The organism is Streptomyces sp. H27-H5, from assembly GCF_026627505.1.
Taxonomy (GTDB): domain Bacteria; phylum Actinomycetota; class Actinomycetes; order Streptomycetales; family Streptomycetaceae; genus Streptomyces.
Genome location: NZ_JAPNLK010000068.1, coordinates 1 through 45,876, shown reverse-complemented (window position 1 = coordinate 45,876; position 45,876 = coordinate 1). Strand labels below are relative to the sequence as shown.

General features: G+C 71.0%; 47 protein-coding genes and 5 pseudogenes. 25 read left to right on the top strand and 27 right to left on the bottom strand.

The window, feature by feature from the left end:
• Positions 1-122: 122 nt before the first annotated feature.
• The 3 genes from OTB19_RS29160 to OTB19_RS29150 all read right to left on the bottom strand — a co-directional run bounded on the left by OTB19_RS29160 (position 123) and on the right by OTB19_RS29150 (position 2,151).
• The gene (locus tag OTB19_RS29160) at positions 123-566 is read right to left on the bottom strand and encodes a transglycosylase SLT domain-containing protein (protein WP_420716932.1); all 444 of its coding nucleotides are present in this window, start codon (positions 564-566) and stop codon (positions 123-125) included.
• A gap of 477 nt (positions 567-1,043) precedes the next feature.
• Entirely contained in the window at positions 1,044-1,454 is a 411-nt protein-coding gene (locus tag OTB19_RS29155) for a DUF4190 domain-containing protein (protein WP_267801514.1), read from the bottom strand.
• A gap of 424 nt (positions 1,455-1,878) precedes the next feature.
• Positions 1,879-2,151: a DUF3253 domain-containing protein gene (locus tag OTB19_RS29150; protein ID WP_267801513.1), complete on the bottom strand. Its 273-nt coding sequence runs from the start codon at positions 2,149-2,151 to the stop codon at positions 1,879-1,881.
• A 287-nt stretch (positions 2,152-2,438) separates the two neighbouring features.
• Between OTB19_RS29150 and OTB19_RS29145 the strand changes: the two genes are divergently transcribed.
• A complete protein-coding gene (locus tag OTB19_RS29145) occupies positions 2,439-3,653 on the top strand; it encodes a S8 family peptidase (protein WP_267801512.1) in 1,215 nt (404 codons plus the stop codon).
• On the opposite strand, the gene OTB19_RS29140 is transcribed toward OTB19_RS29145, so the two are convergent.
• Together OTB19_RS29140 and OTB19_RS29135 are read right to left on the bottom strand one after the other, a co-directional pair.
• Positions 3,637-4,017, bottom strand: a complete 381-nt coding sequence (locus OTB19_RS29140) for a protease inhibitor I9 family protein (RefSeq protein ID WP_267801511.1) — start codon at positions 4,015-4,017, stop codon at positions 3,637-3,639. The two genes, OTB19_RS29145 and OTB19_RS29140, sit on opposite strands and share 17 nt — an antisense overlap.
• A 109-nt stretch (positions 4,018-4,126) precedes the next feature.
• A complete protein-coding gene (locus OTB19_RS29135) occupies positions 4,127-4,723 on the bottom strand; it encodes a TetR/AcrR family transcriptional regulator (RefSeq protein ID WP_267801510.1) in 597 nt (198 codons plus the stop codon).
• Between the two features lie 231 nt (positions 4,724-4,954).
• On the opposite strand from OTB19_RS29135, the gene OTB19_RS29130 reads away from it, so the two are divergent.
• Together OTB19_RS29130 and OTB19_RS29125 are read left to right on the top strand one after the other, a co-directional pair.
• The gene (locus OTB19_RS29130) at positions 4,955-5,917 is read left to right on the top strand and encodes an alpha/beta hydrolase family protein (RefSeq protein ID WP_267801509.1); all 963 of its coding nucleotides are present in this window, start codon (positions 4,955-4,957) and stop codon (positions 5,915-5,917) included.
• Positions 5,918-5,976: 59 nt separating this feature from the next.
• Positions 5,977-6,444 (top strand): SRPBCC family protein, encoded by a 468-nt coding sequence (locus tag OTB19_RS29125; protein ID WP_267801508.1) that lies wholly within the window; start codon positions 5,977-5,979, stop codon positions 6,442-6,444.
• A 146-nt stretch (positions 6,445-6,590) separates the two neighbouring features.
• On the opposite strand, the gene OTB19_RS29120 is transcribed toward OTB19_RS29125, so the two are convergent.
• The 5 genes and pseudogenes from OTB19_RS29120 to OTB19_RS29100 form a co-directional block, all read right to left on the bottom strand.
• Positions 6,591-6,902: an SCO5918 family protein gene (locus OTB19_RS29120; protein WP_267801507.1), complete on the bottom strand. Its 312-nt coding sequence runs from the start codon at positions 6,900-6,902 to the stop codon at positions 6,591-6,593.
• 52 nt (positions 6,903-6,954) lie between these two features.
• A complete protein-coding gene (locus tag OTB19_RS29115) occupies positions 6,955-7,362 on the bottom strand; it encodes a CBS domain-containing protein (RefSeq protein WP_267801506.1) in 408 nt (135 codons plus the stop codon).
• Positions 7,363-7,407: 45 nt separating this feature from the next.
• On the bottom strand, positions 7,408-8,931 hold the full coding sequence (locus OTB19_RS29110) for a DEAD/DEAH box helicase (protein ID WP_267801505.1): 1,524 nt from the start codon (positions 8,929-8,931) through the stop codon (positions 7,408-7,410).
• Positions 8,932-9,329: 398 nt separating this feature from the next.
• Entirely contained in the window at positions 9,330-9,533 is a 204-nt protein-coding gene (locus OTB19_RS29105; RefSeq protein WP_267801504.1) for a cold-shock protein, read from the bottom strand.
• Between the two features lie 374 nt (positions 9,534-9,907).
• A pseudogene (locus OTB19_RS29100) lies at positions 9,908-10,039 on the bottom strand (MerR family transcriptional regulator); the annotation flags it as partial.
• Here OTB19_RS29100 and OTB19_RS29095 point away from each other — a divergent pair.
• From OTB19_RS29095 to OTB19_RS29085, 3 genes are all read left to right on the top strand, one after another.
• Positions 9,999-10,589 carry a cytochrome P450 gene (locus tag OTB19_RS29095; protein WP_267801503.1) on the top strand — a complete coding sequence of 197 codons (591 nt, stop codon included), beginning with the start codon at positions 9,999-10,001 and terminating at the stop codon, positions 10,587-10,589. The pseudogene OTB19_RS29100 and the gene OTB19_RS29095 overlap by 41 nt on opposite strands.
• A 143-nt stretch (positions 10,590-10,732) precedes the next feature.
• Positions 10,733-11,122: a TOBE domain-containing protein gene (locus tag OTB19_RS29090; RefSeq protein WP_267801502.1), complete on the top strand. Its 390-nt coding sequence runs from the start codon at positions 10,733-10,735 to the stop codon at positions 11,120-11,122.
• A gap of 179 nt (positions 11,123-11,301) precedes the next feature.
• Positions 11,302-11,853: a hypothetical protein gene (locus OTB19_RS29085; protein ID WP_267801501.1), complete on the top strand. Its 552-nt coding sequence runs from the start codon at positions 11,302-11,304 to the stop codon at positions 11,851-11,853.
• A 65-nt stretch (positions 11,854-11,918) separates the two neighbouring features.
• On the opposite strand, the gene OTB19_RS29080 is transcribed toward OTB19_RS29085, so the two are convergent.
• On the bottom strand, positions 11,919-12,746 hold the full coding sequence (locus OTB19_RS29080; RefSeq protein WP_267801500.1) for an alpha/beta fold hydrolase: 828 nt from the start codon (positions 12,744-12,746) through the stop codon (positions 11,919-11,921).
• Between the two features lie 61 nt (positions 12,747-12,807).
• On the opposite strand from OTB19_RS29080, the gene OTB19_RS29075 reads away from it, so the two are divergent.
• Entirely contained in the window at positions 12,808-13,227 is a 420-nt protein-coding gene (locus tag OTB19_RS29075) for a MarR family winged helix-turn-helix transcriptional regulator (RefSeq protein ID WP_267801499.1), read from the top strand.
• 50 nt (positions 13,228-13,277) lie between these two features.
• Here the strand turns inward: OTB19_RS29075 and OTB19_RS29070 are convergent, their stop codons facing one another.
• Positions 13,278-14,012, bottom strand: a complete 735-nt coding sequence (locus OTB19_RS29070) for an SDR family oxidoreductase (RefSeq protein WP_267801498.1) — start codon at positions 14,010-14,012, stop codon at positions 13,278-13,280.
• Positions 14,013-14,223: 211 nt separating this feature from the next.
• On the opposite strand from OTB19_RS29070, the gene OTB19_RS29065 reads away from it, so the two are divergent.
• Positions 14,224-15,066, top strand: coding sequence for a helix-turn-helix transcriptional regulator (locus OTB19_RS29065; RefSeq protein WP_267801497.1), 843 nt, complete (start codon positions 14,224-14,226; stop codon positions 15,064-15,066).
• A gap of 36 nt (positions 15,067-15,102) precedes the next feature.
• Here OTB19_RS29065 and OTB19_RS29060 read toward each other — a convergent pair whose 3' ends face one another.
• The 3 genes from OTB19_RS29060 to OTB19_RS29050 all read right to left on the bottom strand — a co-directional run bounded on the left by OTB19_RS29060 (position 15,103) and on the right by OTB19_RS29050 (position 18,398).
• The gene (locus OTB19_RS29060) at positions 15,103-15,567 is read right to left on the bottom strand and encodes a peptidase inhibitor family I36 protein (RefSeq protein ID WP_267801496.1); all 465 of its coding nucleotides are present in this window, start codon (positions 15,565-15,567) and stop codon (positions 15,103-15,105) included.
• 147 nt (positions 15,568-15,714) lie between these two features.
• Entirely contained in the window at positions 15,715-17,985 is a 2,271-nt protein-coding gene (locus OTB19_RS29055; protein WP_267801495.1) for a SpoIIE family protein phosphatase, read from the bottom strand.
• A complete protein-coding gene (locus OTB19_RS29050; RefSeq protein ID WP_267801494.1) occupies positions 17,982-18,398 on the bottom strand; it encodes an STAS domain-containing protein in 417 nt (138 codons plus the stop codon). Before OTB19_RS29050 ends, OTB19_RS29055 begins: the two co-directional genes overlap by 4 nt.
• Positions 18,399-18,794: 396 nt before the next feature.
• On the opposite strand from OTB19_RS29050, the gene OTB19_RS29045 reads away from it, so the two are divergent.
• The 5 genes from OTB19_RS29045 to OTB19_RS29025 all read left to right on the top strand — a co-directional run bounded on the left by OTB19_RS29045 (position 18,795) and on the right by OTB19_RS29025 (position 23,107).
• Positions 18,795-20,456 (top strand): PP2C family protein-serine/threonine phosphatase, encoded by a 1,662-nt coding sequence (locus tag OTB19_RS29045; protein ID WP_420716931.1) that lies wholly within the window; start codon positions 18,795-18,797, stop codon positions 20,454-20,456.
• Positions 20,453-21,535: a cobalamin B12-binding domain-containing protein gene (locus OTB19_RS29040; protein WP_267801493.1), complete on the top strand. Its 1,083-nt coding sequence runs from the start codon at positions 20,453-20,455 to the stop codon at positions 21,533-21,535. The genes OTB19_RS29045 and OTB19_RS29040 overlap by 4 nt, the downstream gene beginning before the upstream one ends.
• Positions 21,532-21,957 (top strand): STAS domain-containing protein, encoded by a 426-nt coding sequence (locus OTB19_RS29035; protein ID WP_267801492.1) that lies wholly within the window; start codon positions 21,532-21,534, stop codon positions 21,955-21,957. Before OTB19_RS29040 ends, OTB19_RS29035 begins: the two co-directional genes overlap by 4 nt.
• Before the next feature lie 52 nt (positions 21,958-22,009).
• The gene (locus OTB19_RS29030; RefSeq protein WP_267801491.1) at positions 22,010-22,513 is read left to right on the top strand and encodes a MarR family winged helix-turn-helix transcriptional regulator; all 504 of its coding nucleotides are present in this window, start codon (positions 22,010-22,012) and stop codon (positions 22,511-22,513) included.
• 237 nt (positions 22,514-22,750) lie between these two features.
• Entirely contained in the window at positions 22,751-23,107 is a 357-nt protein-coding gene (locus tag OTB19_RS29025) for a hypothetical protein (RefSeq protein ID WP_267801490.1), read from the top strand.
• 52 nt (positions 23,108-23,159) lie between these two features.
• Here OTB19_RS29025 and OTB19_RS29020 read toward each other — a convergent pair whose 3' ends face one another.
• The 6 genes and pseudogenes from OTB19_RS29020 to OTB19_RS28995 all read right to left on the bottom strand — a co-directional run bounded on the left by OTB19_RS29020 (position 23,160) and on the right by OTB19_RS28995 (position 29,517).
• A complete protein-coding gene (locus OTB19_RS29020) occupies positions 23,160-24,278 on the bottom strand; it encodes an LLM class flavin-dependent oxidoreductase (RefSeq protein ID WP_267801489.1) in 1,119 nt (372 codons plus the stop codon).
• A gap of 11 nt (positions 24,279-24,289) precedes the next feature.
• A pseudogene (locus OTB19_RS29015) lies at positions 24,290-25,283 on the bottom strand (LLM class flavin-dependent oxidoreductase).
• Positions 25,280-26,653, bottom strand: a complete 1,374-nt coding sequence (locus tag OTB19_RS29010; RefSeq protein ID WP_267801488.1) for an NtaA/DmoA family FMN-dependent monooxygenase — start codon at positions 26,651-26,653, stop codon at positions 25,280-25,282. Before OTB19_RS29010 ends, OTB19_RS29015 begins: the two are co-directional and overlap by 4 nt.
• Before the next feature lie 30 nt (positions 26,654-26,683).
• Positions 26,684-27,922, bottom strand: a complete 1,239-nt coding sequence (locus OTB19_RS29005) for an LLM class flavin-dependent oxidoreductase (protein ID WP_267801487.1) — start codon at positions 27,920-27,922, stop codon at positions 26,684-26,686.
• Between the two features lie 124 nt (positions 27,923-28,046).
• A pseudogene (locus OTB19_RS29000) lies at positions 28,047-28,533 on the bottom strand (GNAT family N-acetyltransferase).
• 54 nt (positions 28,534-28,587) lie between these two features.
• Entirely contained in the window at positions 28,588-29,517 is a 930-nt protein-coding gene (locus OTB19_RS28995) for a transporter substrate-binding domain-containing protein (protein ID WP_420716930.1), read from the bottom strand.
• Positions 29,518-29,546: 29 nt separating this feature from the next.
• On the opposite strand from OTB19_RS28995, the pseudogene OTB19_RS28990 reads away from it, so the two are divergent.
• From OTB19_RS28990 to OTB19_RS28970, 5 genes and pseudogenes are all read left to right on the top strand, one after another.
• A pseudogene (locus OTB19_RS28990) lies at positions 29,547-30,436 on the top strand (LLM class flavin-dependent oxidoreductase); the annotation flags it as partial.
• A gap of 117 nt (positions 30,437-30,553) precedes the next feature.
• Positions 30,554-31,483, top strand: coding sequence for an ABC transporter substrate-binding protein (locus tag OTB19_RS28985; RefSeq protein ID WP_267801518.1), 930 nt, complete (start codon positions 30,554-30,556; stop codon positions 31,481-31,483).
• A 59-nt stretch (positions 31,484-31,542) separates the two neighbouring features.
• A pseudogene (locus OTB19_RS28980) lies at positions 31,543-31,689 on the top strand (ATP-binding cassette domain-containing protein); the annotation flags it as partial.
• A 114-nt stretch (positions 31,690-31,803) separates the two neighbouring features.
• The gene (locus OTB19_RS28975; RefSeq protein ID WP_267801485.1) at positions 31,804-32,301 is read left to right on the top strand and encodes a DUF2975 domain-containing protein; all 498 of its coding nucleotides are present in this window, start codon (positions 31,804-31,806) and stop codon (positions 32,299-32,301) included.
• Positions 32,301-32,528: a helix-turn-helix domain-containing protein gene (locus OTB19_RS28970; protein WP_267801484.1), complete on the top strand. Its 228-nt coding sequence runs from the start codon at positions 32,301-32,303 to the stop codon at positions 32,526-32,528. Before OTB19_RS28975 ends, OTB19_RS28970 begins: the two co-directional genes overlap by 1 nt.
• A 95-nt stretch (positions 32,529-32,623) precedes the next feature.
• Here OTB19_RS28970 and OTB19_RS28965 read toward each other — a convergent pair whose 3' ends face one another.
• Positions 32,624-33,052 carry a MarR family winged helix-turn-helix transcriptional regulator gene (locus OTB19_RS28965; protein ID WP_267801483.1) on the bottom strand — a complete coding sequence of 143 codons (429 nt, stop codon included), beginning with the start codon at positions 33,050-33,052 and terminating at the stop codon, positions 32,624-32,626.
• A 127-nt stretch (positions 33,053-33,179) separates the two neighbouring features.
• Between OTB19_RS28965 and OTB19_RS28960 the strand changes: the two genes are divergently transcribed.
• The gene (locus OTB19_RS28960) at positions 33,180-34,064 is read left to right on the top strand and encodes an MBL fold metallo-hydrolase (RefSeq protein WP_267801482.1); all 885 of its coding nucleotides are present in this window, start codon (positions 33,180-33,182) and stop codon (positions 34,062-34,064) included.
• 28 nt (positions 34,065-34,092) lie between these two features.
• On the opposite strand, the gene OTB19_RS28955 is transcribed toward OTB19_RS28960, so the two are convergent.
• Entirely contained in the window at positions 34,093-36,246 is a 2,154-nt protein-coding gene (locus tag OTB19_RS28955) for a NucA/NucB deoxyribonuclease domain-containing protein (RefSeq protein WP_267801481.1), read from the bottom strand.
• A gap of 360 nt (positions 36,247-36,606) precedes the next feature.
• On the opposite strand from OTB19_RS28955, the gene OTB19_RS28950 reads away from it, so the two are divergent.
• Positions 36,607-37,197 (top strand): TetR/AcrR family transcriptional regulator, encoded by a 591-nt coding sequence (locus tag OTB19_RS28950; RefSeq protein WP_267801480.1) that lies wholly within the window; start codon positions 36,607-36,609, stop codon positions 37,195-37,197.
• 37 nt (positions 37,198-37,234) lie between these two features.
• On the opposite strand, the gene OTB19_RS28945 is transcribed toward OTB19_RS28950, so the two are convergent.
• Both OTB19_RS28945 and OTB19_RS28940 read right to left on the bottom strand, forming a co-directional pair.
• Complete coding sequence (locus OTB19_RS28945) at positions 37,235-37,819, bottom strand: hypothetical protein (RefSeq protein ID WP_267801478.1); 585 nt, start codon at positions 37,817-37,819, stop codon at positions 37,235-37,237.
• Between the two features lie 155 nt (positions 37,820-37,974).
• Positions 37,975-38,943, bottom strand: coding sequence for a hypothetical protein (locus OTB19_RS28940; RefSeq protein ID WP_267801477.1), 969 nt, complete (start codon positions 38,941-38,943; stop codon positions 37,975-37,977).
• Between the two features lie 312 nt (positions 38,944-39,255).
• Between OTB19_RS28940 and OTB19_RS28935 the strand changes: the two genes are divergently transcribed.
• Positions 39,256-40,218, top strand: a complete 963-nt coding sequence (locus tag OTB19_RS28935) for a hypothetical protein (RefSeq protein ID WP_267801475.1) — start codon at positions 39,256-39,258, stop codon at positions 40,216-40,218.
• Positions 40,219-40,335: 117 nt separating this feature from the next.
• On the opposite strand, the gene OTB19_RS28930 is transcribed toward OTB19_RS28935, so the two are convergent.
• A complete protein-coding gene (locus tag OTB19_RS28930; RefSeq protein WP_267801517.1) occupies positions 40,336-40,746 on the bottom strand; it encodes a MarR family winged helix-turn-helix transcriptional regulator in 411 nt (136 codons plus the stop codon).
• A 322-nt stretch (positions 40,747-41,068) separates the two neighbouring features.
• On the opposite strand from OTB19_RS28930, the gene OTB19_RS28925 reads away from it, so the two are divergent.
• Entirely contained in the window at positions 41,069-42,112 is a 1,044-nt protein-coding gene (locus tag OTB19_RS28925) for a hypothetical protein (protein WP_267801516.1), read from the top strand.
• Between the two features lie 227 nt (positions 42,113-42,339).
• Positions 42,340-43,398, top strand: a complete 1,059-nt coding sequence (locus OTB19_RS28920; RefSeq protein ID WP_267801474.1) for a vWA domain-containing protein — start codon at positions 42,340-42,342, stop codon at positions 43,396-43,398.
• 6 nt (positions 43,399-43,404) lie between these two features.
• Here the strand turns inward: OTB19_RS28920 and OTB19_RS28915 are convergent, their stop codons facing one another.
• Positions 43,405-44,283 carry an SCO6745 family protein gene (locus OTB19_RS28915; RefSeq protein ID WP_267801473.1) on the bottom strand — a complete coding sequence of 293 codons (879 nt, stop codon included), beginning with the start codon at positions 44,281-44,283 and terminating at the stop codon, positions 43,405-43,407.
• 107 nt (positions 44,284-44,390) lie between these two features.
• Between OTB19_RS28915 and OTB19_RS28910 the strand changes: the two genes are divergently transcribed.
• Together OTB19_RS28910 and OTB19_RS28905 are read left to right on the top strand one after the other, a co-directional pair.
• Positions 44,391-44,969, top strand: coding sequence for a TetR/AcrR family transcriptional regulator (locus tag OTB19_RS28910; RefSeq protein ID WP_267801472.1), 579 nt, complete (start codon positions 44,391-44,393; stop codon positions 44,967-44,969).
• Between the two features lie 283 nt (positions 44,970-45,252).
• On the top strand, positions 45,253-45,753 hold the full coding sequence (locus tag OTB19_RS28905; RefSeq protein ID WP_267801471.1) for a lamin tail domain-containing protein: 501 nt from the start codon (positions 45,253-45,255) through the stop codon (positions 45,751-45,753).
• Positions 45,754-45,876 lie beyond the last annotated feature (123 nt).

The following is a 45,876-nucleotide window of genomic DNA, read 5'->3' as shown; positions in this document are numbered from 1 at the left end:
GCACCCCCGAGGACGCACTCGACACCGCCTGCCACCTCCACCTCACCGGTCTCGACACCTGACACGGGCAAGCGCACGCCAAGCCCGACGTCAACCCCCGAAGGATTTACGACGCAGACCACTTAGTACCAGTGGTGAGCCTGCCAGAAGTTCCACGCGCCGACGGGGCTGCCGTAGCGGGAGTTCATGTAGTCCAGCCCCCACTTGATCTGGGTGGCGGGGTTCGTCTTCCAGTCCGAGCCGGCGGAGGACATCTTCGAGGCCGGCAGGGCCTGGACCAGGCCGTAGGCGCCCGAGGAGGAGTTCGTGGCGGTGTGGTTCCAGCCACTCTCACGGGACACGATGTTGTTGAAGGCCGCGAACTGCACCGGGTCCTTGATCATCTGCTGGGCAATCGCCTTGGCGCTCGTCGGGGCCGCCTGGGCGGGAACCGTGGCAAGCATGGAACCGGCGACACCGAGGGCGACGACGGTGCCCGCGAGGGACTTCTTCGAAGCGGCGATGCGGCGGATGACGGAGTTGGACACGAACAGACCTTCCGAAGGGGACAAGGGCGGTCGCGGCATGTCAGAGACATGCGTGAGCCACTCACGCGGTGGAGAGGGGTTCGTCGGCGGCGGGTGAAGCACCCGTGCCGCCTTGCGACTCATCCAGTTCTACAGACGCCCCGACGGCCTGGCAACGACCCCTCCTACTACGCGCCCTCGCAGTCGGGGGCCGACGACCCTCCGGCGTAGCCGGGGGTTCCTTGCGGGGAGAGCCGGTGCGAGCGGAGCGATCTTGGCCTGGAAGGGCTACTAGGACGGTTCGTATGTGACGTGGGTCCTATGGGGCGGGTCACCCCCGAGGCTCCCGAATCTCACCGAATGTCATCGTTCGCACACCTACGAGGGGCCGGGTCGGACGTCCGAATCGACCGGAATCGAAGGAATCCGCGCGTCCCGGCCGTGGCCGCTCAGGCCGGGAACCCCGGCCGACATCGGCCCACCCCCGGCCCGTCCCGGTGTCCGGCACGGGCTGGAGGTGGGCACCGAACCGACGGTTCAGTTGTTCATGTCGTCGTTGAAGCGGTTCGAGCAGTCCTGCTGCGCCTGCTGCGTCTGGGCGCTGTCCAGACAGGACCGCAGGTCCTTGCCCTCGTCGGAATTGAGGATGGACACCCCGACGGCCACCAGGATCGCGGCGATGACCACGGTCACGGCGCCCAGGACGAGGCCGGTGATGGCCATGCCGCGTCGGCCGGCGCCACTGCGGGCTCTGCGGAGGCCCGCGATGCCCAGGCCGATGGCCACCAGTGCCAGTGGGATGCCCACGAACCACAGCCAGAGCAGCAGCAGGGACGCGATGCCGGTGACCAAGGCGGCGACGGCGAGGCCGTTGGTGCCCGTGGCGGGCGCGGAGGCCGGTGCGTGGTGGGAGTGGGTGTCGTTGGGGGAGCTGTACGCGTCGGACACGGGAGGGTCCCTTCCTGGAGTCGGCCGGTGGACAACTTCTGCGCTGGGCAGTGGTGTTCAGGCCGTCTGCCACGGTCCGCCCGACGCAAACCCTCCTTGCGGCATCACCGAACCGCGCCCGGACGCCCACGAGGTGGGATCGGACGCCGTTGCGGAGGCCCACGCAGGGGCACCCACGACGTCGTCGACGGCAAGACACTCACCGCGCCCAAGGCCTGCCGGCAGGGAAACGGAGGAGGAAGCGGAAGCAGAAGCGGACCCGGATCGACTCCGGATCGATCCATGAGCCTCGCAGCGACGCCCCCGGCGACCGATCACCGCCGAGCAGCAGCCGCAGCAAAGGCAGGGACAGGGGCAGGGACACAGCGACGGCCGGGCCCGCAGGGCGCCGGTCCGGGCGGTGCCGCGCCTGATGTGTGCCGTGTCAGCGGGCGCGGCGGATGCGGATCGGGCCGCGAGCCCGCGCCGGGTCCACGGGCCGGCCGGCCTGGGTGATCTCCACCTCGCCGGCCGCGACCAGCCGGCGGGCCGCGTCGCGGGCGGGTTCCATGAGCGCGCGCCAGCCGTCGTCATCCCCTCCGTACACCGCCCGTGCGGCGTCGGAAGGGCAGATCGTCGCGGTCGGGGCCCGCCGCTCCAGCAGTTCCAGGATGGCCCGCTCCAACCGCCGATCCGTCTGCCGTTCGCTGTCCGTCACCCTGCCAGTGTCGCGCAGACGCGAGAGCCCAGGTGTCCGCCGCCATGACCAGGCGCGGGCTCACCCACCGCGTCCGGGTGGCCATCTGGGGGGCGGGCCGGCGAGAGGCCGGTACGCCGCTGCGCGCGACCGTGACCCGGTCGGCGTGCCCGCGGGGCCCGGGGAGCGGTGCGGGCACCGGTGGGACGCCCACTCGGCGGAGCGCATTCAGGTACGCCTCGGACGGCGGCCGAACCACCGGGCGATGTCGTAGGTTCTGCTTGTTTCTGCATGATCCGCTCCGCGGCATGACCACACGTACCAAGCTCGCACTGGCGACCGCCGTCACCGCCGCCCTGACCTTCGGCGCGCCCCTCGCCACCGCGTCCCAGCCCACCGCGGCGCCGGAGCCGACCCCGGCACCGCTGACCACGGCAGCCGCCAACGGGGTGCCCGGCACCTACATCGTGACCCTCGGCCGGGGCGTGGACGCGGCGAAGCTCGCGCAGCGGCTCAAGCTGAAGCCGACCTTCGTCTACGGCAAGGCCATCAACGGCTTCGCCGCCCCGCTCGACAAGCTGCAGTTGGGCATCGTCCGGGCGAACCCGGGTGTGAAGGCGGTGGAACAGGACGTCAAGGTCATGGCCCCGCCGCGGCCGGTCATCGCGCCGGGCACCCGGGCCCCCTCCAAGTCCTGGGGTCTGGATCGGATCGACCAGCGGGAGTGGGACAAGTCGAACGGCCAGGGCGACGGCCGGTTCACCCCGCAGGGCAATGGCGCCGGGGTCACCGCGTACATCCTCGACACGGGCATCGACTACGCCCACGACGAGTTCGGCGGCCGGGCCACCTTCGGCTTCGACGCGATGGCCGACGGACGTCAGGGTCAGGACTGCAATGGCCACGGCACGCATGTCGCCGCAACCGTCGCCGGGAAGACGTACGGGGTCGCGCGCAAGGCCGACCTCGTCAGCGTCCGCGTCCTCGACTGCGAAGGCCGGGGCTCGTACTCGGGGATGATCGCCGGATTCGACTGGGTGCTCAAGAACGCCAAGCAGCCGGCCGTGCTGAACGGCTCCCTCGGCGGGGACAAGTCCGTGACCCTCAACAATGCCGCCACCGCGCTGTCCGACGCGGGCGTGGTCCCCGTCATCGCGGCCGGCAACGACTCCAAGGACGCCTGCCTGGTCTCCCCCGCCTCCGCCGACCGGGTGTACACGGTCGGGGCTTCCAACCGGTGGGACGAGGAGACGTCCTTCTCCAACTACGGCACGTGCCTGGAGATCTACGCGCCGGGCGAGGACATCGTCTCGGCGAAGCTCGGCGGCGGCGCCGTCTCCCTGAACGGCACCTCCATGGCCTCCCCGCACGCCGCCGGCGTCGCCGCGCTCTACAAGCAGGCCCATCCGACCGCGCCGTCCGCGGAAGTCGCCGAGTTCCTCTCCGCCGAGTCCACCAAGGACGCCCTGAGCGCCGTCAGCAAGACCAGCCCCAATGAACTGCTCTTCACCAACGGCCTGTAGCCCCCTCCTCCACCGGCGCCCCGACGGCCCGGCCGTCCCGCTCGATGGCCGCGACGTCGGGGTGCGCCCGCAGCGCGGCCAGTTGCCGCCCGTCCAGGTCGGCGGCGAAGCCGCGCACCGCGCTGCGATACACGTACCGGACCTCCGTGACGCCGGTTTCGCGCATCACCCGCTCGGGATCGGCGCCGGGGGCGAGGGTGACGAGGTACGTCGCACGCTCGCCGGTTTCCTGAACAGCGCGATCGGCGTGATGGGCGGGGTTGACGGGATCGGCGTACGCGGGGGACGTCGACGCCACGACGGGAGCGGCGAGCAAGAGGGCGGCGGCCAGTACGGGACGCGGGATGCCAAGCGGACGACGCACGGGGAACTCCCTGGTGTGAGGGGACGACTGCCACCTCCTCCTTCGGCCACCGAACCCCGCACCTTGACCATCCGGCCGGATTCGGCCGTGTGCGTCCCACGACGGACGATCAGGACGGCGGGGGTGTCCGGAGCCCCCGGAGGAGCAGGTCGATCAATCGGCGAGGGTCGTAGCGCGGATCGCTGTCGCGTCCGATGCACAGGTTGCCGATGCCCCGCATGAGTTCGTAGGGCTGCGTGCCGGGCCTGATGTCGCCTGATGCGACCGCGGCGTCGAGCAGTTCGGCGCATACGGGCAACAGGCGATCGATGAAGTAGGTGTGCAGCGCGGCAAAGCGCGTGCTGTCGGACTGCAGGGCGTCGGCGAGCCCGTGCTTGGTGACGAGGAAGTCGACGAAGAGGTCGATCCACTGGCGCAGTGCGGCGAGCGGGGTCTCGGCGGTGGCCAGCAGGTGAGGGCCGGCCTCGGCACACGCCTCGATCTGGTGGCGGTAGACGGCGGTGACGAGATCCGCCCGGGTCGGGAAGTGGCGGTAGATCGTGGCCATCCCCACGCCCGCCCGGGCGGCGATCTGGCGGATCGGCGCGTCGACGCCGGAGGTGACGAAGACCTCGGCGGCGGCACTGAGCACCACCTCCTGGTTGCGCAGCGCATCGGCCCGTTTGCTGCGGGCCGGCGCCTTCTCGGCGGGGCTGTCGGTGGGCATCACGCTCTCCTTCCGCTTGTTCCACTTGACAAAGCGGAGCAGCGCTCCGCATATTAATTGGAGCATTGCTCCGTTTCAGGGTAGCCCAGGCAGCCGCCATCGACCGCCTTGTCCGCCGCCTCGACCGGCCCGACTCGCTGGTCCGGCTGAAGCGCTCTGCCCGTCGTCGTGTCCCCATCGGTACGGCCAGAGCGATGGGCGGCAAGGCCCCTCAGAAGGGAACCTCGCGTCATGAGCACATCCACCGTCACCACCGACCCCTCGATCCCGCCCGCCCCGACCCTCTCCTTCAGCCCGGTGGTGCTTCCCGTGCCCGGACGCCCCGTGCATCTCCAGGTGCGCGTCACCGCGCCCGTGACGGGAACGGACCTTCCCGTCATCCTTCTGTCGCACGGCCACGGCGGCTCGAACTTCCTCTCCTCCCTCCACGGTTACGCGCCGCTCGCCAACCTCTGGGCGGCGGCCGGATTCGTCGTCATCCAGCCCACCCACCTCAGCTCCCGGACGCTGAGCGACCGGCTCGCCGATGCCCCGGGAGCCCCGTTCTTCTGGCGCTCGCGCGCCGAGGACATGACGCACATCCTCGACCGGCTCGACACGATCGAGGACACGGTGCCGCACCTGGCCGGCCGCATCGACCACGACAAGATCGCCGTCGCCGGGCACTCCCTCGGCGGATGGACCGCAAGTCTTCTGCTGGGCGCCCGGATCACCGACCCCGACACCGGGGAAGAGGTGAGCCTCGTCGAGCCCCGGATCAAGGCGGGTGTCCTGCTGGCCTCGCCCGGCAGGGGCGGCGACGTCCTCAACGGGTTCATGGCCGAGCAGGTGTCGATCCTCCACGGCACCGACTTCTCGACCATGACCACACCCGCACTGGTCGTCGCCGGCGACAAGGACGACTCCCGGCACTTCACCGACATCGGCCCCGACTGGCACGCGGACCCCTACCGCCTCTCCCCCGCGCCCAAGGCCCTGCTCACCCTGTTCGACGCCGAACACGGCCTCGGCGGAATCTCCGGATACGACGTCGACGAAACCACCGACGAGAACCCCGAGCGGGTCGCCGCCCTGGCCCGACTCACCTCGGCGTACCTGCGCACCCGGTTCCAGCCCGGCAGCGACGACTGGCGGACGGAGCGCGAGGCACTGACGTCCGGCCCGCATCCGGTCGGCCGAGTCGAATCCAAGTAGCCACCGCCGTCGTGGCCCGGGCCCGCCCCGGCCGGCGCGACACGGCCTAGGATCGGGTCATGAGCAGGATCGACCGCGCCGCCCGGGTGATCGCGGCACCGCCGGAGACCGTCTACCGCGCCCTGCTCGACCCGAAGTCACTGGAGGCCTGGCTGCCGCCGGACGGCATGCGCGGGCACGTCGAACGGTGGGATCCGCAGCCCGGTGGCGGGTTCCGGATGGTCCTGACGTACCTCGATGCCGGCGACAGCCCCGGCAAGACGTCGGCCGGAACGGATGTCGTCGACATCGGGTTCGCCGAACTGCTGCCGGCGGTGCGCGTCGTACAGCGGGCGGTGTTCGAGGCCGACGATCCGTCGTACGCCGGCACCATGACGATGACCTGGGACCTGGCCCCGGCCGGTGCCGGGACGGAGGTGACCGTCATCGCCACGGATGTGCCGGCCGGCATCGACCCGGCGGACCACCAGGCCGGAATCGCCTCGTCGCTGGCCAACCTCGCGTCGTACGTCGAAGGGACCGACTGACGCAAGGCGCCTGAGGCCGTGCCCGGCCGCCCTGCTGCGCCTGGTCACAGGAGCAGGGGGATGCCGGGGCGGTATGCAGGTGGGATCGCGGCCCACGCGCAGCGGCCGGGACCTCGTCGGTCCCGGCCGCTTCCTGTGCCTGTGGGTCAGACGGCCACGGGGGTGCCGAGCATCGCGGAGGCCTGCTGGATCGGGCTGAGGGCGCGTACGGGCGTGGCGGCCCGGGGAAGACCGCGGCAGGTGAAGCCGAGCTGCGTCATGGCGCGGAGGACCTCGCCGGCGCTGAAGTCACGACGGTCCTGGCGGGTGATGACCTGACCGACCTGCTTGACGGGGTAGGTACGGCGGCCGATGATCACGGAGTCGCCGGTGACCTCTTCGGGCTTGACGCCCTTCATCGTTTCCAGGACGCCGCTCTTGGTGAGGTCGAACGGGAAACGGGCGATGACGCAGCGCATGATGCCTCACAGGGGAGAAGTGGACGGGCGGTGGTGCCGAACGTGAGGCGGATCAGCCTGCGAGGGCGAGAACGCCCGGAGCGTTGCCTTGTTCGCCGGCCACGGGCAGGACGTCGAGCCGGTGGCGCCGCGGCGCGTACTCGGGCTCGGGCCGCGCGGCCACGGGCTGCGACGTGAGCGGACCGCGGTCACCGGGGATGTCGCGCAGTCGCACCAGGTCCGTGTAGGCCGGGCTGTCGCGGAAGGCCGTGAGCCGGGTTCGAGTGACCATGCCGGTGCGGTGGCCGTCCTCGTCGTGGACGAGGAGGTGACTCGCGCGGGCACTGGCCATGACGTACAGGGCCACCTCGACGGTCATGTCGTCGCCGACCTGGAGTGCGGCCGCGTCGGTGGTCTCGGCGACCGTCGGGTGCGCGGGGGTGGTCTTCGGCAGGTGGGGCTGCATCTGGACGAGCGTCAAAAGGTACCTCCTGCAGAGATGGGTCAGTTTCCTCATCGGGATGTTCTAGGCCGCCGCATCGAAGGAGGAGGGCTGCCGCACGTTCGCGCGGCGGGCTGCCGCGGGCGTGGTGGGCCGGCGCCTGCGGCGGGCGGCGGCGGTGCTCTTGGAGCGCTCGACCACGGGAGCGGAGATCGTCACGGGGATGCCGGAGGGAGCCTGGGCGCCGGTGATCCGGTGCAGTTCGGCCTCGCCCGAGCGGACCTGGGTGGTCTGGGGGACGATGCCGGCGGCCGCCATGAGCCGGGTCATCTCGCGGCGCTGGTTGGGGGTGACCAGGGTGACGACGCTGCCGGACTCGCCCGCGCGGGCGGTGCGGCCGCCGCGGTGGAGGTAGTCCTTGTGGTCGGTCGGCGGGTCCACGTTCACCACGAGGTCGAGGTTGTCGACGTGGATGCCGCGGGCGGCGACGTTCGTGGCGACGAGGACGGTGACGTGTCCGGTCTTGAACTGGGCCAGGGTCCGGGTGCGTTGCGGCTGCGACTTCCCGCCGTGGAGGGCCGCGGCGCGGACTCCGCTGTTGAGGAGGTCCAGGGTGAGGCGGTCCACGGCGTGCTTGGTGTCGAGGAACATGATCACTCGGCCTTCGCGTGCCGCGATCTCCGTCGCCGTCCGCTGCTTGTCCGCGCCGTGTACGTGCAGGACGTGGTGCTCCATCGTGGTGACCGCGCCCGCGGACGGGTCCACGGAGTGCACGACCGGGTCGGTGAGGTAGCGGCGCACCAGGAGGTCGACGTTGCGGTCGAGGGTGGCGGAGAAGAGCATCCGCTGGCCTTCGGGGCGTACCTGGTCCAGGAGGGCGGTGACCTGGGGCATGAAGCCCATGTCGGCCATCTGGTCGGCCTCGTCGAGGACCGTGATCGCGACCTGGTTCAGCCGGCAGTCGCCACGGTCGATGAGGTCCTTGAGGCGTCCCGGCGTGGCGACGACCACCTCGACGCCGTTGCGCAGGGCAGCGGCCTGGCGGCCGATCGACATGCCGCCGACGACCGTGGTCAGGCGCAACTTCACCGAGCGGGCGTAGGGCGTGAGGGCGTCGGTGACCTGCTGGGCGAGCTCGCGGGTGGGGACCAGGATCAGGGCCAGCGGCTGGTGCGGTTCGGCGCGCTGTCCGGCGGTGCGGGCCAGCAGGGCCAGGCCGAAGGCCAGGGTCTTGCCGGAGCCGGTGCGCCCGCGGCCGAGCACGTCGCGGCCTGCGAGCGTGTTGGGGAGGGTCGCGCCCTGGATCGGGAAGGGAACGCTCAGGCCCTGCGTGGTGAGCGCGGCCAGCAGTTCCCCGGGCATGTCGAGGTCGGCGAACGCCTCGACGGCGGGAAGCGCCGGGGTGATCGTCTTGGGCGGGGCGAACTCGCCCTGGAGCGCGGCGGGCCGACGGCCGTATCCACCCGAGCGGCTCGGGGAGGACGAACGGCTCGGGGAGGACGAACCGAAGCGGCTGCCGCGACCCGATCCGGCGGCCGCGCTGTAGGAGGTGCTGCCGGTACGGCCGCGTGTGCGGGAGGAGCGGTCGTTCGTGCGTGTGGGGTTCATGGAGAACCTTCCTTGACATGGCGCGTATCAAGGAATTCACGCGGCGGAAGAGCAGCACGGGAAAACGCGAGAACGGGCCGGATGAAATGCGAAAGCGTCTGAATCCATACGGAAAAAGATGCCGAAAGAAATACGGAAGCAGCTGCGGGCACGGGCACTCGAAGGGGCGATGCCGGGCGAAGCCCCGAGGGGGCGAAAGACCGGGGCCGCGGCTCGGGATCGAGCACCTCGACCGGAGCGGGTGGCTCGATGCGGCCGGCTGCCGCCAAGAAGTCCGTTTGCCCGGAAGGAGCCCACGGATGGATATCGTTGCGCAGCGGGAACACTGCGGGAGATGTCCGCAGCTGGGTCCGGCACCCCGAGGGATGCGGGTCCCAGCTACGAAGTACGTGTCGGCATCAGGCGGGAATGATGTTCTCCGCCAGCGGTCCCTTGGGACCCTGCGCGATGTCGTAGGTGACCTTCTGGCCTTCGAGCAGCTCGTTGATGCCCGGGGTCGTGATGTTCGCGAAGTGGGCGTACAGGTCGGCTCCGCCGGCATCCTGCCCGATGAACCCGAACCCTCTTGCCGCGTTGAACCACTTCACAGTGCCGGACGCCATGTCGAGTCTCCCTTGGGGCAGTACGCCAGGATCCGCGATGTGCGGATAGCCGGGTCGCCGCGATGATGCCCTGCCGGGAAATGACCGGAGATAAGCAAGGGTTTCCAGCGGCGAAAAAGCCGGTGGAACCGCTTGAAGTTTTGGGAACCACGACTGCAGCTGAGATCGACAGTAGCACGCCGTAGCGGCGTGGGTGCGTTCAATAATTGCATTCGGCCCGTTACCGCACATACCTTCCCCGCGGGGGACGGTAAACCCTCATGCCGCCGTCACAGGTATTGCCGCACTCTCCATGAATGGCATGGAGAAACCGTCTGCCGTCACGGAGGCGGGTCGGGCGCGGCGGCCCGCCGGTGTCGGCGGGCCCACCCGCCTCAGGAGCCGGCCCGCGGGTCGGTCGATTCGGTGGCGCGCCGGTATGCCTCGTTGATCCGCTGGGCTTCCTCCAGCTGGTCTTCGAGGACGATGATCCGGCAGGCCGCCTCGACGGGCGTGCCCTGGTCAAGGTCGGCCGACTCCGATGGCGGGCTGAGTCCGCAAGAGGCCCGGGACACCCTCTGGCTGTTCCTCGCCGCCGGCTTCGACACGACGGTGGCCGCGCTCGTCAACGCGGTACGCGCCCTGCTGGAGCATCCGCGCGAGCTGGCCCGCGTCCTCGACGGCGCCGTGGCCTGGGACGAGGTGGTCGAGGAGTCACTGCGCCACGACGCGAGCGTCTTCGCCCTGCCCTTCACCTTCCCCCGCGAGGACGTGACGCTGGGCGGGCAACGGATCCGCGCGGGTGACGCGCTGCTGCTGTGCTACTCGGCGGCGAACCGCGACACCTGCCGCGACGGCGGCGGCGGCTTCCGGCTCACGAAAGGGGGCGGCCCCCACCTGGCGTTCGGTCGCGGCCCGCACTTCTGCCTGGGCGCGCCCCTGGCCCGACTCCAGCTCCGCACGGCCCTGTCGGCCCTCTTCACCCGCTTCCCGACCCTGCGCCTGGCCGCCGCGCCGGGCGCACCCACGTCGTCGTTGACGATCAACACGGTCACCTCGCTCTTGGTCTCCGCCTGACCGGGTGGAACCGGGCCGGGTGTCGGGAGCGCTTCGACCACCGCTCGGAGCGTGCCGTGGCGCGCCGTGGCCCTTCCCCCTGTACGGCAGTCGCACGGCAGCCGATCACTGGCCGGCCGCGGCCGACCCCTAGGCTGTGCCGCATGGAGTCCTACACCATGGGTCAGGCGTCCGAGCTGCTGGGCGTGAGCGTCGACACGGTCCGGCGATGGGCCGACGCGGAGCGGTTCCCCACCCACCGCGACGGCAACCGCCGCATCGTCGACGGCCCCGACCTCGCCGCGTTCTGTGTGGAGGTCGCCCAGGAGAGCGCCGCCGACGACGCCTCCTCCACCTCGGCCCGCAACGCGTTCCCGGGCATCGTGACCGGTATCAAACTCGGCGATGTCGCCGCGCAGGTGGAGATCCAGGCCGGCCCGCACCGGGTGGTGTCCCTGCTGACCCGTGAGGCGGTCGAGGAACTCGGTCTGGAGGCGGGCGTGCAGGTCACGGCCCGGGTGAAGTCCACCAGCGTGCACATCGACCGCGCCTGACCCCGCCGTCCCCACACGACCGAATCCCTCGCCCGACCGGGGCGCGGCACGGTTCCCGCGTGCGCGACGGCCACGTGAGGCACTGGTGGTCACCGTCCGTCGCAAAGCTGCGGTCCGGAGCCCCCGAAGCCCCCACCAACCGCCCGCCGATGGGAGGGCGGACCGTAAGCTCGGCCCATGTGACCGACACTGACACGACTCGCAAGATGCGCTTCCTCGTCCTGCACGACCATGGCATGGGCGCATCGTGGTGGTGGGTCCACGCGAGGTCGGCCCGGGAAATCGTCGCGGCGTTCGCCGAGGTGGAGGTCGTCGACCACGCGGACACGGTCGATCGCGCCGAGACATGGGACCTGAACGCGGTCGACATCGACGCACCGACCATGCCCGGCGACCTGGACGCCTTGAAGGCTCAGCGCACTGCTCAGCGCGACGGCCCCGGCTTCGGCGCCCTGGCCGGCCGGAGCGTCGTTCACCTGCGGCGCCGATGGGACGGCGAGGATGGCGTCGATGCCGCGGACTACCTGATGGAAGTCGGACCGGACGGGCGCCGGCTTCGCCAGGTGGAACTCGGGGACGACGGGGCCGCCGTCAAGAGCGGTCCGGATGATTGGCCGTTCAACCCGCCCGTCGTGGACCTCTTCGACCCCGATCTCGCGGGCATGGAGATCAGCAGGGCCGAGTTCGAGGCGGAATGGCTCCGCGCCGCTCACATGGACGCCGACCGATAGATTGGGGCACATGTCACGTCAGCCAGGACGTCGTGACTCCCGCTGTCTCCGAGCCGCGCCCGAGGTCACTTGCCGCGGCTCGGCTCCCCGGAGGGCCGAGGGCCGGAGGGGTCGGCGGCGGTGTCGCGCAGGTGGCTGTCGATCGCGGCGAAGGTCGCTTCGGGGCGTTCCAGTTGCGGCAGGTGGCCTGCCTCGGGAAGGACGTGCAGCCGGCCGTCGGCGAAGGCCTGGGCGTAGGCGGCGCCGTAGGCGGGGGTCGCGATGCGGTCGCTCTCACCCCAGAGCAGGAGAGCGGGAACCTCGACGCGCCCCAGCCTGCGCAGCAGCTTCGGGTCGTGCATGTAGGGGTCGCCTGCCAGGACGCGAAGCGTGGTCATGTTCTCGCGCTGGAGGGCGACTTGGTCGGCCGGGAGCGTTTCGGGGTCGCGTTGGAAGCGGGCCGGGTCGTGCCAGGCGTACTCGGCCACACCGCGGGCGTCGAGGGTGAAGAAGTCCCTGATCGGTTCGCCCTCGACGTGTACGCCGACGGGGTCGATGAGAACGAGTCCGGTCAGGATTCCGCCGGCGTCCCGTACGGCCATCTCCGCGGCGATCCAGCCGCCGATGGACGAACCGACCACCAGGACATCGCGCAGCCCCCGGTCCTGGAGGTACCGCAGGTAGGCGAGGGCGAGGTCGTCGATGCCGGTCAGCCATTCCGGGCGAGGGGTGCCGTCCCATCCCGGGTGGACCGGTGTGATGGCGAGTGCGGTCCGTGCGAAGTGGGAGGCGAGGCCGGCGACCGTGGCCGGGCCTCCGCCGCCGTGCAGGATCAGGCAGGGCCTGCCGGTCCCGCTTTCCGTCAGGGTGAGGGACAGGTCCGGGTACAGCGCGACGTTCTTGGTTGTGGGCATGGCAAGACCATAACTAAACTTGTTTAGTTAAACAAGCTTAGTCATGCATTAGGCTGGACTCATGCCCGATGAACTGCAGCTCCTTGGAAGAGCGGTGAAGCAGGCCCAGTACAGGCAGCACCGCGCACTGGACAGCCGCCTTGCCGCTGCCGGCACGACGCTGGCGCAGTGGGACGCCCTCCGCGCGATCAGTCGGACGCCCGGCGCATCGGCCCGCACCCTGGCCTCGGCGACCTTCCAGAGCGAGCAGGCCTTCGGTACCCTCGCCGGCCGGCTCACCACGCTGGGGCTGATCGAGCGAAGGCCTGGTGTCGGCCGCCGTATCGAGCACTACCTCACGTCCTCCGGCGAAGAGGTCCTGAGCACGGGACACCGGATCGCCGACGAGGTGCTCGCCGCGTGCTACGCGGACCTGTCCCCGGCCGACCGCACCACGTTGCTCCACCTCCTCCACCGCATCGACGGCAGCGCGGAAGAGTAGGCCGGTCGCCGGAGCCGTGTCGGCGATGAGGGGCGTCCCGCCCCCACCGGCTACTGCGCGCTCGCGACGGGCCTGATGATCACCTCGTTCACGTCCACCTCCGGTGGCTGGGAGACGACATGGGCGATGGCGTCCGCGATCGCCGAGGCGGGCAGCGCCACGGCGCGGTAGGCCTTCATGGCCTCGCGGGCGGCCGGGTCCGAGATGCCGTCGGCGAGTTCGGACTCGGTCACCCCCGGCGAGACCAGGGTGACCCTGACGTCCCCGCCGGACTCCTGGCGCAGCCCCTCCGAGATCGCGCGGACGGCGAACTTGGTGGCGCAGTACACCGCGGCGGTGGGCGAGACCTCGTACGCGCCGACGGAGGCGATGTTCACGATGTGGCCGGCGCCCTGGGCGCGCATCGCCGGCAGGGCGGCGGCGATGCCGTGGAGGACACCTCGCACGTTGACGTCGATCATGCGGTCCCACTCGTCGGTCTTCAGCGTCGCCAGAGGAGACAGCGGCATCACTCCCGCGTTGTTCACGAGGACGTCGATCCGGCCGAACTCGGTGCGCGCGGCGTCGACGAACGCGCACACGTCCTGCGCGTCGGTGACGTCCAGGGTGCGGAAGGCGGCGGCCCCGCCCTCCGCGGTGATCTGCTCCGTCAGTCGTTCCAGGCGGTCGGTGCGGCGTGCGCCGAGAAGCACCCGGTGTCCGTCGGCTGCCAGTCGGCGGGCGGTCGCCTCCCCGATACCGCTGCTGGCGCCGGTGATCGCCACGACTTTGCCGGTCTGCGTCATGCTCGGTTCTCCTTGGAGGGGAAGGGTGTTGAGGATGGGGGAACGCGTCCTCGGGACGTCGCCCGCGGTGCCGGGGCCCCCGTCATGGACGTGCTCCCGGCCGTGTTCGCCCTTCGGAGTCTGGGGCGCGGGAGGAGCGCCGGCCAGGGCAGGTCGTGCCGGGGTACGGCACACCCAGGCACAGGCCCGGAACGCCCCCTAGCCTGTGGGTGTGACCAGCAACGAACTCGGAGACTTCCTGCGCGCCCACCGCGCACGCCTGCAACCGGGCGACGTGGGGCTGGCCTCCCACGGTCGGCGTCGAGTGGCCGGACTGCGCCGCGAGGAGGTCGCCGTTCTCGCCGGCATGAACACCGACTACTACGCCCGCCTGGAACAGGGCCGCGAACGCAGCCCCTCCCCGCAGATCCTCGACGTGATCGGCGATGCCCTGTGCATGGACGTCGAGGCGCGCGAGCATCTGCACCGGCTCGTGGGTGCCGTGCCGGACGGCCATCGGGCGCCGCCGAGGGAAACCGCCGGTGTGATGCTGAGGCAACTGCTGGACGGGTTCACCGGCACCCCGACGTTCGTCCTGAACCCGGCCACGGACTTCCTGGCGGCGAACACCCTGGCCGACGCACTGTTCTCACCGTTCGGAGAAGTGGACAACCTCGCTCGCATGATCTTCCTCGATCCGGCCGCCCGCGTGTTCTTCACGCACTGGAACCGGGCGGCCGAGGCGGTCGTGGCCGGCCTGCGCCAGGCGACCGGCATCGACCCGCACTACCCGCGCCTGCCGGAGCTGGTGCGCCTCCTGCGCGGAGCGAGCGAGGAGTTCGCCGCGCTGTGGTCCTCGCACACGGTCTACGGCAAGTCGCACGACGCCAAGGAACTCGTCCACCCCGAGGTCGGGCCCCTCTCGCTCACCTACCACTCCTTCGACGTCCGAGGAGCCGTCGGCCAGCAGGTCGTCGTCTACCACGCCGCACCGGAAAGCCCCAGCGCCCAGGCCCTCTCCCTGCTCGGCAGCCTCGGGGCCACACGACGACGGGAGTCCCCGGCAGAGCGGTAGTCGGAGTGGTGGTCCGAAGCGGTGGTCCGCGCCGGGTCAGGAGACGCGGCAGTCGTGGAAGCGGCCGGAGTGGATGTGCCCGAAGGACGCCGGAAGCCGCTCGACGCCTTTGCCGGGGCCGATGGTCAGACTCCGTCCCTCGTAGCCGGCCTTGTTGTAGACGGTGACGCACCGGCCCCGGAGGACGCCGTCGGCCCGCCGGGTGCCGGAGCCGTTCCACACCGACGTTCCGTCGTTGAACCCGACGTACGCGGTCGTCTCCGGGTACTGCGGCATGTCCTGCGCCACCAGGCTCACCACCCCGGTGTACACGGGACCGGTCCATCCGCACACCCAGCCCGGCGTACAGCGCTCGGCGGGGGCGGCGAGGCCGGACCCGGCCTGTGCCGCGGGGGCGAGGGCAAGGGCGAGAACCAGGCACGCGGCGCCCGTCACGCCGGCCCGTGCCCTGGCGCCCCACCGGCCGGCCCGGCGTGTCGCGGGTTCCACAGGTGCGGTCACGGCGATCACTCCGCTCTGTCCGGCCGCTTGTCGGCCCGATGAGGGACGGGTGCAGGCTTCCATCGCACCTCTCCTCCGCGTAGATCGCACCCCGACCGGACCGGCTCGACCGGATCCGACCGATTCGGTTCCGACCGTGCTCGCGGCCTACGGACCGGAGGTCGCGGCAGCGGTCGCGGTCAGGACGAGGGCCGCCTGGTCGTCATCGATGCCGCCCGCCCCGCTGAAGGCCCGCACCGCGCGGATCAGGGCGTCGATGACGTCCGGTGCGGTGTCCAGCCGGGGTGTGGCCAGGGCGTTGGCGAGGCCTTCCTCGCCGAACTGCTCTTCGTGCTCGTTGCGGGCTTCGGTGATGCCGTCGGTGTAGAGCAGCAGGCTCTGGGTGGGCTCCAGGCGGATGTGGCGGGCGGTCAGGTCGGGGGTGCGGGTGATTCCCAGGAGCAGGCCCTCGCCGGTGACGGGGCGCGGGGTCTGCCGGGCGTCGATGAGGAGGGGGTGGGTGTGGCCGGCTCGGACGAGGGTGATGTCGAGCCCGCCGCCGGCGACGGGCTTCAGGTGCCCGTAGACGAGGGTGACGAAGCCGGTTCCGTGGCTGCTGGGGCGGTCGAGGAGTGCCTTGTTGACCGCGCGGACCACGGCTTCGGGGTCCGGGAGCAGTGGGGCGACGGCACGGGCGGTGTGGCGGACGAGGGCGGTGGTGGTGGCGGCGGTGGCGCCGCGTCCGCAGACGTCGCCGAGCATGAACGCCCAGGTGCCTTCTCCGAGGGGGAACACGTCGTAGAAGTCGCCGCCGATGTTGAGGCCTTCGCCCGCGGGGTGGTAGTAGGTGGCGATGTCGGCGCCGGGCACGTTCGGGACCTCGGGCAGCAGCAGACCGGACTGGAGGTCGCGGGCGAGGGCGGCGCGCTGGGTGTACTGGCGGGCGTTGACGGCCGCGGAGGCGGCGCGGCGGGCGAGTTCCTCGGCCAGCGCGACGGTGTGTCCGTCGAACGCGTTCTCGCCGGTGGTGAGCAGGGTCATGACGCCGAAGGCCGAGCCGCGGTCGAGCAGCGGGACGCACAGGTAGCCGGTGACGTTCAGGTCGTTCCACGGGCCCGGGCCGGTGGGGGTGCGTCGGGCGACCTCGCTCAGGCCGGTGGCCAGGACCCGGGACACGGCGTCGTCGTCGGCGTCGTAGACGGGGATGTGGGAGGCGAGGAGCCGCTCTTCGAGCGGGGAGGGCGCGGTCGTGGCGACGCGTTTGACGCGTCCGGCGTCGATGACGTCGACCGTGCAGAGCGGCGCCAGGGCCGGGGCGCACGCGGTCGTCAGGCGCCGCAGGGTCTCGGTGTAGTCGAGGTCGGAGGAGAGCGAGGTGCTGGCCGCCAGCAGGAACGCGAGGTCCCGGCGTGCGGCTTCCTCCCGGGCCTCGGCGAGGGCGCGGGCCCGTTCGGCCTGGTGCCGCTCGATGGCGAGGGCCGCCGTGTCGGCGAACATCCGGGCGAGGGCCAGGTCGGACTCCTGCGGTGCGCGGGGAACGCGGTGGTACATCGCGAAGGTGCCCAGCAGCGACTTGTCCCTGGCCAGGATCGGGGTGGACCAGCAGGCTGCCACGCCGGCCTTCCCGGCCAGGTCGCGGAAGTCGTCCCAGAAGGGGTCGGTGGCGATGTCGCTGACGATGACGGGTTGCCGCCGGTGTGCGGCCGTGCCGCAAGAGCCGACGCCCTCGCCCGCGGCGATGCCGTCGATGGCCTGGTTGTAGAAGTCGGGGAGGCTGGGGGCGGCGCCGTGGTGCAGGTGCCGGCCCTCGGCGTCGGCGAGGAGGACGGAGACCAGGACTTCCTCGGGGGCGAGTTCCTCGATGGTGCGGGCCATACCGTCCAGTACCTGTTCCAACGGTGCCTGGCGGGCGATCTGTTCGAGCAGCGCCCGGTGTTCGGCGGTGAGCCGTTGGGCCTGCTTGACCTGCGTGGTCTCCACTCCGGTGACGAGTACGCCCATGACGTTGCCGGCGGCGTCGAGGCGTGGCTCGTACGTGAAGTCGAAGTACGCCTCGCGTGCCGCGGGGCCGTGGTCCAGGACGGTGCGGGTGTCCGGCCCGGCGTGGCGTTCGCCAGCCCGGTAGACCCGGTCCAGCAGCTTGAGGATGCCCTGTGCCTCCGGTTGGGGCATCACCTCTTTCAGCGGGATCCTCGTGCGCACGTGTTCTCCGGCGCCGATCGCGCTGAAGAAGGCCGCGTTGGCTTCCTCCACCATGTGGGCGGGGCCGGCCAGCGAAGCGAAGACGGCCGTGGACTGGCCGAAGAGGGCCCGCAGGTCATGCTCCGGGCGACCGTCCATCCCGTCGACCCCGCGTTCGATGTCGCGTGTGATGCCGTTGTCGGGGGCGCCTCCCGGACCGGCGGTCGCCGGCGGCTGCTGTCCTGGAACTCGGGTCATCGCCCTGTCGACCTCTCGCTTGCCCGACGCGCTGGAGGCGCGACGGCCTCGCTGCCGGATTCTCGTGGACCAGCGCCGGACAACAGGGCGTTCTCTGGTGTGGGATGGACAGCGATCGCCTGGTCCAGGCCGGTCAGCGCGAAGACCCGCGCCACCGAGCCCGGGGCCGCCGCAAGGCGCAGCAATCCGCCGTGCGCGGACAACTTCTGGTAGATCCTGATCAGGCCGCCGATGCCGGAGGAGTCGCAAAAGGCAAGGGCCGTGCAGTCGGCCACGACCAGCCCCGGTTGGTCGGGGCCGGTGAGGACCAGGTCGGCTGCTTCCTGGAGCTGGACGGCGCTGTCGTAGTCGAGCTCGCCGCGGAGGGCGAACACGCATGCCTGCGCGGTGCGCCGGACGTCCACCGAGAACACCTGTGGCCACCTCCACCTCGTCGTGACCGCTACCGGCTGATCATGGGCACCGTGCCGTCGGGGTCAGGGGCCGGCCGGCTGTGCGGGTAGAGGACGCCGACGGGCGGTCGACGTCCGTACGGCTGACGTCTCGCGTCCGGCGATTCGCATCGACCCGACGCCCGTCTGCCCGCCCGCCCGGAGGCCATGCCGTCACGAACGGGTGACGGTTCTCACGGCGCCGGGCCGCGCATCGGAGGAGACGGTGTGTTCGTCCGGTGTGCGTCCGGTGGGGGACGGCGCCGCACGGGGGGCCTGGTTGCCAAGGGAACAACGAATGGAGGATGGTTGCCGGAAGGCAAGGATGTTTCCTTCGAGACGATGAGGTGAGGGGTTCGCGCAGCGGGCCTTCTACGTTTGGTGAATTCCACCCAGTCATCTGCCGGTTCGACCGCGGTGGGCATTCCGTGGGGTGAGGTCCCCTACCCGGTACTGGTGGCGGACGCCGAGGCGGACCTGGTGTTCGTCAACGCGGCCGCCGGTCTGGTCTTCCCGGGCGCCCACTCGGGATCGGCGCTCTCGGACGCGGTACCCGGCTGGCTGTCGTCGGCGCACGCCCGGTACCTCGCCGCGGTTCCGGCGCAGCGCCCCGGCGCCGACCGGGACCCGATGGTGCAGGGCCCGGTGGGCGACCGTACCTACGAGGCGCACCCGTCGGTACGCGAGGACGGCACGGTGGTGTGGTGGCTGGTCGACGACACCGACCACCGCCTGGCCCGTGAAGCCCTGCGGATGGAACAGGAGCGCACGGCGTTCCTGACCCAGGCCTCCAACCTCCTCCTCTCCTCTCTCAATCTGGACCGGTGCATGGACGTCACGGCGCAGATGGCGGCGGAGCACCTCGCGGACGCGGCGTTGGTGATCGCCCCGACGCGCGGGCGTGAACTGCCCGTGGTGGCCTGCCTCCGCGGTGGAACGCCGTCGGAGTTCGGTGTGGCCGCCAACCCCAACGAGGTACCGGGGCTCGGGGAGGCGCTCCAGGGCTTCCCGCCCGTTCCCTCCCGCTGGATCGACCCCGAGGCCGCTCCCTCGTGGCTCATTCCCGACGGTTTCGGTCCGGTGGGGTCGATCGTCATCACTCCCCTGCCCGGACACGGGGTGCCCGCCGGCGCCCTGGTCCTCCTCCGTCACGCCGACGGCGCCGCGTTCACGGAGGGCGAGGAGGTCTTCGCCCGACTGTTCGCCGCCCGCGCGGGCGCCGCGATGTCGGCCGCCCGTCTGTACGCGGAGCAGGCCTCGATCACCGAGACGCTGATGCGGGAGCTGCTCCCCCCGTCACTGCACCAGGTCTCCGGTGTCGAGTACGCGGGCGGCTACCGTCCCTCCCTGGACCACGAGCGGATCGGCGGGGACTTCTACGACGTCCACCCGCCGGCGGTGGAGGGCGACGCCTCGCTCGTCGTGCTCGGGGACGTGTGCGGCAAGGGCCTGGAAGCTGCGGTGATGACGGGGAAGATCCGCAACACCCTGCATGCCCTGTTGCCCATGGCGGACGACCACCAGCGGATGTTGAGCCTGCTGAACACCGCGCTGCTGAACACGCACGACACCCGCTTCGCGACCATGGTCCTGGCCTCCGCCACGCGCGAGGGGAACGCGGTGCGGCTGCGCCTGACCAGTGCCGGACACCCGGCGCCCCTGATCCTGCGCTCCGACGGGCGGGTCGAGGAGGCTCCCACGCAGGGCACCCTCGTCGGCGCGCTGCCGTCCATCACCACCAAGACGGCGCAGGTCACGCTCGCACCCGGTGAGACCTGCGTCCTCTACACGGACGGAATCAGCGAGGCGCGCGGCGGCCCGCTCGGCGGGACGATGTTCGGCGAGGCCCGCCTGCGCAGCGCGCTCTCGGAGTGCGCGGGTCTGCCCGCCGAAGCCGTCGTGGAGCGGGTACAGATGCTCGCCTCCCAGTGGGTGGGGACGGGTCGGCACGACGACATGGCCGTCGTGGTGATCTCCGCGCCGCGCACCAACCACCTGAGCGCCGTGGACGGCCACACCCGGGGAAGGTTCACCGCGTGAGCCGACGGAACACCGGGTCGACCGCGCTGGAGCAGTTGGCGAAGGAGTTGTGGGAAGGGGTCCTCGGCCTCGACGAGGCGGCGGTGATCACGGCCGTGCTCGGGGCGCTGGACGAGGGTGTGGACGCCGAGAGCGTCCTGCTCGACGTCATCGCCCCGCTCCAGGGGCGGGTGGGCGAGGAGTGGGCCGCCAACCGCATCACCGTCGCCCAGGAGCACGCCGCCACCGCGATCAACGAGCGGGCCGTCGCCGCGCTCGCCCAACACCCTTCGGCCCGCGCCCCGCGCACCCGCGGCCGGGTCACGGTGGCCTGCGTGGACGGTGAATGGCACGCCCTGCCGGCCCGCCTCCTCGCCGAGGTGCTGCGGCTGCGCGGCTGGCACGTCGACTACCTCGGCGCCCAGGTCCCCACGCCGCACCTCGTCGCGCACCTGCACCGCACCGGCCCGGACGCCGTCGCCCTCTCCGGTTCGATCGCCACGCGCCTGCCCACCGCGCACGCGACGATCACCGCCTGTCAGGCCGCCGGTACGCCCGTGCTCGTCGGCGGGGCCGCCTTCGGACCCGACGGGCGGTACGCCCGGCTGCTGGGCGCGGACGCCTGGGCCCCCGACGCCCGCACCGCCGCCGACGACCTGGCCCGCGCCCCGCTGCCGCGCCCCCAGCCGGACCACCAGGCGATCGACGACCTCCCCCACCTGAGCGACCAGGAGTACACGCTCGTCGCCCGGACCCGCCCGCAACTCGTACGGGTGGTCTTCACCGGGCTGGAGGACGCCTACCCGGCGATGCGCGACTACACCGAGCCGCAACGCGAGCGCACCGCCGAGGACCTGGCCCACATCGTGGAGTTCCTCGCCGTCGCCCTCTACACCGACGACGAGGACCTGTTCACCGGATTCATCCGGTGGACCGCCGACGTCCTGACCTCGCGCGGTGTCCCGGCCCGGTCGCTCCTGCCGGCCCTGGCACTCCTGGGCCGCGAACTGAAGGACTTCCCCCGCGCCGCCGGCATCCTGCGATCCGGCTCCGCCCGCTTGACCAGTAGCCCCCTCACCGCCGCCGGGACCGCCGGATGACCAGCCTGCACACCAGCCAGTTGCACCTGACGTGCGTCGACACGAAGGAAACCGTGCGCATCGAACTGCGCGGCGACCTGGATCACGACAGTGCGGACCTCCCCCTGGACGCCGTCAGTCGTCTGCTGACCGCGCGGACCGACCTGCGGGACCTGCACCTGCACTGCGCGGAGCTGTCCGCCGTCGACTCGACCGGCCTGTCGATGCTGCTGATGATCAGGCGGCGCACCGGCGCGGCGGGCGTACGTCTGCACCTCTACGACCGTCCGACGAAACTGGACCGGCTCCTGCAAGTCACCGGTACGCTGGAACACCTCACGGACACAGGGGGCAAGTCCGGATCCTCCACCGCGGAGAGACCATCCGCCGCTTCGGAGAAGTCCATACCGGCCCGTTCCGGCAGCCCGGACACCGGCGTCTGACGCCGGGTCGCGCCGGCACGTCGAGCGTTCCGGTCGTGTGGAGGGAACCCAGATGCCAGTACCAGCCACCGACCCACACAGCATCGGCCACGACGAGGCGCGTTCCGTCGGCGACATCGTCGAACTTCTCGACGTCATATGGGAGAACGCCCGCCAGAGCACCGCTGCCGCCCCGGCCTCCACGTCACAGCTCCGCCTGATGTACCTGGTCGACCGCCGGCCCGGCATCCGCATGCGCGCCCTGGCCGAGCTCCTCGGAGCGGCCGCCCCCTCCGTCACCCGGCTGTGCGACCGCCTGGAGGCCCTCGCGTTCATCGAGCGCCACCCCTGCCCGGACAGTGGCCGTGAGATCACGCTCAGGCTGACCCCCGCCGGGCAGACACACCTGGCGCGGATACGGGAGAGCCGTGAGCAGACGCTCTCCCAGGCCCTCGCATCGATGACGTCGGACAACCGCCGCGCCCTGGCCACCGGACTCGCCGCCCTGAACCTCGGCATCACGGCGGCCTCCGGCTTCCCGCAGCAGAAGAACCCGCCCCGTGACGCGACTCCGTGACGCCGACCGCGTTCCTCCCGGGCGCGGGCACTCCGGGCGCGGGGCCTCCGGGCGCGGGCACGGTGGCGAAACGGCTCGCGTCACAACCCGTCGGCCCTGTTCCGCGTCCTTCTCCCCGAGCCATCTCCCGCCGGCCGGCGTGGAGCGGCGCCGACCCGGGGGGCAATCATCAGCACGTTCACCTCTGACCGGCCCGACCCGGGCGCACGACCCCGCCGGCGGATCGGATGCGCCCGGGTGCTCCTGGGCGTCGTGGCGGGGGTCCTGCTGACCGTCACGGTGATGACGGTGTTGTGGTGGCCGCAGCGAGACGTGACGTACCGCAACAGCGCTCCCTCGGCGGTGGCCTACGCCGACGAGTCGGCCCACTTCCTGGCGCTGGTGCACGAACACACCGTGTCCGGGCGGCACTCCTACCGGATGGTGATCGGCAGGGATCCCACCCCGTCCTACGGGCACTGGGTGGACGTGGACGCCGCCCTGGGGGCGAAGGGGATCGAATCCACCACGTGGACGGAGTCGGGGGTCCGTGTCCGCTTCCCGACCGGTCACGAGATCTTCGTCCCCGCCCGCTCCTTCCTGTACGGCAGGTGACCTCCCCGCCCGCCTGCCCGGCTCCGTGACGAGCCGGGTCGGCGCGGTCGGGTCAGGCGCGGCGTGCCCATTCCTCGGCGAGCAGGCGGTAGGAGCGGACCCGGTCGGCGTGGTCGTGCGTGATGGTGGTGATCAGCAGCTCGTCGGCCCCGGTGGCCTCCTGGAGCCGGTCGAGGTGGTCGGCGACCGTCCGCGCCGAGCCCACGAACTGCGTGTCCACCCGGTCCGCCACCAGCTCCCGGTCCGCGTCCGTCCACGGCAGTGCGCGCGCCTCGTCGGGCGTCGGGAAGGGGATGGCGCCCTCGGCGGTGCGGATGCTGCGCACCCAGGGCGCGTACCCGGTGGCCAGCTCGCGGGCCGTGTCGTCGTCCTCGGCCACCACGACGTCGGCGGACACGGTCAGGTACGGCCGGTCCAGTTCGTCCGACGGCTTGAACGCGGCGCGGTAGCCCTCCGCGGCCTCCAACACCGAGGCGGGGCTGACGTGGTAGTTCGCCGCGAAGCGCAGGCCGTTGCGGCCCGCGGTCTCCGCGCTCACCCCACCGCTGCTTCCCAGGACCCACACCTGTACGTCGGCTCCCTCGCCCGGTACGGCGTGCGCCTCCACGCCCTCCGGGGAGCGGTACTCGCCGCGGAGCAGGGCCAGCACGTCGGACACCTGCTCGGCGTAGTCCTGCGGGGTGGCTCCCGCAAGGTTCAGCAGCCGCTGCTGGAGGGCGACGCGCGGGTGCCCGAGGAGGTGGGCGAAGGAGAACCGGGGCGGGATCAGCAGGCCGCCCTCGGTCCTTCCCTCGAAGGGCGGTGCGGCGTCGGGCGCGGGCTTCGGCGGACGCCCGGCCGAACGGCCCAGCCCCAGGTCGAGGCGGCCCGGGTGCAGTGCGTCGATCAGGCCGAACTCCTCGACCGTGGACAGCGCGGTGCGGTGGCCCAGTTGGACGGCGCCCGAGCCGATGCGGATCGTGGTGGTCGCGGAGGCGGTCAGCGCCAGCACGACCGCCGGGGAGGTCCCGGCGACGCCCGGGTTGAGGTGGTGCTCGGCGAACCAGTAGCGGGCGTAGCCGAAGGCCTCCGTCTGCCGGGCGAGGTCGATGGTGTGGTGCAGGGCCTCGGTGGCGGTGGAACCGGAGGCGATCGGTATGAGGTCGAGGACGCCGAGGGGGATGCCGGACATGGCCGTGCTCCTTACAGGTCGGGGGCGGAGGGGAAGACGGGGTCCGGGATCGAGCGGCGCAGCACCGGCGCCACCTGCGACTGGAACAGTTCGAGGGAGGCCCGGTGCTCGGCGTCGGTGAGCCCTCCGGCTTCGGCCTGGAGGTGCAGGACCGTGTGGCCGAACTCCGCTCGACGAAGTCCTCCAGGGTCGCGAAGACCGGCTCGACGCCCTGTGCCCGGTGGGCGGCGAGATGGCGCTCGAATGACGGCCGGTACGCGGCCGCCGCCTGCTGCGAGGTGGCCGCGGTGTGGAAGCAGGCCGTACCCGCGCCCACGACCGCGTGCGCCGGGTCGTGTCCGTGGTGTTCCCAGCGTTCGCGGTAATGGCGGATCAGCGCGGCGTACGGACCTATCGGATGGGTGACGTTCGCCGAGAACAGCGGATCGCCGTGGCGCGCCGCGAGCTCCACGGATTCCCGGCTCGTGGCACTGCCGTGCCAGACGCGCAGGTTCCGCCGGTAGGGCCGGGGCAGCACCTCGGCGCCGGTCAGGGCGGGCCGGAAGCGCGGCCGCGCGGTCACCTTGTCCTCGTGCCAGAACCGTCGGACAGCTCGTATCCCTCGGAGTTGCGTTCCCACTGGTCGTCGGGGCTCACGTCGAACAGTTCGCGCTGTGCCGTGCCGTTCCCCTTGCCGATCATCAGCTGCAGGCGGCCGTCGCTGAGATGGTCGAGCGTCGCGTAGTCCTCGTACGCCCGCACCGGGTCCAACAGACTCAGCGTGGTCACCGCCGTGTACAGGCGGATCTCGTGGGTCCGCGCGGCGATGTGGCTGAGCACCACGGGTGGGGACGACGACAGGAACGGCCGTTCGTGGCGTTCGCCGACCCCGAACCCGTCGAAGCCGAGCTGCTCGGCCTGCACCGCGGCGGAGACGACCTGACGGAAGCGCTCGCGGGTGGGCGCAGGCGCCCCCGTCTGCGGGTCGGCGCTGTCCGTGATCAGGGTGATGGCCAGGAACTTCACGAGGCCGCGGCCTTCCGGTCCACGCCGGGTACGGATATGCCCAGGTGGTCGCGGAGGGTGGTGCCCTCGTACTCGGAGCGGAACACGCCCCTCTCCTGGAGCAGCGGCACGACGGTGTCGGCGAAGACGTCGAGGCCGCCGGGGGTCATGTGCGGGACGAGGATGAAGCCGTCGGCGGCGTCCTGTTGGACGAGCGAGTCGATCGACTCGGCCACCGTGGCGGCGGTGCCGATGAAGGTCTGGCGGGCGGTGGTCGCGATCACGAGTTCGCGGATCGAGAGGTTCTTGGCCTCGGCCAGTTCGCGCCACTCCCGTGCCGTGGCCAGGGGGTCGCGGAACTGCCGCACGCTCGCGCGCCCGAGGGCGATGGTGTTCTCGCCGACCTCCGGGTCGACGTCGGGGAGGGGGCCGTCCGGATCGTAGGAGGACAGGTCCCGGTTCCAGACGTGCTCCAGGTACTTGATCGCGGTCTGGCCGCTGACCTGGAGGCGGCGGATCTCGTGGGCGTTCTCGTGGGCCTCGGCGTCGGTGTCGCCGAGCACGAAGGTGGCGGCGGGCAGGATCTTCAGCTGGTCGGGCGTGCGGCCGTATGCGGCGAGCCGCTTCTTGACGTCGGAGTAGAAGGCGCGGCCCTCGTCGAGCGTCGCGTGTCGGCCGAAGACGGCGTCGGCGCCGGAGGCGGCGAACTCGCGCCCTTCGTCGGAATCGCCGGCCTGGAAGATCACCGGCCGGCCCTGCGGGCTGCGGGGCACGTTGAAGTGGCCGTCGATGTCGAAGTGTTGCCCCTGGTGGGCGAAGGCACCGGCGCGGGCGTCCCGAAGGAAGGTGCCCGTCGCGGCGTCGGCGGCGATCTCCGAGCCGTTCCACGAGTCGAACAGTTCGTTGGCGGTGGACAGGAACTCGCGGGCGCGGGAGTAGCGCTCCTCGCGGGGCAGGAACCCGCCGCGCCGGAAGTTCTCCCCGGTGAAGGCGTCCCAGGAGGTGACCACGTTCCACGCGGCGCGCCCCTCGGAGAGGTGGTCGAGGGAGGCGAACTGGCGGGCCACCTCGTACGGCTCGTTGAAGGTCGAGTTGATCGTGCCCGTCAGGCCGAGCCGCTCGGTGACGGCCGCGAGGGCGGCGAGGACGGTGAAGGTGTCGGGGCGACCCACGACATCCAAGTCGTATATCCGTCCGCCCTGTTCGCGCAGTCGCAGTCCCTCGGCGAGGAAGAGGAAGTCGAACTTGGCGCGTTCGGCGGTGCGCGCGAAGTGCGTGAACGAATCGAAGTCGATGTGGCTGCCCGCCGCCGGGTCGCCCCACACGGTGGTGTTGTTGACGCCCGGGAAGTGGGCCGCGAGGTGGATCTGCTTGAGCGGCTTGGTACTCATGGTTCGGTTCGTCCTTCCGGGTGTTCCGGGTCAGGCGGCATTACCGGCGGAGGGCGGCGTGGCGTAGCGGTTGGCCGGGTGGGGGTCCAGTCCCAGGAGTCCGCGCAGGGTGTCCGCCTCGTAGGCGGTGCGGAAGAGGCCGCGCCGCTGAAGTTCGGGGACCAGCCCACGGGTGACGGCCGGCAGGTCGTGCTCGATCACGCCGGGCCGCAGCCGGAAGCCCGACAGTCCGGCGGCACGCCGTTCCGCGAGCAGGTCGGCGAGTTGGGCGGGGGTGCCGGTGAACACCTCGGAGTCGTCCTCGTAGTGGCCCGCGAGCGCGTCGAGGCGTTCCTTGCGGGCGGTCGCCGCCGGGCCGTCCTCGTCGAGGAAGACGGTCAGCTCCCCGAAGAGGTGCAGGGGCTCCGCCGGCCCGGCCGCCTCCCGGGCCCGCCGGAGCGCGGCGACGGCGGCCGCCGCCTCGCCGGTGTCGCGTGCGCGGACGTAGCCGATGTCGGCGGAGAGCGCCACCAGACGGTACGCGGCCTCCCCGTCCGCGGCGGCGCCGACCGCGCTGACCACGGGCCGTCCCTGCGGGGGGCGCGGGGTGATCGAGGGTCCGCGGACGCTGAAGTGACGGCCCTCGAAGTCGATGTAGTGCAGCTTGTCCCGGTCGATGAACCGGCCGGTGGCCACGTCCCGGATCTCCGCGTCGTCCTCCCAGCTGTCCCACAGCCGCCGGATCACCTCGACGTGGTCCGCGGCCTCCTCGTACAGTTCCGCGCCGGAGAGCGGGGCGGCCCTGCGGCCGAAGTGCCGCTCCTCGTACGACAGTCCGCAGACCTGGACGTGCACGCCGGCCCGGCCGCGGCTGACGTGGTCGAGGGTGGCGACGGCCTTCGAGATGTGGAAGGGCTCGGTGTGGGTGGTGGTCACGCTCGGGATCAGCCCGATGTGCCGGGTCAGCGGAGCGATGCGGGCGGCGGTCAGGACGGCGTCCAACCGCCCCCGGACCAGGTCCGTGCGCCCGTCCGGGCCGTCGGTCGAGGTGGACTGGAGGGCGAGCCCGTCGTCGAGGGTGACGAAGTCGAGCAGTCCGGCCTCGGCCTCGGCCACGGCGTCGGCCCAGTAGCGGGCGGTGAACACGGCCTCGGGACGCGCCCCGGGTTCGCGCCAGGCGGCGGGATGGCCACCGGCGCCGTCGAGCGCGACGGCCAGGTGGAGCGGTGCGGAGGAGGACGTGAGGTCGGAAGGGGACGGGGCGTCAGAAGGTGACGGGAATGCGGACACGTCGGAATGCGCCTTCCTGATGGGCGTACGGAAGGGAGCCGGCGCGGGGTCGCGAATTCGTCCCGTCAGCCATTTCTTCGAAAAACGCTACGCCCGATGGAGGGGCCATACAATGACCGCAGTATTAAGAGAACTTGGCAGCAATGTTGTCCGGGGCTCCCGGTGCCCGGAGGGCCGTGAAGAAAGGCCTGCGGCGCACGGTGAATCCCATCGACTCGTAGAGCCGGACCGCCGCGGTATTGCTCGCGGCCGTGTGCAGGAACGGCACCTCCCCCCGCTCGCGTATCCCGGCGGCGACGGCGCGCACCAGGCGCGTGGCCAGCCCCCTGTTGGACTCCCTCGATCTCGCCGACCACCTCCCAGCCGTCCGGCGGGGTCAGTATCCCGGCCAGGGTCACGGTCCCGTCGGCTGCGGTCAGGGAACGCAGTCCGTCCCAGGAGCGGGGGTCGGCCGGATCGGCGATCGCGGCGAAGGGGGCGACGTCCGGGGCGTGGCGGGCGGCGTGGCCGCCGGCCCGCTCGGCGAAGGCCGTGTGCGGGCCGGACAGCGAGGCCCAGGCCGGGTTGTCGAGGATGTGCGGGGTCACCGAGGTGGGGGTGGCGGCGCTCATGGGGATGAGGCCCTCCTTCTGTGGGGCGGCCCGGCCCGGCGTCGGCCCGCGGGTTCAGGAGTTGGTGACGGGCAGGCCGGGCGGGTTGACCTCGGAGGTGGTCACGGCCTCGTTGGGCAGGTTCCACGCGGTGAGGAGCTGCGTGTACTGGCCGTTCTTGATCCGGTGGTTGATCGCTTCCGCGACGGGTTTGGCCAGACCGCTGTCCTTCTTCGACGTCGCGGCGATCAGGCCCTGGAGGGACTCGCCGGCGCCGGAGAACGAACCGGCGTTGCGGGTCAGGGCGTTGCCGCTCGCGGCCTGGGTGATGTGGTAGGCGATCGCGGGGTTCGGCCCGAAGTTGAGGTCGATCTTCTTGCCGCTCAGCGCCAGGTTGACGCTGTTGGAGTCCGGGAAGTACTTGACTTCGATGTCCTTGCCCTCGGACCGTAGCTTCTTCTGCCACTCCAGGAGGATCTTCTCCTGGTTGGTGCCGGAGCTGACGGCCACCGTCTTGCCCGCGAGATTGCGGTAGTCGCCGTTGAAGTTCCAGGCGTTCTCCTTCAGCGCCCCGAAGGCGAGGTTGTCCTGCCGGTAGGAGGTGAAGTCGTACTTCTTCTTGCGTTCCTCGGTGACCGTGACGTTGGTGAAGGCCACGTCGACCTTGCCGCTGTCGATGCCGACGAAGAGGTTCTCCCAGGTGGAGTTCTTCACCACGGGCTTGAGCCCCAGGGTCGCGGCGACCAGCCGGCCGAGGTCGGGCTTCGCGCCCGTGAACGTCTTCTGGTCGGTGCCGACGTAGGCGAGGAGCGGATATCCGGCGGGCAGGGCGCCGACTCCGATGACCAGTTCACCGCGTTCGCGTACGGCCTTCGGCAGTTGTGCGCGCAGGGTTTCCACGGCCGGGGCGGGGAGTTCGGCTTGCCGGGTGGCCCCGTTGGAGACGGCGCCGATGGTCACCTTGCCCGTCGCGGCAGCGGTGTCGGTGGCGCCGCCGCGGACCACACCCGACCGAAGTCGATGTAGTCGCGCGAGACCAGATCAGCGAGGGCCGGCTGGCTGTGCACTTCATCACCGGCGGCAACGGCCACGAACAGGGACGCGAGGGCGACATCCTCACCAAGGACGAGTGCTACGCCCGCACCCTTGAGTACATCCGGATCGTCAAGAAGATCTGGACCTCCCGGGAGCCCTTCGACCACGAGGGCGACCACTACCGCTTCCACGACTTCGTCAGTGACGTCTTTGCCGTTCAACAGCCGCGCCCTGCCGTCTCGTTCGGGAGTTCCTCGGCCGCCGCGTACGCCGCCGGAGGAGCGGAGGCGGACATCTACTGCCTGTGGGGCGAACGCTGGAGCAGACCGCCCAGCAGATCGACGCGGTGAAGGCCGCGGCGGAGGCCGCGGGCCGCACGGACGTGCCCCGTATCCAGGTCGCGTTCCGTCCGATCATCGCCCCGACCGAGGAGCTGGCCTGGGAGAAGGCCCACCGCACGGTCGGAGCCATCAAGCAGCGCCGCGAGGCTGGCCCGGCACGGCAGCACCGCAACGGCGTCCTTCAGGCGGCGGCCCCCCAGAACGCCGGATCACAGCGCCTGATCGCCATCGCCGAGGCGGGCGAGCGCTACGACAGGGCGCTGTGGACCTCGACCGCCGCCGCCACCGGGGGCGCCGGCAACTCCAACGCCCTGGTCGGTACGCCGGAGACGGTCGCCCAGGCCCTGTTGGACTACTACGACCTCGGCGTCGACATCCTCTCGGCGCGCGGCTACGACCTGCTGGGCGACGCCGTCGACTTCGGCCGGTACGTGATCCCGCTCGTCCGCGAGGAGGTCGCGAAGCGCGACGCCGCGCGGGGAGCCCGGCAGGACGCCGCGAACGCGGCACGCTCCACCCGCGAGACGCTCACGGCGGTACGCGGATGACCTCCGCGACGCACGCACCCCGTCTGGTCACGGGGTACCGCCACGCACCCTCCTTCACGCTCCGCCACGGAAAGGCCTCCTCGCAGTGAACTCCCCGGTAACGGCACCCGCACCCGCCTGCGTACCGTCGCCGCCCTCGCCCTCCTGCCCCTGCTGACGCTGACGGCGGCCTGCGGATCCGACGGCGGGGCGCCGGCGGTGGCGGGCGCCCGGGTCTCCCCCGCGCCGGCCGACGACCCGGTCGCCGACGTTCGCACCGTGGACTCGATCGCCGCGCTGCTTCCTTCCGGCGTCCGTACGGCGGGCACCCTGCGGGGCGGCAGCTCCGTCGGCGCCCCGCCCTCGGCGTACTACCCGAACGGGCAGGACAAGCCGCCCGCGGGCCAGGACATCGACATCGCCGACGCGGTGGCCAAGGTCCTCGGCGTGAAGCTGGAACGGCAGGACGCCTCCTTCGAGACGATCCTCCCCGCCCTCGGCAGCGGCAAGTACGACTTCGGCACGGGCAACTTCGGCGTCACCGCCGAACGCCTCAAGACCATCGACTTCGTGACGTACATCAACGACGGTCAGGGTTTCGCGGTCAAGTCGGGCAGCACCACGCTGACCACGAAGGTCGACGATCTCACCCGGCTGTGCGGGTTGACCATCGGCACCGGGGCGGGCACGACGTTCGAGAAGACCCTCACCGCGCAGAAGGGCGTGTGCGCCGCGGCCGGCAAGAAGCCCTACGAGGTCGAGGTCTTCTCCGAGAACGGGGCCGTCACCACCGCCCTCCAGCAGGGTCGCATCGACGTCGTCATGTCGACGATCAACGGCCTGCGCTACCAGGCGGCGCAGCCCGCCGCGCAGTCCACCTTCCTCGGCGAGTACCACCGTCTCGACGTCGGTTTCGCCTTCAAGAAGGGCTCCCCCCTGACCCCCGCCTTCCAGGCCGCCGTCAAGGAGCTGATCAAGAGCGGGACGTACGAGCGGATCCTGAAGAAATGGGGCACCACCGACTCCAAGATCGACACGTCGCAGACCAACCCGGCCGAACACACGTGAGCGCCGCCCCCCGGCCCCGGCGGTCCGCGCACCGAGGAGGAGGGATCTTGAGCGAGGTCATGGTCGACGTCCAGGGCGTCCACAAGAGCTTCGGGACGGTGGAGGTGCTGCGCGGCGTGGACCTGAGGGTCCGGGCGGGCGAGGTCACGGTGATCCTCGGCCCCTCCGGTTCGGGGAAGTCCACGCTGCTGCGCACCATCAACCACCGGCCGCGCCGGTCGGCCCTCCAGGCATGAACTTCGCCCGGGAAGCACCCCTCACTTGCTGGCATCTATCGTTTCTCGATAGATTTCCATCGTTGCTCGATCTGAGGAGAGACGATGGGAAGACTGACGGTGCTCGCGCTGCGGGTCGTGCTCGTGATGCTGGCAGCCAGCACGGTGTTCGTGCAGGCGGTGATGGTGCCGTTGTTCGCCACCGACCTGGAAGACCTCGACGCGCAATACGCGCACCTGCGCGTCCCGCTTCTGGCCGTCACGGTTCTGGGCGTCGTGGCGGTCCAGGTGGTCCTGGTGTGCGTGTGGCGGCTGGTGACGATGGTGAAACGCGGCACGGTGTTCTCCCATGCCGCGTTCCGGTACGTGGACGTGGTGATCGGCGCGGTCGTCGCGGCGGCCCTGCTGGTGTTCGCCCTGGGGGTGGTCCTGGCGCCGGGCGAGGCCGTCCCGCCGGGCATGGTGCTTTTGATCGGCGGGGCCGGCGTGGGGGTTCTTGGGGTCGCACTCATCGTGCTCGTCCTGCGGATGCTGCTCGCGCAGGCCGTCGCCCGTGACGTCGAAGCAGCCCACATGCAAGCCGAGTTGGACGAGGTCATCTGATGCCGATCACCGTCGACATCGACGTGATGCTGGCCCGGCGGAAGATGTCGGTGGGCGAGCTCGCGGAGCGCGTCGGGATCACTCCGGCCAACCTGGCCGTGCTCAAGAACGGCCGCGCCAGGGCCGTGCGCTTCGCCACCCTCGCCGCGCTGTGCGAGGCGCTCGACTGCCAGCCCGGCGACCTGCTGCGCTGGGAACCCGCCCCTTCCGACGCCACGCCGGACTGACGCCGCCTCGCGCCGACCCTTCGGGCGGCCGGCGCCCGGCCCTTGGAACGGCCGACGCTTTCCGCAGGCACCGGCGGGGCGCCGCGCCCGCGGACTCACGGAGAGGTGACGGCCTGCTCCAGCAGCCCGCGCAGGACGCCCTGCTCCTGCGGACCGAGGCCGGACAGCGGGGAGTCGACGGCGAGGAGTTCGAGGAGACGCGAGCGCAGTGCGGCGCCCTCGACGGTGAGGACGAGGTGCTTGGCGCGGCGGTCGGTGGGGTGCGGATGCCTCTCGACCAGGCCCTGCTTCTCCAGCTTGTCGACGACGAAGGTGGTGTTGGAGGGCTCGCAGCTCATGCGTTCGGCGAGTTCCCGCATGGCCATCGGCCCGCTCATCTCCCGCAGCGCGGTCGCCTGGGGCGCGGTGAGACCCAGGGTCGCGGCGCGCTCCCGTACATGCTCCGCGATGCGCTGGGCCAACCCGTTCACCAGACCGCACAGCTGTCGCTCGGCGATGGCCTGAAGTTCGGGGGGCGTCGTCATGCCCCCACTTTAGCAAGTCCATCAAGGCTACATATTTCCAGCTTGAATGATTCGAGCTTGATGCATATGGTGACGTCATCGTGGCGGGAATCGCGACGACCTGACGACACATCACAGGAGCACACCCATGGCCGAATTGACGGTTGACCGCGGCATCCGACTGCGCCGGGCGGCGGGAATCCGCTCGATACGGCTGGGCGAAACGAAGGTCTCGTACGTGCCGGACGGCGACGTGCGACTCCGGCCCGTCCCCCTGCTCCAGGACAGCACCGACGAGGTGTGGGCCGCCCACCCGGAGTACCTGGACTCCGCGGGTCATCTGGTGGGCAGCGTCGGCGGTCTCCTGGTGGAACACGGAGACCGCGCCCTCCTGATCGACACGGGCTTCGGCCCGCAGACGCTCGAAGCCCCGGACGGCCCCCTCGCCACGATCCACGGAGGTGCGCTCCCCCAAAGCCTGGCCGAGCTGGGCCGACGCCCCGAGGACATCGAGGCGGTGGCCTTCACCCACCTCCACTCCGATCACATCGGCTGGGCCTGCCATGCCGCGCCCGGTGGTGACCAGCCCGTGTTCACGCACGCCGAGTACCTGGTCTCCGAGCAGGAATGGGACCGGCGTGACCTCCTGGAGGCCCAGGGCATGACCGAGCAGGTCGCGGCTCTCGCACCGCGCGTGCGCACGATCACGGACGGCCGGGAGATCTTCCCCGGCGTACGGGTGCGGATCACTCCCGGCCACACCGTGGGGCACGCCGAGTACGTCATCACCGGCGGCGGACGACGCCTGATCGCCTTCGGCGATGCCGTGCACTCCCCGATCCAGATCGACCACCCCGAGTGGTCCGCGGCCTTCGACCACGATCGGGCCCTGACCGCCGACCACCGTCGCCGGCTCGTCGCCGAGCTGGCGGAGCCCGACACGATCGGCTTCGGCGTCCACTTCGCCGACGTGCAGTTCGGTCACGTCCGCCAGGGTGGGGACGGCCCGGCGTGGCGCCCCCTGGACGCCTGATCCGCCGGGCCCGACGGGAGGTTGTTGGTCAGGGCTTGGGCGGTGGGGTGCCGCCGGAGGCCGTCAACGTGTAGGCGTCCTGGTCGATGATCCGCTCCCTCCCGTAGAAGGCGCCCAGCAGGCTGCCGCTCCTGGAGTTCTGCCCCTCGTCGATCATGCAGACGCTGTAGCCGGTCGCACCGGTGGTGACCGGCAGATCCGGCACGTGGCAGTCCGGATGCGCCGTGCGCCCGGGGCCGTTGGAGGAGGCCGCCCCTTCCCTGCTCGACGCGAACGGGTACTCGTCGCACGACCTGGTCGTCAGACGTCGGTCCTCGTACACCCTGCCGGAACGGGGGCAGGACTTCTGCCGGTTGATGTCACGCTTCACCTTGTCGGCCAGACGGTGCAGGGGCCGACCGGCGGCGCCGGGGAGACCGGAGCGGAGGGCTTCCTGGACATGCCAGGTCTGTTCCGGAGTGGACGCGGTCAGCTCGAACTCCGGGGTGACGCCGGGGACGACACAGCCCTGGCGGTACTTCCCCGAGGACGTCTTCATGGTGGAGTCGCAGCGGAAGCCGGTCGTCGGGACGAGCCCGGAGGAGGAAGCCGTGACGCCGGGATCGAGGTTTCCGAGGTTCCAGGCGATCCTCGTCGCGGGGTCCCTGGTGCTGTCGTCCGCCATGGTCTGCTGCTTCCACTTGACCACGATCACTTTGCGCATGCCCGGTTTGATCACCGACCCGTTGGCGGCTCCCTGCTCGATGCTGTACGCGTCGGGGCCGTATCCGAGGTAGGTCGGCTGGTAGCGGAAGGTCGGCGTACCGACCTTGCCCGTGAACGCCCCGAAATCGACGCGGAACTCCTGCCGCATCTCACCGGACCGGTGTGAGGTGAGGATCCCCGTCTTCACCGTGAAGGGCACCCTGCCGACCTCGACACCCTTGGAGTCGACGACGTGGACCGCCAGGTCGGTCCACACCGCGCAGGCGTTCTTCCGGGTCGTCCGCCACCGTCCGTCCCACGGAGCCGTGGTGCACCAGCCGGGGATGAACGTGGCGGCCGTGTCCGGGCCGTCGATGATCGGATCCTCGTCGTCCTGCGGGGCGCGGGGTGCGCGCACGGCCGTGCCCTCGCGCATGCAGGAGGTACCGGTCTCGCAGGGCTCCAGGCTGCCGGCCTTGCCCAGGGTGATCGGTCCGGCCCGGCCGGTGCGGGCGTCCGCCGCGAAGTCGTCCCAGGTCACCGGTTCGGCTTCGTCGACGGTGGGCTCCGCGTCCTCGTCGTCGGGGACCGCCCCGGCCGCGGGGTCGGTGGGGAATCCCATGGCGCCGAACTGGAACTCCTGGTCCCAGGAGGACCCGCGTGGCCGCTGGTCGGCGACGGGGTAGCCGTACGGTCCGCGTTCGTATCCGGACTGCGCCCACTTGTTCAGCAGCCCACCGCTGATCGGGTGGGGGCCGTACGCCTCGGTCCAGTAGATCATTCCGTGCTCGAACCGGGTGGCCCGTCCGAGTCCGTCCGGGGTACCGAACTCGTCGCTGATCGGGTAGCCGAGGTAGCCGGCTTCCCAGCCCGCCTCACCCCACTTGTCCCGGATGGCGCCGTGTACCGCATAGGCCTCGTTGAGCTTCCAGTAGACGGTGCCGCGTTCGAAGTACTGACGCCGTCCGACGTTGTCCGGATTCACGAACTCGTCGGAGGTGGGGTAGCTCAGCGGTCCCCCCTCGTAGCCGTTGCGGGCCCATGCGGCGAAGAAGTGGTTGACCACCGGGTGCGCCCCGCCCTGCGGGGACCAGTAGACGGGCCCGTTGACGAACTCGGTGCGCTTGCCGCACCCGTCCGGATTGGTCAGTTCGCCGGACTTCGGGAAGGACAGGAAACCGTTCGGGCCACCGAGTTCGTTGTACTTGTCCCGGATGGCACCACACACCTCGTACGGCGCGGGCCAGGACACCTGGCAGCCGGGGGCGGCGCCCTGCCGGGCCTCCATGGTCTCGGCCCTGTCCGCGTCCGCCTTGCCGAACCCGGCCGGCACGGACTCCCGGTCCGAGCGCATCCGCCCCGGGGTGACCTGGCCCTTCGGTGCGGACGTCGGCCGCCAGGCCGGCGAGTCGTGCGCCGCGTCGGCCACCGCGGCCCCGCCCCCCATGGTGACCACCATGGCCATGAGCACGGGTAACAGCAAGCGCCGTGTGAACACCGCGATCCCCTCCCTCGACTTCCACGGCGGGCACTGCCGCGCGATCCGGATCAACACACCTGACGGACGTGCCGGAACCGGTAGTCGGCCGCCCCGTCGCCGAGGCCGCGGCGGCCGTGTTCGGGGTGCTGGCCAGACGGCGGAACCGCCCTCGCGATCGCACCCGTCGCCACGCGACGGCTCCGCATCACAGGAGTACTCGGGGTCACGGGAGTACATGGGTCCGGCACGCGTCCAGTGTGGTGCCCCCTTCGGGGAACTGGAAGTCTTTCTAGAAAGAAGTCCAAAAAGAGTGTTCTACGCTGTATCACCACGAGGACCACAGTGACCTGCCGATTCGACACCGAGGACGCCTGCCCGATGAGCCCGAAGCAGCAACGCGGCGAAGCCACCGTCGAACAGGTCCTGGACGCGGCGCTCCGCATCTACGCCTCGTCGGGGGAGGCCGGTCTCACGCTCGGCGCCATCACCAAGGCCAGTGGGGTCAGCTCAGGAAGCATCTACCACCACTTCGGCAGTCTCGACGGCGTGCTCGCCGCACTCGCACACCGCTCGCTGGGCCAACTCCTCCAGACCCTGCTGACGGCGTTGACCCGGACGACCGACGCGCGTTCCGGCATCCAAGCCGTGGTCCTGGCCTACCTGGACTTCGTACGGGCCCATCCGGACGCAGCCCGCCTCATGCACTCCGTCACCGCGGACCACGAGGGCATGGCCCACGCGGGGGAGATCCGCGACTCCCAGGAGGCCCGGCTGACACCGATCGCCCTCTGGATCCAGGAGCACCAGAAATCCGGCGAACTCGCCGACCTGTCCACCCCCTTGATCGAGTCCCTCGTCATGGGCCCGGTCGTCGGTGCCGTCCGCCGCTGGCTCACCGTGGGCGATCTGGATCTGGAGGAGGCAGCCGGCGCGTTGCCCGAACACATCTGGCGTTCGGTCCGCCGTTAGCCCGGTTCCCACGGGGGCGGGTGGGTCCGGTCCGGGGTCAGTACTCCTGCTCCCCGGACAGGAAGTCGGCCACCAGCTCGGGCGGGTTGGCGGCGCGGGTCAGCTCGAACATCTCGTCCGGGGCGAACATGTCGTAGTGGACCACGGGCACGGGGCGCCCCAGAGCGGCCACCAGATGCCCTCCCTCGTGGAGTTTGCTGGCGAGGTCGACGCAGAGCGCGTGGAACGCGGCGTCGAGCCGCTCGGCGCGCTCCTCCTCGCCGTCCTCGTCCTCGCCCTCCCACCACAGGCCCTCGGCGACGGCTTCCCGGTGGTGCAACTCCGAGCCCCGGGGGTCGTGGACGTGGTCGTGTCCGAGGATGCGGACACCCTCCAGGGCGGAGGGCGGGAAGTACGCGTAGCTCCAGCGGGCCTCCCACTCCTCGGGCGGATCCGGCCGGGTGAGCTGCCGGTCGACGTGGTCCTCGGTGACGTATCCGAACGCCAGGTACGGGAGGCGCGGGTCCTGGTCGACGCTGTCGATACGGAAGGTGACGGCATGGATCCCGGGCTTGAGCGCGTCGGGGATCTCCGCCAGCTCCTGCACGACCCGCTCCTGCATGTGCTGTCGGAAGGTGGTCAAGAGGACTCCTGGGCTGTCGTTCCGGCACCGCGCCGCTCCGACCCCCACACCGGCGTCGGTGGCGAACGGCGGTGGTGTGGGCCGACCGCCGCCTGATCGCGCTGATGATCGTACCGAGACGGTCCAGGTACGTGCGGGCCTGCTCGGACCGGCGATCAGCCGGGCCCCGGCGGAGTCTCGGCCCGGAGCGCGTCAAGCGCTTCAGTCGCTTTCAGGGCCGCTGCGCGCGCCTTCTGCGCCTGCTGTTCGGCCCGGTCACGGCGGCGGGTGGCGGTGTCGACGGTCGCCGTGAGGCCATCGCGTTCCTCGCCCGTACGGTCCAGTTCCTCTCTCAGGGACGCGATCTGCTCTTCGAGGGCGGCGAGTCGGGACCGGTGGTCGGCCAACTCGCCCTCCGCCTCCGCGAGAGCGGCCTCGGCCGTCTCCGCCGCACCCGCCGCCCGCTCTGCCGGCGCCCGCGCCTCGGCCTCCGCCTTGGCCTTCGCCTTCGCCTTCGCGTTCTCATCGGCGACAGCGTGAGCCCGCTTCCCCGTCCCTTCGTCCGGCTGGGCCCGAGCTCCGGTAGACCGCCCCTTGGCTGCACTCGGCGAAGACGGTGCGGGAGCGTTCCGCGGTGGCCGCCGGGGTGTGGTGCCGGGATCGGGTTCCAGCCCGGCGAAGCCCACGGCAGCGTGGGGTGCCTTCACCAGGACACCTCCCACCCAGGCCTCGGCGGCTTCCTGGTCGGTCAGGACGGCGTGGAGGATCTGCTCGACCTCGTGTTGAACGCCCTCGGAGACCGGCTGCCCGGCCTCGTCGGCCAGGACGCGGGCCTGGCGGGCCATCGCGGCGATCACGACGTGCTGCCGGCGCGACAACTCCCGCAGTTCCTCGCCCGCCCATGTCCGGTGTGCCTCACGCAACGCCCGACCGAGTTCGAGAAGCCGCCGGGCCTGGCCTTCATCGGCGCGCGCGAGGAGGTTCGCGCACCAGACGGCCAGCGTCGGCTTCCGCAGTGCCCCGACCCGCTTCGCCACGGCACGCTCACCGGCCGCACGCGCCTCGGACGCGTGGGCGTCCCGGGCCGCCGTGAACTCCTGGGGCCGCCTTCCGTACAACTCACGCATCAGCGCGTCGACATCCACACCCCCACTCTCCCCCGCCGCTCCCTCCCCGTCAGGGACCGACGCCGCCGTGGCGACCGACCGGCCCTCCCGCCGGGCTGCCACTGGACCTGGCCAACCTTCCCCCCGGCTTGGGTACGGCGCTGCACGACTCCGTCCGCAATCTCCGCTGCCCGATCCGGTGGTGCCGTGTCGCGGGCTCGCGATGAGGCACAGGTCGGAACGCCGCCCCGCCCTTGGCGTGACGTCCGTCCGCGGAACGCCGGACACGCGCCGAAGGCGTCTCCTACGCTGACTCGGTGCCCGTGCGAAACAGGGCGACACAGGGGGAACATGGTCACCGCTCCGACCTTGGTACGCAGGGGTCAACCGGCCTGGTTGCTGCTCGGCGCAAGCGCCACGGTGGTGATGCCGTTGGCCGCGTTCGGACGCCATGCGACGCCACTGCCCGAGCTGATGCCCGCCATCCTGGGCGGCGTACTCGCGAATGCCGCCATCCCGGGAGTCATCGCCCTCAGCCAGTACATGCTGGTGCGCACCGGACGGATGGAGCTCTCCGTCGTCGGCGTCGCGGGCCTGAGTTCGGCCGTCATCGGTGTGAACAGCGCGCACGGAAACGCGGGTACGCTCGTCGGCCTCCTCGCCGCCGCCCTCCTCGCCCTCCCCTTCGCGCTGATCAGCGCGTTCCTCACGGTCAAGGCGGACATCGGCTACGCCATGGTCGCCGCCGTCGCCGTGGTGCTGGGGGCGGACCAGTTGGTGACCGAGGTGGCTCCGGAGACCGTCGACGCGGACGAGGGGCTGATGGCCGTACTGGGGTCCGGCACGTACGTGCCCGTCGCGTTCCTCGTCGCCGCCGCGCTGTTCGCCGGCGTCGCCTGGTGCGCGCCCCGACAACAGGCGGCACTCGCCACCGGGACCGCCGGATGGGTCCGGATCGCTTTCGTGCTCTACGTCCCGGCGTTCCTCCTGGCCGTACTGGCGGGGTTGCTCTACACGGCGCGCGTCCAGGCGGCCACACCGCAGGGGCTGGGTGAGAAGTTCGTGCTGGTCTGTGTGCTGGCGGTCGTCGCGGGCGGGGCGAGCCTGAAGGCCCACCGCGCGTCCCTGGCCGATGTGGCGGTGGGGAGCCTGTTCGCCGGTTCCTTCTCGACGTTCCTCTACGTGGAGGGCGTCAGCGCCTCCCGTTTCAACGTGTACGTCGCGGTGGCGTGCCTCGCCTTCACCCTGCTCGACTGCCTGCGTCTGCGGCGCGTGCCGGCCGTGGGTACGCCACCCGTGGGCGCGACGGTCTGACCTGCCTGCCGAGCAGTCCTCGGCGCACCCCTCGCTCCGACCGGACCTCCCCCACCCCGGCCCGACCCGGTCCGTCGGCGGCCGCCCGGCTGCGGCGCCCGGCTCCGGCACCCCCTTTCACCCCGCGTGGCGGCTCCCGACGGCGCCCGGGGCGTTCTCGTTGTAGCGCAGCAGGTACGCGGCGAAGCGGTCCAGGTCCTCGCGCGGCCAGTCCACGAGCCGCTCGCGGAACATCTCGCGCCGGTTGCGTGTCACCTGGGCCAGGACCTCGGCCCCCTCGGACGTGAGCTCCAGTACCTGTACCCGGTGGTCCTCGGGGTCGGCCCTGCGCTCGACCAGCTCCGCTCGCTCCAGCGCCGCGACCTGCCGGCTGACCGTCGACTTGTCCAGCGCGTAGTGGGCGGCGAGGTCCGCGGCCCGGCAGCCCCGGCGCTCCTCCAGGTGACTGAGCAGGGTGAAGGACACGAGGGAAAGCTCCGGGTGCATACGCGCGGCCGCCGCCCGTGCGCGCCGGGCGAAGGATGTCATTTCGCGCTGAATCGTCTCGATGGCCGCGTCCCGGCGCTCGCCCTCCGGCCGGCTCCCGCCGGCCGACCCCGTCGCGCCGCCCGCGTCCGTCGTACCGGTTGTCTCCGTTGTCACAGTGACCTCCCTCGCCGTTTAGTTGTATAGTACAACCGGAACGCAAAGTTGTATATGCCAACTACCTGCCGACCCTGGCTGCACGCGCAGCCCGCGCCGACTTCGGAGGTCCTGTCGCATGTCCGGTCGCACACCCGCCCACCACCACGCCGGGATCCCCGCCGCGCCGGGGATCCCGCGCACCGCCGCCGAGGGTGCCGTCGTCGGGCTGCGCGGCCCCGCAGTACGCCATGTACTCACCCACCTGCTGACCCCGTTGCTGATGTGCCTCGGCATGGGCCTGGCCTACATGGGTGCCTTCGTTCAGCCGGAGCCTCATCACATGCCCGTGGCGATCGTCGGCGAGGGCCCGCAGGCAAAAGTCTTCGCGCAGACGGTCAAGAACGAGGCCGGCGACGCCCTCGACGTCCGTACGCTCGCCCACCGCTCGGACGCCGTCGCCGAACTCAAGGACCGCCACATCACGGGCGCCTACGTACCGAGCGACTCGGCACCCGAGCTGATCGTGGCCACGGCCGCCTCCGACACCGGCGCCACCGTCGTCGAGAAGATCTTCACGCCGATCGCCGCGGACCACGGTGCGCCGCTCAAGGTCACGGATGTCGTCGGCAACGTCGACGACGACCCGACCGGACAGGGGTTGTTCTTCCTGCTCGTCGCGGTCAGCATCGGTTCGTACGCCTCGGTGGCCGTGCTGGGCGGCGCGGGAGCCGCGCTGCGCATGCGTGGTCGCGCCCTGCTGGTCGTCGGCGTCTCCGGTGTCGTCAGTGCCATCGGCGCGCTGCTGGCCGGGCCCGTCTTCCACCTGGCGCACCACGGCCTGGCCGGAGTTTGGGGCCTGAGCTGGCTCTACTCCGCGGGCATCCTCTTCATCGGCGTCGGCCTGCACACCTTCCTGAAGCGGTGGACGACCCTCGCCATGATGGTGCTGTTCGTGATGCTCAACTTCACCAGCTCCGGCGGCCTGTTCCGGCCCGAGTTGCAGAACGGGTTCTTCGGCGCCCTGAACTCCTTCTGGAACGGCGCCGGCTACGTGGACGGCCTGCGCGGCATCCTCTACTTCGGCCACGACGGCCTCCTGCGCAACGTCCTGACCCTCGCCGCATGGCTGCTCGTCGGCCTGGCCCTCACGCTCGCGGCCGCCGCGGCCGAACGGCGCCACGCGGCGAACGAGGCCAAGACCGTCGCGGGCACCCCCGCGCGGGCGGCGGAGGAGGCAGAGGAGGAGATGGAGGAGGCGGTCGGCGTCTGACACGACCCCGGGTGCACGGCCCGCCGGGGCACCCGCGCCCCGCCCACCCCGCACGCCCTCACCTCACATCACGTCACCTCACGTCGCCCGTTCGACGACCACTCCTCACCACTGCCGCCCGAGGTCCCGCCTCGGGCGGCAGTGGTGAGGGCGCGTCAGCTCCATTGTCAGTGGCTCCCCCTAGCGTGGAGACATCACTCGGGGAGCCTCGGCGAAGGAGCAGAATCATGTCCGCCAACAAGATCCAGCACAAGGTCAACCACGTCGCGCTGGTCGTGGACTGTTCGGGTTCCATGCGTCAGCATCAGGGGCAACTCATTCGCGTCGTGGACGAGTTCGTGGCCGGTCTGAAGGCCGAGTCGGACAAGCTCGGTCATGAGACGCGGATCAGCCTCTACTCCTTCGACCACAGGGTGGAGAACCTGGTCTGGGACATGGATGTGAAGCACCTTCCGTCCATGCGGGGTCTCTACAAGGTCAACAACGGCGCAACGGCCCTCATCGAAGCCTCCTTGAAGTCGCTGGACGACCTGGGCCACATCTGGGAGGCATACGGCGAGCACAGCTTCCTCCAGATCGTGGTGACGGACGGCGAGGAGAACGCCTCCGGCGGCAACCGGCGCCACGACGGCGACATGACTGTCCTCGGCCCCTGGCTGGACAAGATCGCGACGAGGATGGGCGCGCTTCCGAGCCACTGGACTTCCGCGATCCTCGTTCCGAACTCCCTGGCGAAGCGAACCGCCCAGAACTACGGCTTCCCGGCCGGGAACATAGCCATCTGGAACGCGGATTCCCAGGAGGGCGTCGAGGAGGCGATCGGTACCGTGCGCGCCGCCGCCACCAGCTTCCTCCGTGGCCGCGAGAAGGGCGTACGGGGCACGAAGAACCTGTTCGCGGTCGGCCAGGACATATCGGTCGCCGACGTGCGGGCGAACCTCGAACCGATCCCGGCCGACAAGTACCGGCTCCTGAAGGTCGACACGGAGGTCGCGATTCGCACCTTCGTCGACGCACACCCGGACGTGACGTACGAACGTGGCTGCTGCTACTACCAGTTGGGCACCCGAGTACAGGTTCAGCCCGACAAGGAGGTCGTCGTGGTCGAGAAGGACACCGACCGCGCCTACACGGGCGAGGCGGCACGCAGCCTCCTGTTCGGCACGGGAATCCAGGGGACCGTCTCGGTGAAGGCGGGGCACAATCCCCAGCTGGAGGTGTATGTGCAGAGTCGGTCGGTGAACAGGAAGCTCAAGCCTAAGACGCGCCTGCTCATCATGGTCTGAGAGGGCTCACGCGTAGTCGTACTTCATGCCAATGCCGAGGGTGCTCTGCATCGGAAGGAGCCCGGCGCCGACGATGTCGAGCACCGGCGGCACGAGCAGTTCGGCCAGCCGGGTCACCTCGTCATCCGTGAGCGCCTGCCAAGGCGCCGCGGCGAGTTCGTCGGTCAGCTTCTCGATCGAGGTGCGGATCCGCAGGCCCTCATCGGTGACGCCGCCGTCCGCTTGCAACAGGCCGCGGCTGACGAGTCGTTCACGTGCGGCACTCCACTCCTCGCCGGTCCACTGCCTGCTGCTGAACACCTCCTCGGGCGCGGCGCCGGCGGCGGCGTGTGAGGCCAGGGCCTCGGTGGGGTCGATGCCGTGCGCCTGGAGGGCGACGATGTGCCCGTCCCCCCGGTGTTCGCGCAGGATGGTGGCGGCCTGCCAGAGCACCGCGTGAGGATCCTCGGGCCACGGCAGTGCGGCGTTCGCGGCGGCCAGGGGGCGGCCCGCGGTGTTCGCCGACTCTGCGGCGCGTCGGGCCAGTTCGGCGGCCTCGCGCAGGTCCGCCGAGTCGATCCGGTCGCCGAGGAGCGTGCGCAGTGCGCGGTCCACGACGGCGGCCCGGGCTTCCAGGACCTGCTCGGCCGTGGCGGTGTCCCAGGCCTTGACGGTGTAGCGCTCCACCATCCGCGGGCTGAAGCTGTAGAAGAGGGCGGTCACCAGCCGCGGGCCCACCGGACCGAGCGGGGCGGCCCGGTAGGCGAAGTAGCCCGGCCAGCGCTCGTCGGTGGCGTAACCCAGGGTCGCCGCCTGCTCGAACGCCTCCGGCGCGTAGTAGAGCGTGGCGTGTACCGGCTCAAGCAGTTGCCACATCTGTCGGATCGTGCCGGGGCTGTGCGTCATGTCGATTCCCTCGCTGCCACTGTCACCGTTCCAAGAACTTGACACTGACTAGATTGCGACGTCGACGCCATCCTGTCAATGACTAGATCCGGGGTAGCCTGCTGCCCATGGCCGCGACACCCACTTACCATCACGGAGATCTGCGCCGAGCCGTGATCTCCGCCGCGCTCCAGGTCATTCGCAGCGACGGTATCGCGGCGATCAGCCTTCGCGACCTCGCCCGCCGCGCCGAGGTCTCGCACGCGGCACCCGCCCACCACTTCAAGGACAAGGCCGGACTGCTCACCGCGATCGCCGCGGAGGGGTTCGACCTACTGGCCGACGCCCTGACCTCGGTGCCCACGGACACCGCGCGCAGGCTGCGCGAGATGGGGGCGCGGTACGTCGAGTTCGCGGTCGGGCATCCCGCCCATTTCGAGGTGATGTTCCGCCCGCAACTGCTGCACGGCGACGATCCGGAACTGATCGCCGCCAAGGAGCGCTCCTCCCGCGCATTGCGCTCCGGCATCGAAGAACTGCCCGTCGCGAAGCGCCCCGACGCGCGACGCGCCGGCCTGGCGGCGTGGTCACTCGCCCACGGCTTCGCCGCCCTCCAGCTCAGCGGCAGCCTCCCGACCCTGGACGACGACCCCTCCGAGACCTTCCGCACCCTCTTCGCCAACCACCCCGCCACGGAACTTACGTAGATCGGCCCGCTCTTGATCGACACCCCTCGGACGGGTGGTTCGTATCGGCGTCGCGGGCGACGTCACACCCCGCACCCCGCGTCTCGCCGGGGCGTCCACGGCGGCATCACTGCCGCATGCCTGCCCCATGCCGATCAGATCACCGACTGCTCAGAGAATCAGACCGGTTTGTCTTCATTTGGCAATCTTGGGGCGTTTTGCTAGAAAACGCTCCGCGCGCGGGCCAAAGTATGGATTCCCGGCAGCAAGCCGGGGACCCGCACGTCCTTGAGGTGACATCTTCATGTCCGCTTCTCTCAACACCCGCCGCGTCGTCGCCACCCTCGTGGCCTCCGTCGCCGCCCTCGCCTCCGCCGCACTGCCGGCGGCAGCCGACGGCCACGGTCGCGACCACGGCTCGACCGGCAAGCACTCCACCATCACCATCGGCAAGGTGCAGTACGACAGCCCCGGCCGGAGCGACCGCAGTAACCGCAGCCTCAACGGCGAGTGGGTCGAGGTGAAGAACACCGGCAAGAGGGCCGTTGAACTGCGCGGCTACACGCTGACCGACAAGCAGGGGAACCGTTACCGCTTCCGCGGCCTGCTCCTCGGCGGCCACTCCACCGTCAAGGTGCACACCGGCAAGGGCAGGAACACCCTCCGCGACGTCTACCAGGACCGGACCAACTACGTCTGGGACCAGCGCGACTCCGCCACCCTGCGCAACGAGCACGGCCGCATCCTGGACAGCAAGAACTGGGGCCCGGGCAAGGGTCGCGGCACTCGCCACGGCGAGCGCTAGTGCTGCACCGCGAAAGTTCGTGGAGGGGTGTTGGTCAGGCTGCTTCCTTGAGTGGGGTGCCCTTGTAGGTCCAGCGGAAGGGCTTGGCGTTCTCGTTGCGGTTGATGATGTAGCTGTCGAGCT

Excerpts from the sequence above, each read along its gene's own strand:
- OTB19_RS29070 (WP_267801498.1), bottom strand. The coding sequence starts at position 14,012 with ATGACGCAGACCGGCAAAGTCGTGGCGATCACCGGCGCCAGCAGCGGT.
- OTB19_RS29055 (WP_267801495.1), bottom strand. The coding sequence starts at position 17,985 with ATGACCCGAGTTCCAGGACAGCAGCCGCCGGCGACCGCCGGTCCGGGA.
- OTB19_RS28975 (WP_267801485.1), top strand. The coding sequence starts at position 31,804 with ATGGGAAGACTGACGGTGCTCGCGCTGCGGGTCGTGCTCGTGATGCTG.
- OTB19_RS29075 (WP_267801499.1), top strand. The coding sequence starts at position 12,808 with ATGCCCGATGAACTGCAGCTCCTTGGAAGAGCGGTGAAGCAGGCCCAG.
- OTB19_RS29095 (WP_267801503.1), top strand. The coding sequence starts at position 9,999 with ATGATCCGGCAGGCCGCCTCGACGGGCGTGCCCTGGTCAAGGTCGGCC.
- OTB19_RS29120 (WP_267801507.1), bottom strand. The coding sequence starts at position 6,902 with ATGCGCTGCGTCATCGCCCGTTTCCCGTTCGACCTCACCAAGAGCGGC.
- OTB19_RS29010 (WP_267801488.1), bottom strand. The coding sequence starts at position 26,653 with ATGAGTACCAAGCCGCTCAAGCAGATCCACCTCGCGGCCCACTTCCCG.
- OTB19_RS29020 (WP_267801489.1), bottom strand. The coding sequence starts at position 24,278 with ATGTCCGGCATCCCCCTCGGCGTCCTCGACCTCATACCGATCGCCTCC.
- OTB19_RS29125 (WP_267801508.1), top strand. The coding sequence starts at position 5,977 with ATGAGCAGGATCGACCGCGCCGCCCGGGTGATCGCGGCACCGCCGGAG.
- OTB19_RS29080 (WP_267801500.1), bottom strand. The coding sequence starts at position 12,746 with ATGCCCACAACCAAGAACGTCGCGCTGTACCCGGACCTGTCCCTCACC.
- OTB19_RS28965 (WP_267801483.1), bottom strand. The coding sequence starts at position 33,052 with ATGACGACGCCCCCCGAACTTCAGGCCATCGCCGAGCGACAGCTGTGC.
- OTB19_RS29145 (WP_267801512.1), top strand. The coding sequence starts at position 2,439 with ATGACCACACGTACCAAGCTCGCACTGGCGACCGCCGTCACCGCCGCC.
- OTB19_RS29130 (WP_267801509.1), top strand. The coding sequence starts at position 4,955 with ATGAGCACATCCACCGTCACCACCGACCCCTCGATCCCGCCCGCCCCG.
- OTB19_RS29110 (WP_267801505.1), bottom strand. The coding sequence starts at position 8,931 with ATGAACCCCACACGCACGAACGACCGCTCCTCCCGCACACGCGGCCGT.
- OTB19_RS28905 (WP_267801471.1), top strand. The coding sequence starts at position 45,253 with ATGTCCGCTTCTCTCAACACCCGCCGCGTCGTCGCCACCCTCGTGGCC.
- OTB19_RS28920 (WP_267801474.1), top strand. The coding sequence starts at position 42,340 with ATGTCCGCCAACAAGATCCAGCACAAGGTCAACCACGTCGCGCTGGTC.
- OTB19_RS28910 (WP_267801472.1), top strand. The coding sequence starts at position 44,391 with ATGGCCGCGACACCCACTTACCATCACGGAGATCTGCGCCGAGCCGTG.
- OTB19_RS29035 (WP_267801492.1), top strand. The coding sequence starts at position 21,532 with ATGACCAGCCTGCACACCAGCCAGTTGCACCTGACGTGCGTCGACACG.
- OTB19_RS29090 (WP_267801502.1), top strand. The coding sequence starts at position 10,733 with ATGGAGTCCTACACCATGGGTCAGGCGTCCGAGCTGCTGGGCGTGAGC.
- OTB19_RS29030 (WP_267801491.1), top strand. The coding sequence starts at position 22,010 with ATGCCAGTACCAGCCACCGACCCACACAGCATCGGCCACGACGAGGCG.
- OTB19_RS28915 (WP_267801473.1), bottom strand. The coding sequence starts at position 44,283 with ATGACGCACAGCCCCGGCACGATCCGACAGATGTGGCAACTGCTTGAG.
- OTB19_RS28930 (WP_267801517.1), bottom strand. The coding sequence starts at position 40,746 with ATGACATCCTTCGCCCGGCGCGCACGGGCGGCGGCCGCGCGTATGCAC.
- OTB19_RS28950 (WP_267801480.1), top strand. The coding sequence starts at position 36,607 with ATGAGCCCGAAGCAGCAACGCGGCGAAGCCACCGTCGAACAGGTCCTG.
- OTB19_RS28960 (WP_267801482.1), top strand. The coding sequence starts at position 33,180 with ATGGCCGAATTGACGGTTGACCGCGGCATCCGACTGCGCCGGGCGGCG.
- OTB19_RS29160 (WP_420716932.1), bottom strand. The coding sequence starts at position 566 with ATGCCGCGACCGCCCTTGTCCCCTTCGGAAGGTCTGTTCGTGTCCAAC.
- OTB19_RS28970 (WP_267801484.1), top strand. The coding sequence starts at position 32,301 with ATGCCGATCACCGTCGACATCGACGTGATGCTGGCCCGGCGGAAGATG.
- OTB19_RS29135 (WP_267801510.1), bottom strand. The coding sequence starts at position 4,723 with ATGCCCACCGACAGCCCCGCCGAGAAGGCGCCGGCCCGCAGCAAACGG.
- OTB19_RS29105 (WP_267801504.1), bottom strand. The coding sequence starts at position 9,533 with ATGGCGTCCGGCACTGTGAAGTGGTTCAACGCGGCAAGAGGGTTCGGG.
- OTB19_RS28935 (WP_267801475.1), top strand. The coding sequence starts at position 39,256 with ATGGTCACCGCTCCGACCTTGGTACGCAGGGGTCAACCGGCCTGGTTG.